Raw genomic sequence first — 45,700 nt, 5'->3', positions numbered from 1 at the left:
ACGCGATGACTACGCCGTCCAACGCCGTGGCGATGGTCGCGATATCCTTCGTAATCGCCTATTCTGCGGGCCGCTTCGCCAGCGTCGCGTTCGACAGTATCCGCAACATGATCTTCGAGCGTGTCGGGCAGGACGCCACCCGCCAGTTCGCCGAAGACGTCTTCCGCCGTCTGCACCAGCTGTCGCTACGCTTCCACCTCTCGCGCCGCACGGGCGAGATCACCAAGACGGTGGAGCGCGGGACCAAGAGCATCGACACGATGCTCTATTTCCTGCTGTTCAACATCGCGCCCACGCTGATCGAGCTGATCGCGGTCGCGGTGATCTTCTACTTCAATTTCGGCATTGGGCTGGTGCTGGCGACCGGCGTCACCGTGGTCGCCTATATCGCGGTGACGCAGATGATCACCGAATGGCGGACAAAGCTGCGGCGCGAGATGAACGACCTCGACGGGCAGGCGCTGGCACGTGCGGTCGATTCGCTGCTGAACTACGAGACGGTCAAATATTTCGGTGCCGAGGCGCGCGAGCATGAACGCTATGCCAAGGCGACACGCCAATATTCCGAGGCCGCGATCAAGTCCGACGGATCGCTCGGCCTGCTCAACATCGCGCAGTCGTTCATCACCAACCTGCTGATGGCGGGCGCGATGGCCTATACCGTGTGGGGCTGGAGCCAGGGCAAGCTCACCACCGGCGATCTGGTGTTCGTGCAGACCTACCTGACCCAGCTTTTCCGCCCGCTCGACCTGCTCGGCTTCGTCTACCGCACGATCCGGCAAGGGCTGATCGACATGGCGGCGATGTTCCGCCTGATGGATGCCGATGTCGAGGTGGAGGACGCGCCCGGCGCGCCCGCGCTCCAAATAAAGGAACCGGGCATCACCTTCGAAAACGTCCATTTCGGCTACGACGAGGATCGGCAAATCCTCCACGGGCTCGATTTCGAGATCCGCGCGGGCGAGACCGTGGCTCTGGTCGGCCCGTCGGGCGCGGGCAAGAGCACCATCGCGCGGCTGCTGTTCCGCTTCTACGATCCCAGCGCGGGTCGCATCCTGATCGACGGGCAGGATATCGCGCAGGTTCAGCAGGAAAGCTTGCGCGCCAGCATCGGTATCGTCCCGCAGGACAGCGTGCTGTTCAACGACACCATCGGCTACAACATCGCCTATGGCCGCGCCAATGCCGATGAAGACGACGTGCGCGAAGCCGCGAGAGGCGCGGCGATCCTGCCCTTCATCGAAGCATTGCCCGAAGGCTTCGACACGCAGGTGGGCGAACGCGGCCTCAAGCTCTCGGGCGGAGAGAAGCAGCGCGTGGCGATTGCACGCACGCTGCTGAAAGATCCGCCGATCGTGATCCTCGACGAGGCGACCAGCGCGCTCGATTCGCGGACCGAGCAGGAAATCCTTGCGACGCTCAACAGGGTCGCCCGCGGGCGCACCACGCTGGCGATCGCGCACCGCCTTTCCACGATCGCGGATGCCGACCGTATCCTGGTGCTGGAGCATGGTCGTCTCGCCGAACAGGGGCACCATGCGGACCTGTTGCGCCGCGACGGTCTGTATGCCGAGATGTGGATGCGCCAACAGGCAGAGCAGGTCGAAGCCACAGACTAACCAAAGCGCACGGGTTGTGTTGCAGCGCAGCATCGTGCACGGGTCGCCCCTGCCCTTCAAAAGATGGAATTGACATGACGCCCACGAACGGCGCGAACGCGCATGCCAGCAGAACGGCCCGATGGAAGAGCGAATGGTTCGGCAATGTCCGCGCCGACGTGCTGGCGGGAATAGTCGTCGCGCTGGCGCTGATCCCGGAGGCGATCGGCTTCTCGATCATTGCGGGCGTGGACCCGCGCGTCGGGCTCTATGCATCGGTCGCCATCGCGATGGTGATTGCGTTTACCGGCGGGCGCCCCGGCATGATCTCCGCCGCGACCGCTGCGGTGGCGGTGGTCGTGGTGCCGCTCGTGCGCGATCACGGGGTCGAATATCTGTTCGCCGCGACGATCCTGATGGGCATCTTCCAGGGAATCGCCGCGCTGCTCAAACTCAACCTGCTGATGCAGTTCGTCAGCCGCAGCGTCATCACCGGCTTCGTCAATGCGCTCGCGATCCTGATCTTCATGGCGCAGCTGCCCCAGCTCGATCCGACGAACGAAGGCGTCAACTGGATCACATACGCGATGGTCGCAGGTGGCCTCGCGATGATCTATCTCGTGCCCAAGCTCAGCACCGCGATCCCCAGCCCGCTGGTCGCGATCATCGTACTGACCTGCCTGTCGCTATGGCTCGGCTCGCCCGTCAACACCGTATCCGACATGGGCGAGCTGCCGCAGGGCCTGCCCTTCTTCATGCTGCCCGATGTGCCGCTGACCTGGGAGACGCTGACGATCATCGCGCCCTACTCGCTCACCATGGCGGCGGTCGGCCTGCTCGAAAGCCTGCTTACCGCGCAGATCGTCGACGACATGACGCACACCGGCAGCGACAAGCGCCGTGAGAGCGCGGGCCAAGGCATCGCCAATATCGTCGCCGCGCTGTTCGGCGGCATGGGCGGGTGCGCAATGATCGGCCAGTCGGTCATCAACGTGACCAGCGGCGGGCGCGGACGCCTTTCCACTTTCACCGCAGGCTTTGCGCTGCTGATCCTGCTCAGCGTGCTCGGCGGAATCGTCGGTCAGGTACCGATGCCCGCGCTGGTCGCGATCATGATCATGGTCAGCATCGGGACGTTCAGCTGGAACTCGATCCCCAACCTGCGCGTGCATCCGTGGCAAAGTTCGATGGTGATGTTCGTCACCGTCGCGGTGGTGGTCGCAACGCACAACCTCGCCATCGGCGTGCTGGTCGGCGTGCTGCTGTCGGGCATCTTCTTCGTCCAGAAGGTGATGCACATGTTCGAGGTGGAGCGCACGAAAGTGGGCGACACCGCCACCTACACCGCGCACGGCGAGATCTTCTTCGGCAGTGTGGCACGGTTCGAAGCCGCGCTGGGGCCGGAGAGCCTGCGCCCGGACCCGGCGGATCACGTGATCATCGACGTCACCCGCGCGCACTTCTGGGACATTTCGGCCATCGGCGCGCTCGACAAGGTGGTCGAGCGGATGCGGATGCACGGCCGCAGCGTGCAGGTCGTCGGCCTGAACGAGGCAAGCGCCGATCTGGTCGACCGCCATGGCGCAACCGACCGCACGGGCGTCGAGATCGGCCTCGCGCCGCACCCGTAGGGCTGGATCAGCCGGTCGGCTGATCCCGGTCGCCGTACAGGCGGTATGCCACGAAAGAGAGCACGCACAGGCTCAGGCAGCTGGCGAGGATGGCGAGCGCCGTCCCCGCCCAGCCATAAGCCTCGAACAATGCCGTGCCCGCGATGCTGCCGACCGCGCCGCCGAGGAACATCATCACGATGTAGATCGTCGTCAGCCGGGTGCGCAGCTCGGGTTCCTGCGAGAGGAAGGTCATGCGGCTGGTCACGTCTATGGCGGGGCCGACGATATTGCCGATCAGGATCGGAATCATCAGCAGCCACAGGTTATTACCGAAGGGCAGCAGCAGCGAAATCCCGAGGACCTGCACCAGCGAATAGCCCACGCGCGCCTTCCTCGGCCCGATCCGGTCCGCCAGCCGTCCCCAATAGGGGGTCGAGAACACGCTGACCGCCGCAAACCCGGCCAGATAGCCGACGACATCTGTGCCGTAGCCCATCTCCGGCCCGGTCAGGTGCAGCGCGAGCCCCAGCCACAGCGCGATAAACTGCCCGAAGCCGATCCCCTGGATCGCGCCCGACAGCAGCACTTCGCGCCGGTCGCGCATCAGCGCGAACAGCGAGGCGATCAGGCCAAGATAAGGCAGTCGGCTCGCGTCCTTGTCGCGCACGCCCTTTTCCATGATGTGCGGCAACGCAAGCGTGATCGCGATCATCAGCCCCGTCGCGATCCAGTAGACCGTCCGCCAGCCGAAATATTCGGCGACCACCCCCGCCCCGACTCGCGCAACGAGGATGCCGAAAATCACGCCCGCGGTCAGGATCGCGGTGACATGGCCCAGCCGCTCGGGTGCGACGCGCTTCGATGCGTAGGCGGGCAGCAGGTAGGGCGCGATGGTGAAGAAGCCGAGCAGCGTCGATCCGACGGTGAACAGCGTTAGCCCCTGCGCGAGCGTCATCACGATCAGCCCGCCGCACTGGCCGATGGTGAACAGGATCGTCAGCGTGCGGTTGGAAAAGCGGTCTCCCAGCGGCAGCAGCAGCAGGATGCCCAGCGCCAGCGCCAACTGGTTGAGCGCCGGCACCAGCCCGATCTGCGCCGCGCCGACACCGAAATGGCGCGCGACGTCGCCGATGATCGGGTGGATGTAATAGGCGTTCGCGGTGACGACGGCCGCCGCGACGGCGAGCCAGTATTCCTGCGCGGTGGTGAGGCGGGTGGGTTCGGTCATGCGCGCCCGCCTTCGTGCGTGGAGGCAGCGCGGTCAAGCGATTGGCCGCACGACCTGCGCGTGGACCCCCTGATGGGCAGCAAAAAGGGGACAACGCGCCCTCCCCACCAACTCGTTGCTCCGCGAGAGCGGCGGGGAGGGTATATCGCTAGCCTCGGCGTGCGCCTTGGCGCTTCCTGACCTATTTCGCGGGCCGCGCGCACTTCCCGAGCAACTCCATGAACTTGCGTTCGTCGAGCGCCTGCACGTCGTAGTCCGGGGCGTTCTTCATGCCCTCTTCGTAGGCCTTGGACTTGCCCTGCTCCTTGAACTTCGCCTTCGCACGTTCGGACCAGTATTTCGCTGTTTCCGCTGCAGCCGGAAGCTGCACGGCCGGGTTCAGCTTGGCGATGAAGCCCGGATCCCAGATGCCCTTGCCCTCGCCGTAGAAATCGGGGTTCAGGCTGCGCGCCCACGCGTCCCAGTAAAAGCTGCACTGGAGTATTTCGTCCGCCGTGACCGGAGAAACACCCGACGCGGCTGCTTCCTCGTAGGTCTTTGCCCACGCCGCGCCATGCGTGAGAACCAGAGCCGCACACAAGGTGGATGCTATCATTTTGCGCATTCTGAGCCTTTCGATTGATCTCGAACGGTCAGCGTAGATCGCGCAAAGGGGAGCTCAAGTTACAAACACTGTCGTATTTTCAGTGCGCAGTCGGGAATTCGCCCGGCGGTCCCTCAGCCGAACGGTCGCGGATGACGATCGCACTCGGCTACAGGATATACTTGCTCAGATCAGTATCGCGCGCGAGGTCGTCGAGCCTTTCGCGCACGTAGGCGGCGTCGATGGTGACGGTCTCGCCTTCGTGCTCTTCGGCTTCGAAGCTGATGTCTTCGAGCAGACGCTCCATCACGGTCTGCAAACGCCGCGCGCCGATATTCTCGACCGCCTCGTTCACCTGCGCGGCGATCTTGGCGACTTCGCGCACGGCCTCTTCGGTGATGTCGAGCGTCACTTTCTCGGTCCCGATCAGCGCGGTGTATTGCTGGACGAGGTTGGCGCGGGTCTCGCTGAGAATGCGCACGAAGTCTTCCTCGGTCAGCGCGCGCAGCTCGACGCGGATCGGCAGGCGGCCCTGCAGTTCGGGCAGCATGTCGCTCGGCTTGGAAACGTGGAACGCGCCGCTCGCGATGAACAGCACATGGTCGGTCTTCATCGGGCCGTGCTTGGTCGCCACGGTGGTCCCCTCGATCAGCGGCAGCAGGTCGCGCTGCACGCCTTCGCGTGACACGGAGCCACCGCGCACGTCGCTGACCGCGATCTTGTCGATCTCGTCGAGGAAGACGATTCCGTTGGTCTCCGCATTCTGGAGCGCGACGCGGGCCACATCGTCCTGGTCCATCCGCTTTTCGGCTTCTTCGTCGACCAGCCTGTCCCAGGCCTCGGGCACGCGCAGCTTGCGGCGGCTGGTGGGCTTCTTGCCCATGGCCTTGCCGAACATGTCGGAAAGGTCGATCATTCCGACATTGCCGCCCATGCCGGGGATATCCATCGGCATCGCGGGGCTTTCGTTCAGCTCGATCTCGACCTCGACGTCATTCATCGCGTTCTGCGTGATCCGCTCGCGGAAGCTCTGGCGTGTGGCTTCGGAGGCGCTGTCGCCCACCAGCGCGTCGAGCAGGCGCTCCATCGCGGCCTCGCTCGCGGATTCGCGCACGGCCTCACGCCGACGGTCCTTCTCCAGCCGGATCGCTTCTTCGACGAGATCGCGCGCGATCTGTTCGACATCGCGGCCGACATAGCCGACCTCGGTGAACTTGGTCGCCTCCACCTTCACGAAGGGTGCTTCGGCGAGTCGCGCGAGACGCCGAGAAATCTCGGTCTTCCCGCATCCGGTCGGGCCGATCATCAGGATGTTCTTGGGCGTCACCTCGTCGCGCAGGTCCGGCCCCAGCCGCTGCCTGCGCCAGCGGTTGCGCAGCGCCACGGCGACCGCGCGCTTGGCATCCTTCTGGCCGATGATGTGTTCGTCGAGAGCGGCGACGATCGCCTTGGGAGTGAGGGACTGGATCATTTTCTTCCTTACGCTCTCTCCCCTTGAGAGGAGAGATACGGAGACTTGGCTGCGCAGCTAGCTAGTCGGAATTGAGAGGGGCGGTCTGCGCACTCCCCCTCTCCCAACCCTCTCCCCTGAAAGGGCGAGGGCTTTAGACGGTTTCGAGCGTGACCTGGTCGTTGGTGAAAACGCAGACCTCGGCTGCCACGGCCATCGCACGGCGGGCGATCTTTTCCGGGTCGGTCTCGTAGTCGGAGAGAGCGCGCGCGGCGGCGAGCGCGTAATTGCCGCCAGAGCCGATCGCGGCGATGCCGCCTTCGGGCTCCAGCACGTCGCCATTGCCGGTCAGCACCAACAGCGTGTCCTTGTCGGCCACGATCATGAGCGCTTCGAGATTGCGCAGATACTTGTCGGTCCGCCAGTCCTTCGCCAACTCGACCGCCGCGCGCATCAGCTGGCCCGAATACTGGTCCAGCTTGCGCTCCAGCCGCTCGAACAAGGTGAAGGCATCGGCGGTCGCGCCCGCAAAACCGGCGACGACCTTGCCATCGCCGATCCGGCGAACCTTCTTCGCATTGGGCTTCATCACCGTGTTGCCCATGGAAACCTGGCCGTCACCCGCGAGCACGGTGGTGTCGCCGCGCTTGACGCCGATGATGGTCGTTCCGTGCCACTGTTGCAGGCCGTGGCTGGCGCTATCCGCTGTCATGGCGTGCGATATGGGGGCCATGCGCGCAGCATCAAGCGCGATACTGTGCCGTCAGCCTCCCGGGGTCCCGCCCGCACCGCCAGCGCCAGCGCCGACCGTGCCGATATTGCCGAACAGGTCTTCGAGGAAGCCGCGCTCACGCCCCAGCGTCGGCGTCGCATCGCCGTCGGGGGTCAGGAAGACAACCTGTTCCATCCCGCTGCGATCGGCGGCGACCACGTTGCCCGTCCCGTCGAATTGCACGGCCAGAACCGACTGATCCTTGATCCGGGGACGCACGAAGGGTTTGCGGCCCGTCTGGGTCGATACGTAATACCAGGTCTCCGGCCCGAACTGGCTGGTGAAAGTCGGCCGGCCAAGCGTCGCCTCGACCGATTGCTGGTTGTCGATGCCCGGCTGGATCAATCCGATCAGCCGCGAATCGTTAAAATAGCCGCGCGTCTCGCGGATCGAGGTGCACCCTCCCGCCGACACAGCCAGCCCGAGCAACACGACCGGCGCAACAAGCTTCACGATCCGCATAAATTCGAAACCCTCTTCGCAAATTCGGCGCGCGCCCTTTCGTGGACGGGCGCACACGCTATATCGTGGCGCGAGCCTTACGGCCTCGCCCGCCCCCGCGCAATGCCACCCGCGAAGGCGGATGCACGAAGCGTGTGCCGCATCTCTTGCGCCCGCGCTTGAATTGCCGCTGAATGAAGGAAGCCCCAGCCATGTCGTTCCTCCACCGCCTGCTGCGAACCGCGCCCGATCCGCGCGAGGCCTGGCGGCCGCTCTGGCACCGCCTCGTCATCGCCGCGCGCGAGGAACACTGGTACGCGCAGGCCAGCGTGGCCGACACGCTGGATGGGCGGTTCGACATGGTATCGATGCTGACCGCTCTCGCCATCCTGCGGCTCGAGAGCGAGGCCGACGAGGGCGTGCCCGCAGCCGCGCGCCTTACAGAACTGTTCGTGGAGGACATGGAGGGGCAGATGCGCGAGGCCGGGATCGGCGACCCCACCGTGGGCAAGATGATCGGCCGGATGATGGCGACGCTCGGCGGGCGCGCCGGCACCTTGCGCGATGCGCTGCGCGAAGGCGACGACGCTGCGCTGGCGGGCGTTGTCGAGCGGAACATGCACCTGGCGCAAGAAGATGGCGACCCGGCACTGGTGGCCCAGGGCCTGCGCGCCTTCCATGCACGCCTTGTGCGAACCGACTTCGCCACGCTGGAGCGCGGAGAGATCGCCGAATGAACCAAAGCACCGCCCCCGAATTTTCCCGGCTGGTCTCGCTGCGCCAGATTACCGGCAAGCCGGTTCTGCTGGAAGCGGATGAGGGCGAACGCGCGGCGCTTGCTCGTCGCTTCGCCATCACCGAAGTGCGCAGCCTGACCGCCGAGATTTCGCTCGACCGAAACGGCGACCGGGTAGCAGCCGCGGGAAAGCTGGAGGCCGATATCGTCCAGCCCTGCGCCGTTTCCGGCGAGGATTTCCCCGTCCATATCGAAGAAGACATTGCCCTGCGCTTCGTCCCCGAAGGCTCGATAGACCCTGCGCTGCAAGAGGGCGAGGAGATCGAGATCGAACTCGACACCAGCGATCTCGACGAGATCGAATATAACGGTGAGACGTTGGATCTGGGCGAAGCGGTCGCCCAGACGCTCGCCCTTGCGATCGATCCCTATGCCGAGGGGCCTGACGCCGACGCAGCTCGCGAAAAGGCGGGCATCAAGTCAGACGATTCCCCTTCCGGCCCCTTGGCCGATGCGCTCGGCGCCGCGCTAAAAGGCAACTGAGGCGCCGCGGTACGATTGCCGCGAAATCTCCCGATTGCCTGCTCCCTCGCCTCAACCCGAAGTCGGATCGCCCCTGCGTGCGGGTCGGAGAAAAATTTTAACAGAAAATGCTATAGACCCATTAGGTAATGCGAATATAAGTAGTGCCCCCAAGCGGCGGAGCCAGGTCTGCAGCGGAGGCATTTGAAAAGGTACGCTATTTCGGAGCCTGAGGTCTTGTCGCCACTTTTGATGTTCGTTCTGGGCGCGACGCTTTCTGCGGTCACATGCGGCATTTTCATGCTGATTGCGCGCGAGAGATTGCAAGTCAGATTGGCGCAGGCGGAACGCGACCGCGCATGCCTTACCCTGGCCGAAAACGTCGCTTCGGTGTCCACCTGGATGGTCGATCTGCGAACCCAGAAAATATTCTGGTCGGATCGCGTTTTCGCGGTCCACGGCCGGCCCAAAGCAGCCGGTGCGCCCCCCTCGACGACGCGATCGACTATTATCACCCCGACGACCGTGCACGGGTCAGAGAGACCTTCGACAGCGCTGTTGCATCGGGCAGTCCATTCCATCTGGATGCTCGCATCATCGACGAGCAGGGAGTGGAACGACCGATCATGTCCCGCGGCATCTGCAACTTCGGCCCTGACGGGAAACCGGTCGAGTTGTTCGGCGTCCTTTTCGACGCCCCCGACACCAGACCTTTCACAACCTTCGGAAATGAAGACCTGAACACCCTCTCTTTAGAAGAGGATTACCACGCCGACGCGTGACCCGCGACGCGCGACACACGCCAGGCGGACTACATCGCGGAAAACGCCTCGAGGTCGTGGATTCTGCCCGAGACGACCAGCTCGTCGCCCGGGAAGATAATCGTGTCGGGCACCGCGTGGATGAAATTCTCCCCTTCACGCTTCACGCCGACCACCGTCACATCGTATTTCTTGCGGCACTGGCTGGTGACCAGGGGCAGGCCCAGCAGCGGCTCGGGCGCAATCAGCCGGGCGATCGCGAATTCGTCGCCGAAGGCGATGAAATCGAGCAGCTTCTCGTTGATGAGATGCGCCACCCGTTCGCCCATTCGCTGCTCGGGAAAAACCACGTGCGCCGCGCCGGTCCGTTCAAGAATCCGCGCGTGTTTCTCGTTGGTGGCCTTGGCCCAGATATTGGTCAGGCCCAGATCGGACAGCGCCAGCACAATCAGCACGCTCGCCTCGATATTGGTGCCGATGCCGACCACCGCGGCGTCAAAGTCCTTCGCTCCGAGCTGTTCCAGCGTAGTCGTGTCGGTCGCGTCCGCTTCCACCACCTTGGTCAGCTCACCGGCGAACTCCTGCACCAGCGCGGGGTCGATATCGACCGCCAGCACTTCATGCCCCATCCGCTCCAGCGTGCGCGACACCGCGCCGCCGAACCGGCCAAGGCCGATGACCATGATGGGCTTGCGTCTTTTAGCCGACAATCGGGTTCTCCTGCGGATAGCGATAGGGACGGTCGCGCCCACCCAGCGCAAGCGCGGTCGCCACGGTGATGGTTCCCACCCGCCCGACGAACATCAGGATGATCAGCGCCACCAGCCCACCGGCGGGCAGTTTGGCGGTGATCCCGGTCGACAGGCCGACGGTGGAAAAGGCGGAAATGCATTCGAACAGAATATCGTCGAGCGGCAGGCCGCTGATCGAGGCGATGTAAGTCGTCGCGGCGAAGATCAGCGTGGCCGAGAGCACGGTCACGGTCAGCGCCTGCCGCTGGATCTCGCGGCCGAAGCGGCGCTGGAACAGGCCGGAGTCCTGCCGCCCGAGAATCTCCGACAGGACGATCGCGAACAGCACGAAGAAGGTCGTCACCTTGATCCCGCCCGCGGTGCCCGCGCTGCCGCCGCCGACGAACATGAGGAAGAAGTTGGTCATCAGCGTCTCGTCGTGAAAGGCGCCCACATCCAGGCTGTTGAACCCGGCGGTGCGCGGCATGACCGAATGAAAGGCCGCGTTGAGGATCTTCGACCCCCACCCCATCGGCCCCAGAGTGGCAGGGTTGTCCCACTCCATCGCAAGGATCGCCACGAAGCCGAACAGCAGCAACGCAGCGGTGCCCCAGACGGTGATCTTGGTATGGAGCGACCAGCGTCGCCACGCGATGCCGTGTGCGCGCAAATCCTGCATCACGGGAAAGCCCAGCGCGGTGATGATGATCGAGATCATGATCGGGCCGAGGAACAGCGGATCGTCCTGGAAGCCCATCAGACTGTCCGAATAGCTGGAGAACCCCGCATTGTTGAACGCGCTGACCGAGTGGAAGACCCCATGCCACAGCGCCAGACCCGGCGTTTCGCCATAGCCACCCATCAGCCGCGCGGTCAGGATGATCGCAACGACCCCCTCCACAACCACGGTGATCCCAAGGATCAGTTTGAGCGCGGAGAGCGCATCGTGCTTTTCCAACCGGTTACGCTCCACCTGCGTCGCCATCCGGTCGCGCAGGCCGAAGCTTCGCCCGGCCATAAGGCCCAGCAGCGTGGCCGAGGTCATGATGCCGAAGCCGCCGACCTGGAACAGCAGCAGGATCACGCCCTGCCCGAAGCCCGACCAGTAGGTCGGCGTATCGACCACGATAAGACCTGTCACCGCAACGGCGGAGGTGGACGTGAACAGCGCTGTGAGCAGCGGGGCCCGCGCGCCGACAGTCGTCGCAAAGGGCAAACTCAGCAGGATCGTGCCAACGAGGATCGCCGCCAGGAAAAGCAGCGGAATCAGCCGAATCGGGTCGCGCAGCGCAATCACGCAGCGCGCTGTGCTCCTATCCGGCGGCGGAATAAAGCGCCTTTGCGAACCTCGTCCTTCCGCCAGCAGAGCGCGCTTAGCTCAGCCGTTATCTTCTCCCTTTGTGTTCTCGACGATCATCAACAGCAGGCCTGCGAAGACCAGTCCAAAGCCTGCCAGATGAACCCAGCGGAATGCCTCGCCCAGCAGTACATATGACATAACCAATGCTGTTATCGGCATGATCGCCATCGCACCGGCTGCGAGTGCCCCCGGCGCCTTGCGCACGCCGGTGTACCAGATCACTGGCGCAAGCCCGCCGGTGGCGGCACCCCAGAACGCCAGTGCGCCAAGCCCGAAGGTGTTCGCCCGACCGAACGCGAAAGGGTGCGCATCGAACAGCAGAGCCAGTACGACGAACAGGGGTATCGCCAGCAGCGAGGCGGCCAGTGTCGTTTCGAGAGAGCTTATCCCGGCCGAAAGCTTGCGTGAAAGCAGCGTGTAGGCGGCCTCCATGCAGATCGCCGCGCCGACCAGCGCCGCGCCCAGCAGCAGGGCATCACCGCCCTGCCCGCCTCCGCCGCCGCGGAACAGGTTGATGATCGCAATCCCCGCTACGCCCAGCGCAAGCGCGCCTGCCTTCCGCCAATTCATCGCCGCGCCGAAGAATACCACTGCCGCGATCGCGGTGACGGCGGGTGTCGCGCTCATGATCGTCGATCCGATGACGCCCGTCGTCAGGCGCATGCCGTAAAGCATCGTGGCAGTGAAACCGACCATCCCGAATGCGGAAATGGCGGCGATGACCCACCAGTCGGACCGTTTGGCATTGGCGAAACGGTCCGTTGCAAACCAGACGAAGGGGGCAAGCACGACGCTGGCAATAACCATCCTCAGGCACGAGGCGGTGAAGATCGAAAAATGCGCGCCGACGATCTTGCTGAGCGGGGTCGCCGTACCGAACAGCGCCATGCCCGTAAGCAACTGCGCGATCGTGGCGGGGGAGGAAGAGGTATTTCCTGTAGACATAGCCAACATTGGTTAGACCAGTGGAGTCTGCCGTAGTTCCGGTCGATGGAAACTGCGCGCCCCCGAGAATGGTCGATTTCGCTGTCCTACATCGGCAGCATCGGCGCATGATCGCGACCGTTCTTTGACATGGTCGATCCGCCGCAGAAACGCGTTGCTCGGGAGGAGAGTTTTTCTCCCTCTGGACACTGTGTCAGGTGTGTCAGGGCCGCCCGCCGCGGGAGCGCGATTCAGAACGGTGCGGGCGGTCCGTAGAACATCCTGACCTCGATGATCCGCGCCACGTCGTTGGCCCAGGTCATCTGGACGTCCACCTTCCAGATCGGTGCATTATGCCCATCGGGGACCACGGTGATCTCGTAGAGCGGGAAAACCTCGCCCTCTGGAGACTTGCGCTCGATCCGCCAGACGTGGTCGAGGTCCAGCGCCAGGAAGGCATCGCGCGGGGCGATCCGGTTCTGGTCGTAGGATGCAGGAGCGCCGCTGGAGAGGTGGAAGAATGTCTTCTGCCCGTTCCTCAGCTTCGCCTGTTCTTGGCGGAGAGTGTCGAGCACACGGCTCGCCTCCGCCGCATCGAGCGCTCGCAGGTGCTGCGCAGGCGCATCGGCCTGCGACTGCGCCTGCAACAGGCCCGGCGCGCCAAGCATGCCAGCGAGCGCGGCAATCAAGGCGAAGCGAAGTGGACGAAAGCGCATTCGCCTACATTGCTCGCCCATGATGTCCGTTTGGTGAACCCGGCCCTGAGATCGGAGCTGGTCGATCAGAACGGGATGTCGTCGTCCAGATCGTCGTAGTTCGAGCCTCCGCCCGATCCGCCGCCGCCCTGGTTCCAGCCGCCCTGATCGCCGCCCGACGAGCCACCGCCCGAGCTGCCCCCACCATAGCCGCCGCCGCGCTGGCCACCGCCACCGCCGCCGCCGCCGCCCTGCGGGCCGTCGAGCATGGTCAGCGTGCCGTCGAACCCGCGCAGTACGACTTCGGTGCTGTAACGGTCCTGCCCGTTCTGGTCCTGCCACTTGCGGGTCTGCAGCTTGCCCTCGATGTAGACCTTGCTGCCCTTCTTCAGGAACCGCTCGACCACGTTGACGAGGCCTTCGGAGAAGATCGCGACGGTGTGCCACTCGGTCCGCTCCTGCCGCTCGCCGGTGTTGCGGTCCTTCCACTGCTCGCTCGTCGCGATGCGCAGGTTGGCGACCTTGCCGCCGTTCTGGAAGCTGCGGATTTCGGGGTCCGCGCCCAGATTGCCGATCAGCATGACCTTGTTGAGGCTGCCCGCCATGATTCGTATCCCTTCGTGTCTGTTGCGAAGGGCCTATCGAATGGCGCGCATCGGGGCCAGTAGGGAAAGCGCCGATGTGAACAGGCTCGCTACAGGCCCAGCGCCACCGCGCTCCAATAGGTGATCCCGGCGAAGACGTAGGCGAGCGCAAACAGGTAGCCGACCATGAAGGTAGGCCATTTCCACCCGTTCGTCTCGCGCCGCGCCACCGCAATCGTCGAAAGGCACTGAGGGGCGAACACGAACCACGCAAGGAAGGCGAGCGCGGTCGGCAGGCTCCAGCGCTGCGACAGCGTTGAGGCGAGCCCTTCGGCCTCGGCCTCGTCGTCCTTGGCGTCGATCGCGTAGGTCGTCGCGAGCGACGCGACCGCAACCTCACGCGCGGCCATTGCCGGCACCAGCGCCAGGCTGATCTCGCGGTTGAAACCGATAGGTTCGAGCACGACGTTCAGCCCGTCGGCAATATGCCCCGCGATGGAGGCATCGACCTGGCTCTCACCCGGTTCGGCCTGCGGAAAACTGAGCATCAGCCACAGGATCACGGTGGCGGAAAAGATGATCGTGCCTGCGCGGCGCAGGAAAACCCACGCACGTTGCCACAGGCCTATCGCGATGTCGCCTACGCTCGGCAGCTGGTAGCGCGGCAGCTCCATGATGAAGCCAGTCGCCCCGCCCTTCGTCACGGTACCGCGAAGGATGAGCGCGACGATCAGCGCGCCGAGGATTCCGGCGAGATAGAGCGCGAACAGTACGAGGCCCTGCAAACCGATCCCCGCGGCCACGGTGCGTTGCGGAATGAAAGCGGCAATGATGACCGCATACACCGGCAACCGCGCCGAACAGGTCATCAGCGGCGCGATCAGGATCGTGGTCAGCCGGTCCTTCGGGTCCGCGATGCTGCGGGTCGCCATGATGCCGGGGATGGCGCAGGCAAAGCTGGACAGCAGCGGAATGAAGCTGCGGCCCGACAGGCCAACGCCCGCCATCAGCCGGTCCATCAGGAAGGCGGCGCGGGCCATGTAGCCGGTCGCTTCCATCACCAGGATGAAGAAGAACAGGATGATGATCTGCGGCAGGAACACGACCACCGAACCCACCCCTGCGATAATCCCCTGCGTCAGCAGATCGCGCAGGAAACTCTCGGGCATCGCGCCTTCGACCCATGCACCCAGCGATCCCGCCGCGCCGTCGAGCGCATCGGTCAGCGGGGCGGCCCATGCGAACACGGCCTGGAACATCACGAACAACAGCACCAGCAGGATCAGGGGCCCGATCCATGGGTTCAGCAGGACGTTGTCCAGCCGATCGCCGATCCGGCGTGCCTTCGAGGTTTGATATACGATCGCCTTCGCAATGGTTCGCGCCTCCAACCGTCGCTCGGTTGCGTCCATGCGGGGACGGTCGACGAGGGTGCCCACTGCGGGCCGCGCAGCGGCGATGGCGGCCTTGAGCTCGTCGAGCCCGCGGCGGCGCACGGCGACGGTCTCCACCACCGGCACGCCAAGCGCCTTGGAGAGGACCTCGACGTCGAGCTTCAACCCGTCGCGTTCCGCCATGTCGACCATGTTGAGCGCGACCACGGTGGGCTTGCCCAACGCGAGGACTTCCTGCGCGAAAACAAGGTGCTGCTCGAGGTTGCCTGCATCGAGCACAAGCACCAGCACATCGGGCTCGGCCTCGCCAGGAAACTCGCCGTGGACGACCTTGCGAGTCACTTCCTCGTCAGGGCTGGAGGCGTCGAAGGCATAGGCGCCGGGCAGATCGATCACGTCGGCATGCGTGCCGTCGGGCAGCGCGAGCACGCCGGCCACGCGCTCCACGGTGACGCCGGGATAGTTGGCGATCTTCTGGCGCGCGCCGGTCAGCTTGTTGAACAGCGCGCTTTTGCCGGAATTGGGATTGCCGAGCAATGCGACCCGGAAATTCTCGCTCATCGATTGAACCTCAGGCCGCGTCGAGCGAAATGGCGGCAGCCTGCACCTTGCGCAGTGCGATGGTCATGCGTCCTATGGAAACGGCAACGGGATCCCGCCCGCCGAACACACCGTGGTGAGCCATGGAAATTTCCACCCCCGGTTCGAAGCCGAGCGCCCGCATCCGCTTCGCATCTGCGGGCGGCAGTGCATCCCAGTCTATCCGGGCGATACGGGCGCTGGTGCCGGGCTTGAGCTTTTCGAGGGTCATGCGCGCGCTTCTGACAAAGCCCGTCACTAGATGCAACTGATTATCAATACCCCTCACGCACCTTAGTTGGCAGGGTACCTCAGGCGACCCAGCAGCCGCACGGGACTGAAGCTTTCCCGGTCAGCCCTCCCCAGCAACTGCGCCTTTGCCTTTTCGAACTGCATGACGTTCTCGATCCGGCGGTCGAGGAAGGCGTGCGTTTCCGCCTTGTCCTCGCTCTCGTCGTCGATCCAGACCAGCAAGGTGGCGCTGTACAAGGAAGAGAGGATCGCGCGCTTTGTATAGTGATTGTAATCGGTCGCCGTGTCGCCTGCCAGCCGCCACATCAGGTCCGCGCTGTTCCATGCACCGCGCAAGGAAGCCCGGATGTTCTGCGGCATCGAGCCGATCGCGAGCGCGCGGCGCATCGCCTCTTCCTGCCCTGCCACCGCATCGAGCCGGTAGAGGACGAGATCGCGGATCTTTTCGCGGATCTTCCGGGTGGCGAGCACCTCTTGCGGCATGTCGCGCGCCATTGCTTCGTCGATCGACTCGATCCATGCCGCGACCATGGCCATCGCGGCCGATTGGCGCCCACCGGGCTTGAATGCCAGCCTTGCCAGCGCCGGGTCGACCCCCTCCATCTCGGCAGCGGTGAGAAGCGCGGTTTCGCTCCAGCCGTCGAAGATCGCCGAATCGGCAATTGCGGGAGCGAGCGCGGTACGCAGTTCGTCGAGCGTCAGATTGGCGGCGTTTTCGATCATCGCTTAAAAGCTCGGTCCGTATTGTTCGGTCGACTGGCTCTTGTCCGCCGCAGCGGCGAAGGCATCGGTCAGCCGGGTTTCGTCGATTATCGCGACATAATCGCGGGCAGAACGACCCGAATTGTCGGTCCGGTCAGGATTGGCTCCGTGTTCGAGCAGAACCTGAACCAGAGGAATATCGCGCTTGTGAACCGCGAAGATCAGCGGCGTCTCCCCGGTCGATGTCACCGGATCGACCCGGGCGCCCGCTTCGAGGAGAGCGGTCACGCTTTCTGCATCGCCGAGCCGGGTCGAAATCTCCAGCGGGGTCACGCCCTGCTTGTCTGTCTGGTTGGGATTGGCGCCCTTCTGCGTCAGGAAGCGGATCCAGCGCGTATCCTGGCGCGCGGCGACGATGTGCAACGCGGTTTCGCCGGTAGCGATATCCTTGCTGTTGATCAGGACGCTTGCGGTGGGGCTTTCCACCATCGTGGTCACGGCAGTCGCGTCGCCCTCGCGCACAGCCTTGAGAAACTTGTAAGCATCGGACCGGATCCCGCCCGCCTGGGCGAGCGCAACGCCGCTCAGCGCGAGGAGAGAAAGGATGGCCACGCGGGCCCAATTGCGGATAAACGGCGGCGACACCTTAAACACTCCTGTCATAGCCCCTAGTTCCTGTAAGGGGCTGCTATTCCTAGCCCGCAATTAGCAGACGCTGAACCCGATTGCCATGAGCCACCCGATCAAATCCTTCGTCGTTTTCACCGCGCTGGCGGCAGGCCTCGCCGCCTGTTCGCCGGGAGAGCAGACCGCTGCGCCACCACCGCTCGAAGGCGCTGCCATCGGCGGTCCCTTCACGCTCACCGGTGAAGATGGCAAGCCCGTTTCGTGGAGCGATTTCGACGGCAAGTACCGCACGCTCTATTTCGGCTACACCTTCTGTCCGGACGTCTGCCCGGTCGACGTCGGGCGCGCGATGGCAGGCTTAAAGAAATTCGAGGCAGCGTCTCCCGACCGCGCAGCCAAGGTCCAACCGCTATTCATCAGTGTCGATCCCGAACGCGACACGCCGGCAGTGCTGCGCGAGTTCACCGACCAGTTTCACCCGCGCCTGATCGGAATGACCGGCAGCAAGGAACAGCTCGACAAGGTGACCAAGGAGTTCGCCGCGCAGTATTCGCTCGGCAAGAAGAACGAGGAGGGCGGATACCTCGTCAATCACACCAGCATCACCTACCTCTTTGGTCCGGACGGAGAGCCGATTGCGATCCTTCCGACCGATGCAGGCCCCGACGCGGTCGCCGCCGAGCTCGATAAATGGGTGCGCTGAGGGATCGTTTCTGGGAGCGCCCGCTGGCCGAGCTGACGCAACCTGAATGGGAGGCGCTGTGCGATGGCTGCGGCCGCTGCTGCCTGCACAAGCTGGAAGACGAGGATACCGGCGAACTGGCGGAAACCAACGTCGCGTGCCGACTGCTCGACTGCAAGACGGCCCGCTGCCGCGACTACGCCAATCGCAAGGCCTACGTCCCCGATTGCCTGCGGCTGACGCGGTCGCTGGTCGGCAAGCTGCCCTGGCTGCCCGAAACCTGCGCCTACCGCCGCCGCGAAGAGAATCGCGAGCTACCGCGCTGGCACTATCTCCTCACCGGATCGCGCGAGGATGTGCATCGTGAGGGCGCAGGCATTGCCGGGCGGGTGATATCGGAAACCGATGCCGGGCCGCTCGAACATCATATCGTCGAGTGGGACGGATGATCGAGTGGCTGCGGGCACCTGCCGATCCGGTGGTCGTGCTCGGCACCGGCGAACTGCCCCTGCACATTCGCCGCCACCCCCGCGCCACCCGCATGACGCTGCGCCTGGGCGAAGACGGCGAGAGCGCGCGCGTTACCCTGCCGCGCTGGGGCACTACCAGGGAGGCGGTCAGGTTTGCCCAGTCGCGCGCGGCGTGGCTGGAGGCGCAGCTGGCCAAGCGCCCTGCCCGCGCCGAGCCGCAGCCCGGTGGCACACTTGCCTTCCGTGGGCGCGAGCTGACGATCGACTGGCGCGCCGACCGCCCACGCAAGGCGGTGCTGAGCGACAACGCGATCACACTCGGCGGACCGCAGGACACACTCGCCCCCAGGCTCAAGCGCTGGATGCAGGGCGAGGCGCGCGCGCTGTTCGCCGACGATCTCGCTTTCTACGCCTCGCGCGCCGGGTTGGCCGTGCCCGACTTCGCGCTCAGCAATGCGCGGCGGCGCTGGGGCAGCTGTTCGTCGAGCGACACCGTGCGCCTCAACTGGCGGCTGGTGCAGGCACCCGACGAGGTTCGCCGGTCGGTGGTCGCCCACGAAACCGCACATCGCGTGCATTTCGACCATTCGCCGCGCTTCCACGCGCTGCTCGGCGATCTGTTCGAAGGCGACCTGCCCGCCGCAGAACGCTGGCTCAAAGCCAACGGACCGGGGCTCTTCAGCAGCTTCGGCTGACCCGATTTCGCTTCGCCACTGGCGGGGCGGCGCGGCGTGCCCTATGTTGGCCGTATGCGGATCAGCCCGAAATACGATGTCGCCGGTGGTGTTGGCGACCTGTGGACCGAACTCAAGCGCCCCCAGCCCTATCGCTGGCCGATCCTGTTCGCCTCCTGCGCGCTGACCGGCCTCGGGCTCTATCCCTTTATCAAGGAGCGGGTCTATCCCCCGCCCCCCAAGCCCGACATCGTCTACCTCACCAGCTTCGCGCCGGACCGGACCGACGCGGAGATCATCGCCTCCAATGTCGAGAATCAGGAGCGCAAGGAAGCGCGCCAGCGGCTGCTGGATGCGCAGATCGAAAAGCGGCGCGAGATGTACCGTGCGCTGGGCCAGGCGACCGGAATCGATACCGACAAGATGGAAGCCGAGATCGCCGCCGAGAAGGCGCGCGAAGAGGCGGCGGAGAAGGCGCGGCTCGAGCAGGCGACAGGCGGAGCGGGCAACGACAGCGCCGATGACCGCAGCGAGTGATGGGCGCTGGCTGGCCGCGGCAACGCGACTGGCGCTGAGAGGCCGCCCCGCCAGCAACCGTAACCCTTCGGTGGGCTGCATCATCGTGCAGAAAGGGCGCGTCGTCGGGCGCGGCTGGACGCAGAGCGGCGGTCGCCCGCATGCCGAAGCGATGGCTTTGCAGATGGCTGGCGAAGCGGCGCAGGGCGCGTACGTCTACGTCACCCTGGAGCCTTGCGCACACCGGTCCGAACGCGGCCCCGCTTGCGCCGATCTGTTGGCCGAGGCGAGGCCTGCGCGGGTGATCGTCGGGGTAAGCGACCCCGATCCCCGCACCGCCGGGAAGGGCATCGAAAGGCTGCGTGCGGCGGGCATCGAGGTCGCTACACCTCACTGTCCGGACTGCGCCGAGAGCCTTGCAGGCTACCTCACCCGTGCCCGCTTCCAGCGTCCGCATGTCACGCTCAAGCTGGCGATGTCGCTCGACGGGTGCATCGCGCTCGCCGATGGCAGCAGTCAGTGGATCACCGGCGAAGCGGCGCGGGCACATGTCCATTCCCGCCGTGCGCTGGCGGACGCGATCCTCGTCGGCGGCGGGACGTGGCGCGCAGACGCACCGCGCCTCGATGTCCGCCTGCCGGGCCTCGAGGATCGCAGCCCGTCCCGCTGGGTGCTGACCTCGCGCGATGTGGATGGCGCGCAGACCATTGCCGCGCCGCACGACATCGCGCGTATCCCCGCGCAATATCTCTATGTCGAAGGCGGCGCGCAGACTGCCGCGAGCTTCCTTGCCGCCGACCTTGTCGACCGCTTGGAGGTCTACCGCGCGCCCATCGTGATCGGAAACGGGCTGCGGGCAATGGGCGATCTCGGCCTCGCCACACTTGCAGAGGCGCATGGACGCTGGCAGCCGGTCGAACGACGCAAACTCGGGCCCGACATTTTCGAGGCCTTTGTGCGAACTCGCGGAGAAAGCTGAATGTTCACCGGAATCGTCACCGCCATCGGCACAGTTGCCAGCATCGAGCAGCGCGGAGACCTGCATCTGCGAATCGCCTGCCCCTACGACCCGGAGAGCATCGCCATCGGTGCCTCGATCGCGTGTTCGGGCGTCTGTCTGACCGTGGTCGAGCGTGGCGGCGATCCCGGCAATTCGTGGTTCGCGGTCGACGTATCGGGTGAAACCGTCTCGCGCTCCGCGCCGGGCCAGTGGGAGGCGGGCCGACGCCTGAACCTCGAACGCGCGCTGAAGCTGGGCGACGAACTGGGCGGGCACATCGTCACCGGACATGTGGATTGCGTGGGCGAGCTGGTCGGCAAGCGTGGGGACGGCGACTCGATCCGCCTCACCATCCGCGCCCCGGCGGACTATGCCCCGTTCATCGCGCCGAAGGGTTCGATTACAGTCGACGGCGTGTCGCTGACCGTGAACGGCGTCGACGATCTTTCCGACGGCAGCTGTACCTTCACGCTCAACATCATCCCGCATACCGGTGAAGTGACGACGCTGGGCGCGCTTGCCGAGGGCGATCGGGTAAACCTCGAAATCGACGTCCTCGCTCGCTATCTCAAGCGGATGCAGGGGCTGGCCGGGTAACGGGGAACGAGACGATGTTAAGCTACGGGATAATGCTGGCGCTGGCGCTGTTCATGCGGTTCGGCCCGGATATCCCGCTCCGGCGGATGCTCAACCGGCATCTGGTCGAACGTCCTCTCGCGATCCTGCTGGCACGCAGGCGGCACCAGTACCTGTTCATCCTGATTGCATCGGTCATGCTGCTGATCAGCGGCGAAGCTCTGCTGCTTTTCGGACCCGAGCTGATGCTGGTCTACGCCGCCGATCTGGCGCTCTACGTCGATGTGGTGGTGATCGCGGCGGCATCTGCCTCGTGGGGCCGCACGCACGCCGTCCTGTCCCGCTGGAGGCCGCATTTCGGGCGACGGCAGGCAGACAAACGCAAGGTGGGCAGCGCAACGCCGCGTGCCAGGCGCAACCAGCGCACCCCGGCTGAGCTCAGCAAGGCGAACGACGACGATGGCGATGGACCGGGGGCCGGTTTTTCTGTGGCGGTCCCGCGTTTCGCAATGGCCGCCTGACACACCTGACACAGTGTGCAGTGGGAGAAAACTTTCGCCCCCGCGGATGGGATTTCTGCGCGGTATCGACGGTGTGAAAGAGCAATCCCCAAACTAGCGAGACGGCGCGCTGTAGGACAGCGCGTAGGCCTGCGCAGGAGGATCGTCAGCGGCTGCGCTAGAGTCGCATTGTCTCACCCTTCCTGAGCGTCAGGACTTCGACCCCGTCCGCCGTCACCGCCACGGTATGCTCGAACTGGGCGGAGAGCTTTGCGTCCCTGGTCACAACCGTCCAGCCGTCGTCGAGCGTCACCGTCGCCGCGCGGCCCAGGTTGACCATCGGCTCGATCGTGAAGGTCATCCCTTCGCGCAGACGCAGGCCCCTGCCCGGCCGTCCGTGATTGAGCACCTGCGGCTCCTCGTGCATCTCGCGCCCGATCCCGTGGCCGCAATATTCGCGCACGACGGTGCAGTTGTTCTTTTTGGCGTGCTTCTCGATCGCGTGGCCCACATCTCCCAGATGCGCGCCGGGCCGGACCGCGCGGATGCCCGCCCACATCGCCTCCTGCGCCACGCGGGCGATCCGCCTGCCCTGCGGCGAGACGTCGCCGACGAGGTAGGTCTTGCTCGAATCGGCGATGAACCCGTTCTTCTCCAGCGTGATGTCGAGATTGATGATGTCGCCATCGCGCACGATCGCCTCATCGGACGGCACGCCATGGCACACGACTTCGTTGATCGAGCAGTTGAGCACGTATTCGTAGCCGTACTGCCCCTTGCTCGCGGGGCGCGCAGCGCAATCATCGCGGATGAAGCGCTCCACCAGATCGTTGATCTGCATGGTCGACATGCCCGCCAGGTCGACCGTATCGAGCATCTCGAACACCGAAGCGAGCAGCCGCCCCGACACGCGCATCAGTTCGAGTTCTTCGGGAGTCTTGACCATCTCAGGCAGCGGCGCGGGCGTCGCTGGCGCCTTCCGCCTCGGTGGCGAGAGCAAGTTCGCGCTTCACGATATCGTTGAAGGAGAGCGTCGGACTGGCTTCGGCCAGCCGCCCGATCTTCATCCAGAATTCGGCCTGCGCATTGATCGAACGGCACATGACCGCGCTGGCCATGCGGACCTGCTCGTGCAGTTCGTCGTCGATCTTCACCAGCCCCATGAGCCACCCTTTATACGATTCGAATACGGACCGTATATGCACCGGATATCCCGCAGCGTCTAGCGGCGATCGGGCTGGAGGTCTTGCGCGCGGCCGTGGCCGGGCCGTCGGTCAAGCTTTCGCCGCTCTGGCGGCCTTGCTGCCAGAGATGGCGATGGCGCGCGTAGCCTGCGCGAAATTGCGCAAGACACCAAGTTCTCTGGCGGACAGACGGGCCAGTTCGGCTTCGTTCAGATAGGGCATATCCGGGCAAGCAACGGCACCCGTGATCGTTCCGCCAAGAACGTGGAAAAATATTTTTATTCAAGACCTTGCGAGAGCGGCCCGTTCGTAAAATCCTCGCGGGTGATCGCATACACCAGATGCAGCACCCGCTTGCCCTGATGTTTCGACAATTCGGTCCGCCGGGTCTGCTGCGCGCCGATCTTCTCCAGCGCGATGCGGCTGCGCCAGTTGGCCTCGCCCACGCGGAAGTCGACGCGTTCGACGCTCTGGAGCGCGTGGCCCACCATCAGCCGCTTGACCTCGCGGTTGGCGCCCTTGCCCCAGTAGCGCGGGGAGAGGAAGGTCCAGCCGATCTCGACCGAGCTTTGCTCTTCCTCGTCATCCTCGGCACTTTTCAGCGCCTGAAACCGCGACGAGCCGATGATCGCACCGTCGCGCTTGTCGATGATCGCCAGCGCGCCGCCCTTGGCCAGCGCATCCTCGAAGAACGCGCGGAATACGTCCGCGCGCCAGCGGTCGGTCATGGGGTGCTGTTCCCATACCGCCGGATCCGAAGCGACCGCGTACAGCGCGCTCCAGTCGTCGGCGGTGAGTGGCCTCAGCAGATACCGCTCCCCTTCGAGGAGCGGCTGCCGGTCCAGCTCAGGCGGCGACATCCGCCAGCGCGGCGATGAACTTGTCGATATTGCCCTTGGTCAACCCGGCGATGTTGATCCGGCCAGACCCTGCCATGTAGACCGCGTGGTCTTCGCGCAGCCTGGCGATCTGATCCTTGTTCAGCGGCAACATCGCGAACAGGCCGTTCTGCTCTTCCAGATGGGCGAGCGGCACGCCATCAACCTTGTTATCGGCCCCGGCCAGCGTCGCACGCACCCAGCGCAGGCGCTTGCGCATGCCGTCGAGCTCTTCGAGCCATTGCTGGCGCAGGTCCTCGTCGCGCAGCACGATCCGCACCGCCGCGCCGCCGTGATCGGGCGGCATCGACCAGTTGGCGCGCGCCAGAGCCGCCGCGTTGGACATCGCCGCACCCATCTGCGCAGGATCGGCAACCTTGGCGTACATTGCACCCACCCGGTCGCGGTAGAGGCCGAAATTCTTGTCGCAGCTATAGGCGATCAGCGCGTCGGGCACCTTGGCCAGCACCTTGCGCAGTCCGGCGGAGTCCTCTTCCAGCCCGGTCCCGAGCCCCTGGTAGGCGCTGTCGATGATTGGCAGCACGGGGCTGTTCGCCAGCGCATCGGCGATCGCGTCCCACTGTTCGTCGGTATAATCTATGCCCGAGGGGTTGTGACAGCAGGCGTGGATCAGCACGGCATCGCCTTCGCGGCCCTGCCGCACGATCTCGATCAGCGCATCGGCATCGGCGCTGCCGTCTTCGTTCGAATGGCTGAAGGTGACGGCTTCCAGCCCGACATCTTCGATGATCGGGATATGGTTGGGCCAGCTCGGCGTACCGACGAACACGCGGTTTACGCCCGCGCGTTCTGCCAACGCCACGGCGAGGCGCACCGCCCCCGTGCCGCCCGGGGTCTGCACCCCTTCGATCCGTCCGCCCATCGTCGCATCGCTGCCGAAGATGATCGGCATCAGCGCGTGGACGAACCCGCGGTCGCCCTCAGGCCCTAAGTAGCTCTTGGAGTCCTGCTCTTCCCACAGCCGCTGTTCGGCGGCCTTGATCGCGCCGAACACGGGGGTCGCGCCATCGTCGGTCCGGTACACGCCCACGCCGAGGTCGATCTTGTCCTCACGCTCGTCGGAGGCGAACTGGGCGATCAGCGCAAGCAGCGCATCGGGCGGAGTGTCTTTCAGGCGTTCGAGCATGCGCGTCCCATGCTATCGCAGGGACCCGAGGGCAACCGCTAATATGCGCGGCGGCGCGGTTAGAAGGGCAACCAGCGCTGCTTCTTGGAAAACTTCATGTAGCCCGCATTGATGCCGAGCCGCAGCCCCGCCCCCATGCGAATCGGGATCAGCACCGTATCGCCCTTGCGCAGGTAGCTCGCGGTGACGCCGCCGATCAGGTAGGCCTGCCCCTCGCCCGCAGGGAAGCGTTCGTAGAGCTGCTCGGTATCGAACAGGTTGTAGACCAGAACGAAGGTCTTGCCGCCATTCGCGCCCACGTCGAACCCGATGGAAGGTCCGGTCCAGTAGACGGGCATCTGCCCTTCGACCTTGTGGTACAGCGTGCCCGAGCCGTAGCGTGCACCGATAAAGAACGCGCCGCCCGCCTCGCGACCGACGATATAACCGTTGGGCTTGCCCTGGTCGGCCAGCACCTTCTCGATCATCCGCGCGATCCCCTCGGCATTCTCCCCGAAGAAGTTCTGCGCCGCGCCGATCAGGTCGTCGTCGCGCCAGGTGCCATTGTCTCCTGACGCGACCGCCTCTTCGGCGGCGTAGGCGTAGTTCTCGCCGTGCGCCATCGTGCCTTCGCTCGGCTCGCTCTCCGGCGTCAGGTCGGTCCAGTTCGCGACGCTCGACTGGTCGGTCTGCGGCTGCGGGTCCGGAACCGGATCGCGATCGTCGTAGATCCACGGTTCGCCGGGATTTTCCGAAAGGTCCCCGTCGATCGCCTGGCTCGGGTCGACCGTCTCGATCGACTGTTGCGCCGCGAGCGGCGTGGCGATCATCGCCATCCCAGCGACGAGGACAGTGGCAAGCCGGCGGATGCTGAGAGTGCGGGTCATGGACCTCGCTCCTTCGCGAATTGGTTTCAGGACAGTCCCGTCGATAGACTGAATCCGATGAACCTCACGCATCAAGCCGCAAGGCGATGAAGCGAATCGAAAACAGGGCGAGTCGAGTCCGCAGCCGGGAACATGCGCGCAGTGGTTCACGCCCCTTGTGCCTTGCGTGCACCGTGGTTATAGCGCGCCGCTCTCGGGCCGCAGTTAGCCAGCGGCGCGTGTGCGGAGACGTGGGTGAGTGGCTGAAACCAGCTCCCTGCTAAGGAGCCATACCTCTATCGGGGTATCGAGGGTTCGAATCCCTCCGTCTCCGCCACCTATACCATCCCAAGAGATCCCAGAAAGTCCCTGAAAGCCGCAGAATTCTGCGGTTTTTCGGACTTGCAATGGAATCTCTAGTTCTTATTTTGTTCCTACTGCCCCCACAATGTCCCCCACACTTTGTGGGGGTGAATGTGGGGGCGAAGCGGAAAGGATGGATATGGGAAAGCTCACTCAAGGCCAGATTCGGCAGCTCAAGGAACCAGGTCGCTACAGTGATGGCGACGGCTTGTTTCTCGAACTCAACAGGCCAGGAAAAGGCAATTGGCAACTACGCGCCACCGTGAATGGGCGAAGGCGCGACATTGGGCTTGGTCCTCTCGACCTGATCACAGTCCATGAGGCCCGCGAACTCGCCATTGACCTGCGACGCGACATCAAGCGGGGGATCGATCCTATCGAGGAGCGCAAGCGCAAGAAGATCGAAATTCTTACCTTCAAAGCTGCTGCGGAGAAGGTTCATTCAGAACAAAAGGCGACTTGGAAGAACGGCAAACATCAGGATCAGTGGATTAAGACGCTCGAAATCTATGCCTTTCCAAAGCTCGGCGACCGGCTGGTTAACGACATCGAGGGGCCGCTCATCCGTGAAGTGCTGCTCGATTTCTGGCTGGAGAAGCCAGAGACGGCTCGCCGGGTAAAGCAGCGGATAGGCGTTGTGCTGGATTGGGCATACGCAAACGGAATGCGCGCGACCGAAGCGCCAATGCGCTCGCTGAGCCGCGCACTGCCACGACAGCCGAAGCAGGACGGTCATTTCGCTGCGATGCCCTATGAGGATGTCCCAACTTTCTTGAAGCATCTGCATAAGCGAACGAGTGTCGCACGGCTCGCGCTTGAGTTCCTGATCCTGACTGCCTCTCGATCGGGGGAAGTGCGGGGTGCTAAATGGGCGGAGATCAATCTGGACGCAAAACTCTGGACTGTCCCTGCGGAGCGGATGAAGGTTGGAAAGGAACACGTGGTCCCGCTGACCGATGTGGCAATCGACGTGCTCGAACGTGCCAGACCTTACTACGCTGAATGCAGCGATCTGGTCTTCCCCGGTCGCAACGTCTTGCGTCCGATGTCCGACATGACGCTGCTAAAGATTCTGCGCTACGCGAAGCTACCCTTCACTGTTCACGGCTTTCGATCTGCATTCAGGGATTGGGCAGCGGAGAAGACCAGCTATCCCGGTGAGGTGGCGGAAGCGGCACTAGCCCATACGGTTAGCAACAAAGTGGAGGCCGCCTATCGCCGCACCAATTATCTGGACAAACGACGCGAACTTATGCGCGAGTGGTCAGATTTCTGCATGGGAGGGTAAAGAAGAACTCTCATGAGCACGGCGGCTTTGCGCCCTCATTCCGGACATAGATGACCACAGTTGAACTTCCTAAAAGCGGACCGTCCGCTGCTCCGACGGTACTGCGTCAGCCTTTGGCGAGGTGGAACGCGACTGCTACTCTATCGTCAGCCGATATTTAAAGCTTCTTGCCGAAAGTCGACCGGATGTGTGAGAACGAGACCTCAGATCGGAAGGAACTTATTGGTGCAATCGAACCCGGATCGAAACACGGAAAACGTAGCAACGATCAAAGCCAGTGAGGGGCAACGCCCAATATCGGGGGGTTAGCTAAGCTGATCGAGCCGCTCAATGCCGAGTTTCCCAGTGCTGTTGAGATCAGTTTCACGTTCCGGAAAAACCTCCGCCTTCACATTGACGTGAAGACACTGGAAGAGGCGCACGCTGTCGAAGCAAGATTGCCCGCGCTGTGTGGGGGTGTCTTCCAAGAGTTATTCTCGGGCAGTTCCCCGCATCATGCCTTTTTTCATAGGGTGAGCGCGAAAGTTAGCCGCTAGTCGTCCACACCGCTTTGATCAGAGATGAAATCCTAGCGTAGCATCAGCGCCTTCCGCCAAGAATGGAGCCGAGCACGCCGCCCAATCCGCCTCCCAGACCGCCACCGGCTGTACCGCCCATGCTGCCGATGACCTGTCCCAACACGTCATTCAGACCACCGGGCTGACCCGGCTTGTTCTTTTGCGACGACAGGTATCCAGCAACGAGCATCGCCACGATTGGCAGCATCTTCTTTAGCAGTGCAGGGTCCAGCCCTGTTGTTTGCGATGCTTCTCCAGCTACTTGCCGACTAACATCCTTTGTCCCGAATATTTCGCCCAGGATGTTGTCGCCTTTTTCGACGTGTGTCGGTCCCGGCCCGACGACATCACGGCTGAGGTCTGCTCCGCCAAGCGTCTCCAGGATGGTCCCTAACCCGCCAAGACCACTGCCTTTCGAACCCTCGGCTCTCTGACCAAACCCACCGAGGATTGAAGGCAAAAGCGCTGCAGCACCTTGTTCCGCCTGTGCTTCGGATATGCCCAGCTGACTGGCGATGGCGCTAATTCCGCCCTGCGAGCGAAGGATTTCGTTGGGGTCCATTGCTATCTCCGTATTTGGGATTTCTCGAACTTACGGGATTTCGACAAATACGCAACGCGGAGTGACCCCCCTTGCCAACGAACGGATCGCGGAGCATCCTCTTCGGGCTAACGAGGAGAATTTCATGAGCATTTTCGGAAAAATCAAGGACGCTATCTTTGGCGAGGCGAAAGCTGCATCCCAGCCGCCTGGAGCTGGAAATGTCTCGCCTAGTGCGAGTCCTGGCGTAAAGCCGCAACAGACAGCTCCCACGGAAGTTTCCGAAGTGGATGTCGAACGCAATCTGGCGGCCATGGCCGAGGGCAAGGACTTGAATTGGCGGACTTCGATTGTCGACCTCATGAAACTGATCGGTGTCGACTCCAGCTTGGACAACCGTAAGGAACTGGCTCAGGAACTGGGCTATACAGGCCAGCTCGATGGAAGCGCAGAAATGAATATCTGGCTCCACAAGGCAACGATGCGCGAACTGGCAGCCAACGGCGGAAAGGTTCCGCCCGAGCTTCTTGACTAGAATTCGCGCTCTTCAGTCAATCGGCCTCGCAGCACGTGGCATGCGAGGCCGATTAGCGTTGGACTTTATTGTTCGACTGCGACGGGTCCCTGTCCCGGCTGGGTGTAGATCTGGTAGGTTTCTCCACCTGCGCAATTTGCGGTAATTGTTCCGTCTGCGCCCCGCTCGGCGTTCGCTACTTCAGTACAGGTCTGTCCACTCTCTGCGATTACCTCACGAGCAATGCGGGACGGCAGTCCTTCAGGAGCGGGCTCCATGACAACGGGCGCGGTCATCGTCGTCGAGGGAGTTTCCGCGGCCGGCACCTCGGTTGGCGCTGCTTCTTCGGCAGGCTCGGAATTGCACGCAGCGAGCGCAATGCAGAGGCCAAGAATTCCGATCGTTCGAGTGTTCATCTTCCCGAGTTCCTTATTCAGCGGCTTTACGCATCACCAACCTAGGTGGAGCGCAATTGCAGAGACCTTTAGCTGTTATCTTCTACCTGGGCTCCCGGTCCGTTCTTTTTAAACGATTCGATGGCGGAGATAGCAGACGATTTGCTGGTGTAGCCTTCCGACGCGAACATGACCTCCGAGTTGTATTTGAACCGAACGCGAAACTCGCCTTTTTTGTCTTTATGTATCTCGAACTTATGTGCCATATCTCGTTCCTTCAAATCAGTTTACGATAAATGTGATCACCATGGTCACACGCCATTCGGCAACGCTTCCGTCGCGGACGACTGCTTTTGTGTCCTTTACCCATGCGCCCTCGATATTGGTGACGGTTTCGCCGACCTTGGCAATGCCGTCGCGAACTGCAGCCTCTATCCCTTGAGTTGAACTCGCAATCACTTCGATCGTTTTAGCTATCGCCACTTCAGTCCTCCTTTGAACATTTAGCCGAGTGCGTTGCTCCACCTGCTGGCGCAGCAGTTGAGGCGCTCAGAGCTCTATTACATTTGTTAAACCCTGTGATGCCCCCAAAGCAAGTCGCTATCCCATCTAGATTTAGACGTGCGGGTAAGAAAAGCCAGATTGGGCCGATGGACCCGTGACTGGCAGATGGGACTGGGGCTGGATGGATCTGTGCGTTTGCCGGCCACAATAGCCCACTTTATAAAGGACATTGCTCAAACCACGCCCGCTACTTACTTTAATACACAGGGCGTATTATTCTTGGGGGCACGGATGGACGAGGGAAGCGAATTTGGAGCGGTGGACTTCTTCGAGTTGAAAGGACGGCCTATTGTGGTCTGCCGTCAAAGCGAAGATGCTTGGGTCTGGACGCGAGGGGCATGGCAGAAAGAAACTGCCATTGCTCAGAATTGCTACAATGAGGGTGATATCCTTGACCGCACCCAATTCGTTCGCCGGCATCCATATGCGGCCCTGGAGCTACTAGAACTTCACATCGATTGCTGACGAAGTTGAATAGCGTGGGGCGCGGCCTTCGCCAACGTGGAACCCGTCCTGCGAGGAACCGTTGAAATCAAGAACGGAAAATGACGTGACCCCAAGCTTTCCCCCAGCTGGGATTAGAGCCGGGCGGTTGTTTGCACTGCTACCCAACGTCGGACCACGTGGGTCTGGAGTTTTCCGCCTTTCCCAGATCCGGTGGGCTGGTTGCACCGGCTGAGTTTGCCAGCATGATCGGGGGGATATTCCCTATCGCACTGTGCGGTCGCTCTTCGTTGTAGTGTCTACGCCAGGCCTCCAGCTTTTCGCAAGCATCTTGCAGCGACAGGAACCAGTGCGCGTTCAGGCACTCGCTGCGCAGCTTGCTGTTGAACGCCTCGATGAACGCATTGTCTGTGGGCTTACCAGGGCGAGAGAAGTCGAGGATCACACCGCGCTGGTAAGCCCACAGATCCATGTCCCGAGAGATAAACTCGCTGCCATTGTCCACCCTGATAGTCTTGGGATATCCGATCTTCCTGCATGCTTGTTCCAGAGTGGCAACCACATCCTCGCCACGGTAGCTGAACCGGGGATCGACCACAGGCGATAGCCGTGAGAACGTATCCACCACGGTCAGGATGCGCAGCTTGCGACCGGTTGCCAGCTGGTCGTGCACGAAGTCCATAGCCCAGACATCGTTTGGCCTGATCGCCGGAGCACGATCCTCTCGCAGCTTCGCCTTCACACGCCGCTTGGGCGTCTTGTTCCTGAGTTGCAGGCCCAACTCCCTGTAAAGCCTGTAGACCTTCTTCATGTTCACGACCCAACCGTCGCGGCGCAGGATGTAGTACACCCGTCGGTAGCCGTAGCGAACGTGCGTCTCGCAGATCTCCTTGATACGCTTCTTCAAAAAGGCCGGATCGGTTCGGCGGGACTGGTAGTGATAGGTTGAGCGATCGAACTGCAAGGCCGAACATGCCCTGCGGATCGTCACCTGCCAGTCCTGCCGAACAGCGTCGATAATCTCGCGCTTGCGATCCGGCCTCAGAGCTTTCGTTTGATAACGTCCTGCAACATCTCGCGATCCAGTGTCAGATCGGCGACGATCTTCTTCAACCGTCCGTTCTCGTCTTCCAGATCACGCAGCCGCCGCATCTCCGATGGCATCAGCCCCGCGTACTTCTTCTTCCAGTTGAAGTAGGTCGCCTGGCTGATGCCTACCTTGCGGCAGATCTCTGCCACAGGCGTCCCTTCTTCACCCTGCTTGATAACGAACGCCTTCTGCGCGTCCGTGAACTTCGATGCCTTCATGCCGTAACTCCTCGCCCAGCCAAGGATACTTACGGCGGAAAACTCTAACCCGAAACGGTCCAAAATTCAGGTGGCAGAGCAGTCTTGGGATATCGTGAAGCCTCCAAAATTAGGCGCATCTGACCGACGAGCGATATAATTCTAATTTGAATAACGTGCGACGCCGACACCACTGTGAAGACACCGTCTCATCGCGCGGCTTCCCTGCGTTGTGCCGCATGAAAATCTACCCGCCGAATGATTAATTCCAAATCCTCCGGCCCGATATCGAATGTCTCTCCCAGATCGGCCAGCGCGGCGCTGATATCTTCCTCGTGAGGGGGCGCTAAGTCCCGTTCAGATATCCTTTGTCCCATGAATGCTTGCGGTCTGTGCGGATAGCTGTGTCCCGACAAGAAATGGTAAGCGATCCCGACCAAAACCAGGCACACGGCGTTCATCGCGATAGGCAAAAACGCGAAAGAATAACCAGCGGACGCGACGATAGGCCCGCCAATAACTGCAGTAAGCGCCGCGGCCCCTCCTGGCGGGTGGAGGCATCTAGCAAGAGACATAAGGAGTATTGCGAAACCCACGGCCAAGCCCGCAGCAAGATGGGGAGACGTCACCGTTTGAGCGAAGAACACTCCTACTAGCGCAGAGATGGTGTTTCCACCGATCACTGGCCATGGTTGAGCCAAGGGACTGGCCGGTATCGCGAATACCAGTACAGCTGACGCGCCCATAGGCGCGACAATCATTGGGGCGCTCGCCCAATCGTCCAGCAGCAGCCAAGCCAGCAAACTGGTTAAAGCAATTCCGATGATACCGCCTGCGCAAGCGCGCATGCGGTCACGCAGGGTTGCACCAGCAAGAATGGGTTTAAACAGTTGCTTCATTGATAGGCCAGAAAGTATCTTGGCCGCGCGCAATGACGCGCCGATTGGCTTAAAGCGAGCAAGAATGCGCTGCGTTCGCCAAAGGGGAGATTGCCTCTGCCCTTCCACTTTCCGTCATCTTGGTTCATTTAATGTGATCGACCGTTGCTCCTTGGTTTTTGCGCTTATGTCCGGATAAACGTGGTATTTACTCGACCATGTCACCGAGACCCAGTTATTTCGAGCGGGAGCCAATGAACAAAATACTCGCACCGAAGGCCTTCGATCGCGGCTCAGACTTATCAGTCGGCGAGGAAGCGAACATCTTGGAACTGTATGATCAGGCCGCATCTCTCGCAGCTATGGGCGCTTGGTCGTGCGATATCGAAAGCGAACGTCTTGCCTGGACAGGTGGAGTTTTTGAACTCTTCGGACTTTTACCCGAGCAGCCACTCGAGCGACAGAGCATTGTCGAACTTTACTGCGAACAGTCACGCGAGCTACTTGAGCGAAAACGATCGCATGCAATCGAAACGGGCGGAGCTTTTTCGCTCGACGCCAATATAGTGCGCCCTGACGGCGAGGAACGCTGGATACGAATAAAGGCAGCGACGCGAAGTTCCGGTGGGCGAGCCAGAACTCTTTATGGAATGAAGCAGGACATCACCGAGGACCATACCCGGTGGGAGGCCCTGCGAGCTGCAGCCGAATTGGATCCGCTTACTGGGGTTGGAAATCGCGCACGCTTTCAGCGTTTCCTGGACCAACAGGATGAGAATGCTCAGGATGACGTTGGGGCACTAATTCTGTTCGACATGGACGAGTTTAAGCGGCTCAACGATTTGTGGGGACACTCGGCCGGGGATGCGTGTCTTGCCGCTTTCGGAGAACGGCTGCGAAATGCTTTTCCCGAAGCGAGTATAATAGCCAGGATCGGCGGCGATGAATTTGCAGTTCTCGGCCCGCCAGTCAGTTCAACTCACGAAGCGGAGATTGCTGTGCGATCGCGCCTCTGCAGTCTTAGAAACCCGGTGCCCTGGAAGGGCGAGTTATTGCCACTCAACGTCTCAATCGGTCTCGCCTTCGTCGCACAAGGAGAGGGATTGGATCCGCAGAGATTGTTCGAGGCAGCCGATAAGGCGCTCTACATTGCGAAGAGAGAGGCCTCGAACTTTCTTGTCTGCTTATAACGCGCCTCACGTATCCGAAGCACCTAGCGTTTGACGTGCTCCCCTGAAATGTGACCGGTTTTTGGTAGAGTCCGACGCAAAGGAGTCGGACGAGAATGAAACGAAGCAGGTTCAGCGAAGAGCAGATCATCGCGGTTTTGAAGGAGCAGGAGGCTGGGATGCCGACAGCGGAAGTGTGCCGCCGTCACGGGATCAGTTCCGCCACGTTCTACAAGTGGAAGTCGAAGTTCGGCGGTCTGGAGGTGTCCGATGCCCGGCGGTTGCGGACACTCGAGCAGGAGAACAGTCGGCTGAAGAAGCTGCTGGCCGAGGCGATGCTCGACAACGTGGTGCTGAAGGATCTGGCATCAAAAAAATGGTAACGCCCGGCGCGAAGCGGGAAGCCGTCGCCCATGCCCGTGAACAGCACGGGCTGAGCGAGCGTCGGGCGTGCAGTCTGGTTGGTGTGAGCCGCAGGGTGATCCGTTACGAGCCGGCGAGGCCGGATGACGGGGCGTTGCGGCAACGGTTGCGTGAGCTGGCGGCGGAACGTCGTCGGTTCGGCTATCGCCGCTTGGGCTACCTGCTGGCGCGGGAAGGCATAAAGCCCAACCACAAGAAGCTGCTGCGCATCTATCGCGAGGAAGGCCTCAGGGTGCGCCGCCGTGGCGGTCGCAAGCGGGCGCTGGGCACGCGCAGGCCAATGGTGCTGCCAGATGGTCCGAACCAGCGGTGGAGCCTCGACTTCGTATCCGACAGCCTCATCTGTGGGCGGCGCTTCCGCATCCTGTGCGTGGTCGACGACTTCTCGCGGGAGTGCCTGGCGCTGGTGGCTGACACGTCGCTCTCAGGCGCACGGGTGGCCCGGGAACTGACCAGCCTGATCGAGGTGCGCGGTAAGCCGCACACGGTGGTCAGCGACAATGGCACCGAACTGACCTCGTCGGCCATCCTGCGCTGGTCACAGGAACGGCGGGTCGAGTGGCACTACATTGCGCCCGGCAAGCCGATGCAGAATGGCTTCGTGGAAAGCTTCAATGGCCGTCTGCGCGACGAATGCCTCAACGAGACGCTGTTCACCTCACTGGCTCATGCCCGGTTCGTGCTCGCTGCATGGCGGCACGATTACAACACGGTCAGGCCACACTCGAAACTGGGCGGGAAGACCCCCGCCGAGATCGCCGGCGAACGTGTCTGGGGGCATGCCCCCAGACACGTTGCCATCCCATCAAACATCAATCATGAAGGAGCGAGACTCTACCTCTGAATGGTAACAATCAGGGGAGCACGTCACGTTTTGCCCAGCCATTGATTGCTGATGATCTACGAGTTCCGAAGCTTAGTCTGCTTCTCCGTCCTAATTCACCAAAAGCGGACAGTCAGGATACGGCCCACTTCACGCCAATTAGCTACAAGCCAATCTCGAACGGCTTGATCCGCTCCTTAGTGAGCTCTGGTGCCTTCTCTCGCTCGACCAGCAGCTCTTTGTTAGCCGCTTGGATCTGGCCCGCGCTCCGTCCCTTGGCTGCCGCCATCCCAAGCCGTTCGGTGGTTTCTGCTGCCGAAGTCTTCTCGCCTAGATTGGTCGAGATACCTCTTCCAACCTTGTATCGGTTGTTGACAATCAGCGTAAGCTCATCCCGCAGGCGCGTGATCGTGACAAGGAAGTTGCGCTGCGAGAGCAGTCGCCGCTCGCGACTGTCGAGCACGGCAATGCCCTTATCTGCTGTGAGGCCCTGCGCCATGTGGGCGTTGAGCGCGTAGGCCAGGTCGATCCGCTTCAGCATCGGATCGTTCGGCTTCAGTCTATGCTCCATGCCGCTGGAGCTCTTGACCGAAACGCCGTCCTTGTCGATCGCAGTCACGGTTGCCTGGTCTGCATTGATCATTCCGCGTGTGTGGTCGCTGGCCGTCCAACGGATGGCGTCCCCGGTATAGAGATCGAGATCCTTCTTCTCGAACAGCTGCAATGCTTGGTCGCTGCCCTTCGCCGATAACCTCGCTGGCACGAAGCGGCGCAAATGCCCTCGCTCATCGCGAAGCGTAACAACACCATTCTCAATATCCACGGCGGCGATCTCATGACTTCCGCGCCCAAGCCTATGGCGCGATTGACGGCTTGCCACTTCCAGCACCATGCCCGGCGCGTAATTGCGCACGTAGCGCAACTCCTCGCGGGTCGCGTTCACGCGGGATAGAACTTCTAGGCGAACGCTTGCTGGTCCTATTTCGCCATTGACAGCTAGCCCGGTTTGAACCGCGGCATTTATTTCGGAGCGCAACCGACGACCTGCGGCGAAGATCGACGTGCGTTCTCGCTCGGCATGTGGAAGGGACAACCAGCGCTCTGCCGCAACGATTGGACTATTCTCTTGGATCTCGACCATGTGATCCTTGAGATGTTCGAGGGCATCGCTGGTTTTGCCCGACTGCGCTGCTTGCTGAGCTTTCTTCAAGGTATCGGAGCGCGCACGAAGATTGTGGTCCATGCGCGCCGTTTCGGTCCCTGCGCGCTGCGCCAGAGCAAAAGGCTTACCCGCTTCGACGGCTCCCAGTTGCTTTTCGTCGCCCATGAGCACGAGGCGATCGACCTTCAGTAGATTGGCAAGCCGGATCAGGCGGTCCTGATCGCGGGTAGAGACCATAGAGGCTTCATCAAGAACGAGGACGGTGTTGCGAAATTCCTCGCGCGCGGTGGCGATCTCGGCTTTGCCAGCGGAGCCATCCAGCAGCCTACGATTTTGCCCGAGAAAGCGATGCAGCGTCATCGACGGGATGCCTGTATCCTTCTCCAACATGCGCACCAGTGTGTTCTGAACCCCGAGGCCGATGACCTTCTTGCCATGTTCTTCCAACAGTTGATTAAGCGGACGCAACACGCTCGATTTGCCCGCTCCTGCCACACCCTGGACGGCTACGACGCGATTGGTCGAAGACAGGATCAACCGGCCTGCTGCTTCCTGGCCAGCATTTAACTTCATGCCATAGTTGATAGCTGCTGAAGCTTGCAGGTATGGTCCTGCGGTGTCCGCGTTTAGGATCGAACGAACTGCGCCGTTTCCCTTCTCGATCTCGGCCAACATGCGAGTCTCCAGCGTCAATGCATCGGACGTCGTCAGCCACCCTTTCTGCGCGCCTCGCCCGCGCAAAAGCGCGCCCTGCTGGGCAAGTTGACCGATACGTTTTTCGACAGACTTTATCGTCGTTGGCAGGCCGAAATCGAGCGCAGCTTTGGCAAGATCTGTGGCGGTAAAAGCCGCCTCTCGCTCGGATAGATGCCGCACCGCCGATGCGACCGCATGAGCCGTCGCAATCTCTTCCCTGCCCTTCATATGAAGCCGCTTGGGGATGAGCGGGTCGCCCTCCTTGATGCCCATTCGCTCGGTGACGCTGGCGATCATTGCCTTGCCCCGTTCAAGTAAGGTGGGGCGATCATTCGCACGCTTCGTTGCCGCTACTATCAACTCGTGCGAACGTAGCTTGGCGTCGCGCACCATGCCTTCAAGGTCGAGCCTCTGATCCCAGGCCCGCCCCTCCCAATGGGCCATGAGAGTACCGCGATCGACATCGTTTTGCTTGGCCTGCCGGGTCGCCAGCGTCGCCACCACACCCGCCTCGAGCCCGCCGCCGCGTCTTGCTTCAAGCACCTCCTGCCGCCGCGTCGAGAATGCCATCACTGTGTCACGGTCGATACCCTTGGCTTCGAAGTTGCCATGCTTTCCGAACTCGCCGATCCGGTAGCCAAGCTTCTCGACCTCGATCCGGAAGCGCGCCATCGTCATGGCATTGAGAAGAGTGTTTTGCTGCCACAGCTTGTCGTTGCGCAGCGCCCTCCACTTGCCGTCCTTGTCCTGCGTCATATTGGCGACGACGGCGTGGAAGTGCAGGTTCGGTTCCTGATTGCGGTTGGTGTCGTGCTGGAACAGGGCAACGGTCAGGTTGTTGCTCGCATGCAGCCGTTCTTTGCCACCCTTCTCGGTGCGATACTGGGCCGCATTCTTCTCCGCCCATTGGAGGGTTTCGACGACAGCAGAACGGTATGCGTCAATGATCCGCTGATCCTTGCCGACGAGTGCCAGAAGCGACCAGCTCTTGGGCAGTGAAAAGGTCAGATCGGTCCCGGCCCGATGGTACTGACCCTGGTGCCCGATCCGTTCGCCATTGGGCAGCTCGCCGCGCAGGATTGCCTCGAACGCTTTGGCATCGACCGTGCCCGAAAGACCCAACCTTTCGGCACCCTTACCGACCCAGATTCCGGACCGGTCAGCGTCCGCCTTGGTGTAGTAATTGTCGTCAGCGAAGTAGTTGGCCGCACCACCAGCCGAGCGAACATTGGCAACCGAAAGCATCGCTCAGCGCCCCTCACGCTTTGCTGCCTTGCGCTCGCGATATTCACGGATGCGTCGTTGGTAAGCGACCACCACACGGTCCCGCAGTTCCTTGTCCTTGTGGGTGCGAAGCCAGCCATCGAGGGCGATCTTGGTGAACAGCAGATCGGCCAGAACCTGATCGCGGAATGCCTCGTCCTGGGGTTCGTCTAGAGCGTCGATGACAGTGAGTTTCAGCCACTGGCTGACGCTCATATGGGCTGCATCAGCAGCAGCTTTTACAAGGGCATGAAGGTCTTCGTCGACATAGCATTGAAGGGCAAACCGCACGGCGTCACCTGACGTTTGGCCGACCCTCCACGGCCCAATGACCCCTCTGGACTGACATCAGTCTACGGCAACGAGGACCTTGTAGGAAAACGCTATTTTTCGACTTCAAATTAATGGCTTAGTGGCAAGCAACTCACATGTGAGTTGCGGATCGCGGAGTGACATCAGATGACATTACTTGGCGACAACTGCCGAAATGTCGGCGAAACCCGCAGAATTCCTCGCCTGCCAAACACCGGATCTCCGGGTACGGTGTGCATTGTCAAGAGGGACTGCGAGCCTCGATTCCAATTGAGATTCCCGACTGCTTCTTTTGGCGGATTTCTGGGCTTTCCCGCCGGAAAAGACTTGGCCTTTTGGCCGTGAGACGAGAGCGTGGGCGAGACCGGCGTTCTATGGATGTTCCGGGATGGGGACCAATTAGCCATCAACAATTGGAGAACTACGGGTCCCGCAAATCGATGCGGTCTGGTTCGCCACATTCGGCCCCAAACGTCCTTTGGTCTTTCGCCAGTTCTGCGGCATCCTCGCTGATTGGTTTTCGGCCCTCGATATGTTCGAGGACCGGGGTCTCTTCCGCGTCATGCGCGCTACTGGTGAGGTCGAGCGTGACACGAGCCGGTTTCATCACGGTTTGCGGGACCGAAAGATGAACATGTTCCTTAGCACTGGATCATGCGCGAATTCATGCACCAGACTCATCAACACATGTCCGCCGAAATATATCCACATCGGGAGGCCCAGTGCCTCGTGCACCCCAAGCGCCCAGCTCTGGTCGTAGAAATAACCAAGCGTGCCCGTCGCCGCCAAGGCAAGAGCGATTAATGCGCCAAGGCCATGGAAGGCATTGGCCAGCGGCTGATCATCGCTGATCGGCAGCTTGCCGCCCCGAAGGATAGCAAGATGCGCCTTGGTATCGGCCCACAATGCGGCAAGCCGACGACCAGATAGATAAGGGAACCAGTCACCAAGACTAGGTTCGCGGCGCCGGAAGACGGCCCATAGCCAGAACAGGACCAATCCGCCGAGAGCGACCAGTCCGGCCTTCTCATGCACTTCAAACCAGAAATCACCCGGCTTTCCGCCCTTTGGATAAGTCATGAACAAACTGATGACAAGCGCTGCGGTGACCGCCAGTACCGTAACTAGATGAAGAAAGCGCGTCAGGTTCGAATAGTACTGTGTATTACCTGGTTTCTCTACTTTCATACGATAATTTCCTCTCGTGGGATGTCCGTCAGCCGATAGCCTGGCCGACCAGCTTCCTATTGCAAACGGTGCAGTTGCAGCGACGCTGCCAATCGCTAATTGTCGCAGTGAGATATGCCAGCGTCCCCGACCTGTTAGGAGCGCGCAGGCGACCTCGAAAACCAGCAAACTCATTCTGGTCGCTATAAACGCTTTGCCCTCCTTTCAGCGCCATATGAATAGGAGAGATGTCGCCCCGCTAAAAGTGAACAGGCCGCACGATGTCAGCGCAACGGTCATGGGGGATTCGTAAAGATCGCTCCGGACGATCCCTAACCCCACCTTCGGAAGTGTATCCAGCACCGGCCCAGGCCCAAGCGGATGTGACGGTCTTCATTTGTTGTTTCTCAAACTTAGAACCAGAACCGGAGACCAACTACGTAGCTCGTCACGCTCGGGTCTTCGCCAGCCGCGCGTGCAAAATCGGCGCTTCTGCCAACTTTCCAACCCTGAGCGATGCCGATATAGGGTGCAAATTCGCGTACGAATTCATACCGCAAGCGAATTCCCGGTTCGATCCGGTCGATGCCGGCGCCGATGCCCAATTCGGGCACGTCTTGAGCGGCAAGGTTAACCTCCACCCGTGGCGTGAGAATCAGACGCTGGGTAATTCTCTGGTCCAGTTCAGCCTCGAAACGAGCGGTGATATCTCCGGTGTTAGAGAGAAACGCTGCTCCGAGAATATCGAACTTGTAGGGAGCCAAACCCTGAAAGCCGACCACACCATAGGTCCGCTTCGGTCCGGTCAAATCCTGGCGGATACCTGCCTGGAAATCAAAGAAGGGGGCAATGGCCCGGCTCCACAGTCCCTGAACCTCGGCACTTTCAACTTTATTGCCGAACGCACCTTCGCCTTCAGATCGGAACCAGAACTTGTCGATGTCGCCGCCATAATAGCCCTGAACATCCCACAAATAGCCATCCGTGCCTTCGCGCGCACGATATTCGAGGCGGTCGCCCTGGATCCACAGTCGCTTGCCGCCGTCGGTCTCGCGGATCAGTTCCTGCCGGGCTTCGTTCATGGCTTCCTCGCCCCAGATCGGAATCGCCGCGCGGGCAGGCCCGCTTCCGGCTTCGGGCGGAGGAGGAAGTAGAGGTATGTCAGCGCCGGAATTCATCTGCATAGCGGAGTGGTCTATACCCTGCATGCCCTGCGCGCGTGCTGGAGCATCGGTCATTGTGCCGTGATCCATCCTTGGGACCTGCTGCCCGGATTGGTTGATGGGCATCGCCATGCCCGTTTGCCCTTCGGCCATAGGCATCGCACCGTGGTTCATCTGCGAACGATCCATGCTCCCATGATCCATTTCGACCTCAGCTTCAGGCTTAGGTTTGCAGGCGCCATCCGGGACGGTGTGGCCCATTGCGCGATGGCGCTGTGCCTCTTGAGCACATTGCTGCGCTGCTTGCCCCGCACTCTGCTGTGGCTGAGCCATGTCATGCCCGGTGTGCTGCTGTGCCGATACCGGCGATACCAACGCGGTTCCCGCAGCGAGCGATACGATCGTGCTTACAACAAAAGTCTTCATGCTTCGCCTCCGGCAGGATTGGCAACGGTGACGATCTGGAACATCCCGGCGACCAAATGATAGAGGATATGGCAGTGAAAGGCCCAGTCACCGGGTTCGTCAGCGGTCAGGTCAAACTCCACACTACCGCCGGGCTGGACATTGACCGTGTGCTTCAGCGGCTGCCGGTCGGCGGGCGCGCCATTGACCAGTTCGAAGAAATGCCCGTGCAAATGGATCGGGTGCGTCATCATCGTGTCGTTGATCAGCTTGACACGCACGCGTTCATTATAGGCAAAGCGGATCGGGTCGTCGGAGACGGCTGAGAACTTCTTGCCGTCGAACGACCACATGTAGCGCTCCATGTTACTGGTGAGATGGAGTTCCATCCGCCGCGAGGGAATCCGTCGGTCAGCATTGGGGGTGAGCGCGCGCAGTTTGCGATAGTTGAGCGTTCGGTGCGGGACATCGGAAAGGCCAACGCCTGGGTCTCCGGTGCGGTCGACAGGGTTTGCTGACACCATTGCAAGCCCCGGGCCCACCTCGACGTCCGCTGGCAATCTGGACGTATCGCGCATTCCCGGTCGGGCCGCTCCTTGGCCGCTCGAATTTCCGGGCATGCTTTCTGAGCCGCCCCCCATACCAGCCATACCGGCCATGCCGCCCATGCCCATATCTGCCATGGTCAGCAACGGCGGGTCGCGTAGCGGTGGAATCGTTGCGCGCGCGCCGGGCGCAGACGCTAGTGTCGCAACCCCCATGCCAGACCGGTCCATCGATTCAGCTACCATCGTGTAAGCGGCGTCATTGCCCGGGGTCACAATCACATCATAAGTTTCTGCAATGCCTATCTGGAATTCATCCACTTCGACCGGCTCGACATTTTGCCCATCGGCCTGAACCACGGTCATAGGGAGACCGGGTATACGGATGTTGAAATAGGTGGCGGCACCAGAGTTTATGAAACGCAATCGAACGCGTTCGCCGGGCTGGAAGTTGAATTCAAGATTGTCCGCCGGTCCGTGGCCATTGATGAGATAAGTGAACGTGGATCCCGTAATATCTAATATATCAACGGGCGACATTCGCATCCTTGCCCAATTCCTTCTCTGTGCTCCACTAAGCGGGTAGTCATCCGTCCATGTTGGTTGCTCGTAGTTGAAATAATCAGCACTCTTTTTCAATTTGTCGTAAAGCACATTTGGATCTGTCTCGCTGAATTCGCTCAGCACCACGATATATTCGCGGTCCGCCTGCACCGGATCGGGTCCTGCCGGATCGACAACTATCGGACCATAATGACCCGCCTGTTCCTGCAGGCCGCTGTGCGAATGCCACCAGTACGTGCCCGATTGCCGCACGGGGAATTCTGCAGTGAAGGTCTCACCCGGCTTGACGCCGGGGAAACTAACGCCTGGCACACCATCGAGCTGGAAGGGGACCAGGAGCCCGTGCCAATGGATCGAGGTATCTTCCTCCAGCTGGTTGTGAACGTTGAGGCGGACGGTGGTCCCCTCACGCAGGCGGAGGAGCGGTCCCGGGATGCTCCCATTGACGGCAATCGCGCCGCCACGCCTGTTGCCAGTGGAGAAAGCCGAGCGGGCAACTGTCAGGTCTATGTTGGAGCCGCTCACCTCATCAAAGCCCTTGCGAGCAACCCCGGAAAGCAGGTCACCACCGCGAGCCCAAGCCGGAACCGCACCGGCCAGGCCCAGCAGACCCATTCCGGTAGCTCCTGCCCCAAGAAGTTTGCGTCGATTAACGGTGATCATAATACCAGCCCCTCGTCTCAAAATGCCATTCACTTAACACATACGCGGAGGATCGGACTAACCCTCATCTTTATTTAATTCGCACTTCAGCCAATTGCGTGTGATAGAAGCGCGTCTCGACATCCCTTTTAGGTAGCGCTGAGCAGTTCTGCGATATTTGCTCTGCGTGGCCCTTGGCACGGATGGGTCTCGCAATTGCATCGGCAAGAGGTCATACGTCCGCATTCCCGTTTTACAAAGTGATATCCGGCCAGAAGAACAATCGGCTCTCGGTCGGTCTGTTGCGCGCTTGCAAGGTGCGACCTACCCCAGCGGTCGAACACCTCTGCTTTACCGGTGGCCGATGAGAGACAGGGCGCTCGGCGCGAGCGCAAGTGACCGGCTACTCGAGCTTCATCTCTCTCAGGCGACAATCTCACATGGCGAATGGCTTCGAGAGAATGCTACCGAGGAACTGCGGCAACGCTTCTTGTGGCTTCCGCTTTGAGCTGCACGGCACCAAAATGCAGACCTTCCGACTTCCACCCGAATCTAGTCGCAAAGCATTCTTTCAATTGCAGCGCCGATCTGCTCCGCAGCTTCGAGCACATGATCGTCATCGAAGTGCGCGTAGCGCACAGTTGATCCAGCATTGGCATGACCGAGAAGCCGCCCGATCATCGGAAGAGTTTCCTTGTTCATAGCAGCATGGCTGGCAAAGGTGTGCCGCAGATCATGGACGCGAAGGCTTTGAAGCCCAGCTTCCTCGCGAAACTTTCGCCAATGTGTGTCGATCGTCGTCATGGGGCGGCGGTAAGGAGTATTCCAAAACACCCAGGGTATCTTGTCATAGCGCGGAATTGTTTCAATCACAGCGCGCGCTTCGTCACCAAGCCAGACCATTCGCGGACCACTCTTGCCGTGGCGAAGTTTGATCCGGTTGCCGCGTATGTCTTTCCAGTGCAGCCCCATGATCTCTCCACGCCTGCATCCGGTGAGGATGAAAACCGTCGCGGCTTTCGCAGCGAGCGAGCGCATAGCGTGATTACCCTCACGCTCCTTCGCGAGCACCGTGCCAAGTCGTCCGAGTTCCTCGTTTGTCAAAAAACGTTCGCACGGACGATTGCGGTTGGGTCGCAAGACGCGGCATGGATTGGTATTTTCGAGCCGGTAGCCCCAGTCCTCGGCTTTGTTGAGCAGCAGCCGCATAAGGCCGAACGCCATATTGGCAGCGCCGGGGCCGGTCTGCCTGTTCACCTCGGCAAACCATTTGGTGACATGCTCTTCGTTTAACTCATCGATGCACAGGCCGGGAAAGGCGTCCTGCAGATACAATCGTCGATAGCTGCCATTGATGTCCCAGGTTTTGGCAGACCAGCGTGTTGCCCACTTCTCCCAAAATTCATCGAGGAAATCAGTATAGCGCGGAGCCGAACGAATACGCTTCCTTTCACTCGCCGGGTCTTTCCCCATCCGCGCATGGGCCAGCACCATTCGAGCCACCTGAGTGGCCTGGTGCCGGGTCAGAACCGAGGCAGGACCCAGCGTTATCGTCCGCAGCTTGCCGCCCATCCGCGTCTGGACGATGTAGACATTCCTGCCGGTCGCATAGTGACGGATGCCAAAGCCATGTTCGATCGACAGCCAGGTCGTGGTGCGTGGTTTCCCTTTCGGAATCCGAACAAAACTCGTGTCCGCTCCGACTTTGGCAAGTGCCTCCTCGACGACCTTTTTTAGTGAAAGCGCCGTCATACGCGAAGGCCAATCGCAGAGGCGAGCGATCCGGACACACGCTGCGCGGCCTCAGCTACAATCTCGTCGGCTAGATGCGCGTATTTCTCGGTAGTTTCGGGAAGCACATGACCAAGCAGCTTGCCAATCGTCGCGAGCGCCACATCGTCCATGATGGCAGTTGATGCGAAGCTGTGGCGAAGGTCATGCAAGCGCACATCGGGAAGCGCACATCGGCTTCGGAACTTGTTCCACCATCCGTGGATGTTAATAGGCTGCCCCGGTTGGAAACCATGAAAGACGAATGGTGAACCGTCGCGCTTCTGAATGCCTTCAAGAATCGCCAGAGCCTGACTGTTCAGCCATATGGTTTTGGGGCCGGTCTTGCTGTCCGGCAGCATCAAGCGTGGCGGCTTGACCCAGTTCCATTGCAGCTTCTCGATCTCACTGCGCCGTGCACCGGTGTACAGCAACAGCCGAACGACAGCGACCTGTTGCGGGAATTCCGCTTCCTGCGAGCGAAGCTCCCTGCCGACGCGGGCGTACTCGGCAGGCGTGAGGTAGCGCTCCATCGCCTGCCGTTTGTAGCGAGGCATGCCGCGGCATGGGTTCGAGCCCTTCCGTCGCATCTTGAGCGCTTCCGCGTATTTAAGCAGTGCTGCAAGGACCGGCACCGCACGATTGAAGCGTGCTTCCCTCTCGCCAGCACAGGCATCTCGCCAGCGCACGACATCTGCCTTGCTCACATCGGCCACCAGAATGTCGCCGAAATGGTCTACC

49 protein-coding genes and 1 tRNA gene (2 of these 50 only partly in view) are annotated in these 45,700 nt (G+C 61.8%); 18 read left to right on the top strand and 32 right to left on the bottom strand.

Features of this window, described 5'->3' with window-relative positions; genetic code table 11:
- Positions 1–1,619, top strand: the 3' portion of a protein-coding gene (locus AAG591_RS10285; protein ID WP_342531132.1) for an ABCB family ABC transporter ATP-binding protein/permease. Its footprint begins 196 nt before the window's first position; the window shows 1,619 of its 1,815 coding nt (coding positions 197–1,815); its start codon lies off the left edge, out of view; it ends in the stop codon at positions 1,617–1,619.
- Positions 1,620–1,693: 74 nt separating this feature from the next.
- Positions 1,694–3,229: a SulP family inorganic anion transporter gene (locus tag AAG591_RS10280; protein ID WP_342531130.1), complete on the top strand. Its 1,536-nt coding sequence runs from the start codon at positions 1,694–1,696 to the stop codon at positions 3,227–3,229.
- Positions 3,230–3,236: 7 nt separating this feature from the next.
- Here AAG591_RS10280 and AAG591_RS10275 read toward each other — a convergent pair whose 3' ends face one another.
- The 5 genes from AAG591_RS10275 to AAG591_RS10255 all read right to left on the bottom strand — a co-directional run bounded on the left by AAG591_RS10275 (position 3,237) and on the right by AAG591_RS10255 (position 7,706).
- Positions 3,237–4,439 carry an MFS transporter gene (locus AAG591_RS10275; RefSeq protein WP_342531128.1) on the bottom strand — a complete coding sequence of 401 codons (1,203 nt, stop codon included), beginning with the start codon at positions 4,437–4,439 and terminating at the stop codon, positions 3,237–3,239.
- 181 nt (positions 4,440–4,620) lie between these two features.
- Positions 4,621–5,043: a hypothetical protein gene (locus tag AAG591_RS10270; RefSeq protein WP_342531127.1), complete on the bottom strand. Its 423-nt coding sequence runs from the start codon at positions 5,041–5,043 to the stop codon at positions 4,621–4,623.
- A gap of 148 nt (positions 5,044–5,191) precedes the next feature.
- Positions 5,192–6,493: an ATP-dependent protease ATPase subunit HslU gene (hslU, locus tag AAG591_RS10265; protein ID WP_342531125.1), complete on the bottom strand. Its 1,302-nt coding sequence runs from the start codon at positions 6,491–6,493 to the stop codon at positions 5,192–5,194.
- Between the two features lie 133 nt (positions 6,494–6,626).
- Complete coding sequence (hslV, locus tag AAG591_RS10260) at positions 6,627–7,184, bottom strand: ATP-dependent protease subunit HslV (RefSeq protein ID WP_342531124.1); 558 nt, start codon at positions 7,182–7,184, stop codon at positions 6,627–6,629.
- A 51-nt stretch (positions 7,185–7,235) separates the two neighbouring features.
- Positions 7,236–7,706, bottom strand: coding sequence for an outer membrane protein assembly factor BamE (locus AAG591_RS10255; RefSeq protein ID WP_342531123.1), 471 nt, complete (start codon positions 7,704–7,706; stop codon positions 7,236–7,238).
- 173 nt (positions 7,707–7,879) lie between these two features.
- Here AAG591_RS10255 and AAG591_RS10250 point away from each other — a divergent pair, with 173 nt between their 5' ends.
- From AAG591_RS10250 to AAG591_RS10240, 3 genes are all read left to right on the top strand, one after another.
- Positions 7,880–8,422 (top strand): ubiquinol-cytochrome C chaperone family protein, encoded by a 543-nt coding sequence (locus tag AAG591_RS10250; protein ID WP_342531122.1) that lies wholly within the window; start codon positions 7,880–7,882, stop codon positions 8,420–8,422.
- Positions 8,419–8,964 (top strand): YceD family protein, encoded by a 546-nt coding sequence (locus AAG591_RS10245; protein WP_342531121.1) that lies wholly within the window; start codon positions 8,419–8,421, stop codon positions 8,962–8,964. The genes AAG591_RS10250 and AAG591_RS10245 overlap by 4 nt, the downstream gene beginning before the upstream one ends.
- 338 nt (positions 8,965–9,302) lie before the next feature.
- Positions 9,303–9,725, top strand: coding sequence for a PAS domain-containing protein (locus AAG591_RS10240; RefSeq protein WP_342531120.1), 423 nt, complete (start codon positions 9,303–9,305; stop codon positions 9,723–9,725).
- A 29-nt stretch (positions 9,726–9,754) separates the two neighbouring features.
- Here the strand turns inward: AAG591_RS10240 and AAG591_RS10235 are convergent, their stop codons facing one another.
- From AAG591_RS10235 to AAG591_RS10195, 9 genes are all read right to left on the bottom strand, one after another.
- On the bottom strand, positions 9,755–10,414 hold the full coding sequence (locus AAG591_RS10235) for a potassium channel family protein (protein ID WP_342531119.1): 660 nt from the start codon (positions 10,412–10,414) through the stop codon (positions 9,755–9,757).
- On the bottom strand, positions 10,404–11,732 hold the full coding sequence (locus tag AAG591_RS10230) for a TrkH family potassium uptake protein (RefSeq protein WP_342531118.1): 1,329 nt from the start codon (positions 11,730–11,732) through the stop codon (positions 10,404–10,406). Before AAG591_RS10230 ends, AAG591_RS10235 begins: the two co-directional genes overlap by 11 nt.
- An 81-nt stretch (positions 11,733–11,813) precedes the next feature.
- On the bottom strand, positions 11,814–12,740 hold the full coding sequence (locus tag AAG591_RS10225) for a DMT family transporter (RefSeq protein WP_342531117.1): 927 nt from the start codon (positions 12,738–12,740) through the stop codon (positions 11,814–11,816).
- 230 nt (positions 12,741–12,970) lie between these two features.
- Entirely contained in the window at positions 12,971–13,387 is a 417-nt protein-coding gene (locus tag AAG591_RS10220; protein ID WP_342531116.1) for a hypothetical protein, read from the bottom strand.
- A 113-nt stretch (positions 13,388–13,500) separates the two neighbouring features.
- On the bottom strand, positions 13,501–14,019 hold the full coding sequence (ssb, locus tag AAG591_RS10215) for a single-stranded DNA-binding protein (RefSeq protein WP_342531115.1): 519 nt from the start codon (positions 14,017–14,019) through the stop codon (positions 13,501–13,503).
- An 89-nt stretch (positions 14,020–14,108) separates the two neighbouring features.
- A complete protein-coding gene (gene feoB / locus AAG591_RS10210) occupies positions 14,109–15,953 on the bottom strand; it encodes a ferrous iron transporter B (protein WP_342531114.1) in 1,845 nt (614 codons plus the stop codon).
- 10 nt (positions 15,954–15,963) lie between these two features.
- The gene (locus AAG591_RS10205) at positions 15,964–16,203 is read right to left on the bottom strand and encodes a FeoA family protein (protein WP_342531113.1); all 240 of its coding nucleotides are present in this window, start codon (positions 16,201–16,203) and stop codon (positions 15,964–15,966) included.
- A gap of 62 nt (positions 16,204–16,265) precedes the next feature.
- A complete protein-coding gene (locus AAG591_RS10200) occupies positions 16,266–16,946 on the bottom strand; it encodes a COQ9 family protein (RefSeq protein WP_342531111.1) in 681 nt (226 codons plus the stop codon).
- A gap of 3 nt (positions 16,947–16,949) precedes the next feature.
- The gene (locus AAG591_RS10195) at positions 16,950–17,588 is read right to left on the bottom strand and encodes an ankyrin repeat domain-containing protein (protein WP_342531110.1); all 639 of its coding nucleotides are present in this window, start codon (positions 17,586–17,588) and stop codon (positions 16,950–16,952) included.
- Positions 17,589–17,655: 67 nt separating this feature from the next.
- On the opposite strand from AAG591_RS10195, the gene AAG591_RS10190 reads away from it, so the two are divergent.
- The 7 genes from AAG591_RS10190 to AAG591_RS10160 are packed head-to-tail and all read left to right on the top strand — an operon-like array spanning position 17,656 to position 21,991.
- Positions 17,656–18,255 (top strand): SCO family protein, encoded by a 600-nt coding sequence (locus AAG591_RS10190; protein ID WP_342531109.1) that lies wholly within the window; start codon positions 17,656–17,658, stop codon positions 18,253–18,255.
- A complete protein-coding gene (locus AAG591_RS10185; RefSeq protein WP_342531108.1) occupies positions 18,243–18,683 on the top strand; it encodes a YcgN family cysteine cluster protein in 441 nt (146 codons plus the stop codon). Before AAG591_RS10190 ends, AAG591_RS10185 begins: the two co-directional genes overlap by 13 nt.
- Positions 18,680–19,399 carry a M48 family metallopeptidase gene (locus AAG591_RS10180; RefSeq protein ID WP_342531107.1) on the top strand — a complete coding sequence of 240 codons (720 nt, stop codon included), beginning with the start codon at positions 18,680–18,682 and terminating at the stop codon, positions 19,397–19,399. Before AAG591_RS10185 ends, AAG591_RS10180 begins: the two co-directional genes overlap by 4 nt.
- Before the next feature lie 54 nt (positions 19,400–19,453).
- On the top strand, positions 19,454–19,915 hold the full coding sequence (locus tag AAG591_RS10175) for a hypothetical protein (RefSeq protein ID WP_342531105.1): 462 nt from the start codon (positions 19,454–19,456) through the stop codon (positions 19,913–19,915).
- The gene (gene ribD / locus AAG591_RS10170; RefSeq protein WP_342531104.1) at positions 19,899–20,873 is read left to right on the top strand and encodes a bifunctional diaminohydroxyphosphoribosylaminopyrimidine deaminase/5-amino-6-(5-phosphoribosylamino)uracil reductase RibD; all 975 of its coding nucleotides are present in this window, start codon (positions 19,899–19,901) and stop codon (positions 20,871–20,873) included. The genes AAG591_RS10175 and ribD overlap by 17 nt, the downstream gene beginning before the upstream one ends.
- On the top strand, positions 20,874–21,491 hold the full coding sequence (locus AAG591_RS10165; RefSeq protein WP_342531103.1) for a riboflavin synthase: 618 nt from the start codon (positions 20,874–20,876) through the stop codon (positions 21,489–21,491).
- A 14-nt stretch (positions 21,492–21,505) separates the two neighbouring features.
- Positions 21,506–21,991 (top strand): hypothetical protein, encoded by a 486-nt coding sequence (locus tag AAG591_RS10160; RefSeq protein WP_342531102.1) that lies wholly within the window; start codon positions 21,506–21,508, stop codon positions 21,989–21,991.
- Between the two features lie 157 nt (positions 21,992–22,148).
- On the opposite strand, the gene map is transcribed toward AAG591_RS10160, so the two are convergent.
- The 6 genes from map to AAG591_RS10130 form a co-directional block, all read right to left on the bottom strand.
- Positions 22,149–22,916, bottom strand: a complete 768-nt coding sequence (gene map / locus AAG591_RS10155) for a type I methionyl aminopeptidase (RefSeq protein WP_342531100.1) — start codon at positions 22,914–22,916, stop codon at positions 22,149–22,151.
- A gap of 1 nt (position 22,917) precedes the next feature.
- Positions 22,918–23,133, bottom strand: coding sequence for a ParD-like family protein (locus AAG591_RS10150; protein ID WP_342531098.1), 216 nt, complete (start codon positions 23,131–23,133; stop codon positions 22,918–22,920).
- Positions 23,134–23,244: 111 nt separating this feature from the next.
- Positions 23,245–23,376, bottom strand: a complete 132-nt coding sequence (locus AAG591_RS10145) for a hypothetical protein (RefSeq protein ID WP_342531097.1) — start codon at positions 23,374–23,376, stop codon at positions 23,245–23,247.
- A gap of 56 nt (positions 23,377–23,432) precedes the next feature.
- A complete protein-coding gene (locus AAG591_RS10140; RefSeq protein ID WP_342531096.1) occupies positions 23,433–24,014 on the bottom strand; it encodes a GNAT family N-acetyltransferase in 582 nt (193 codons plus the stop codon).
- Positions 24,001–25,179, bottom strand: a complete 1,179-nt coding sequence (locus AAG591_RS10135) for an amino acid aminotransferase (protein ID WP_342531095.1) — start codon at positions 25,177–25,179, stop codon at positions 24,001–24,003. Before AAG591_RS10135 ends, AAG591_RS10140 begins: the two co-directional genes overlap by 14 nt.
- A gap of 59 nt (positions 25,180–25,238) precedes the next feature.
- Complete coding sequence (locus AAG591_RS10130; protein ID WP_342531094.1) at positions 25,239–26,045, bottom strand: DUF1134 domain-containing protein; 807 nt, start codon at positions 26,043–26,045, stop codon at positions 25,239–25,241.
- Positions 26,046–26,269: 224 nt separating this feature from the next.
- Here AAG591_RS10130 and AAG591_RS10125 point away from each other — a divergent pair.
- Together AAG591_RS10125 and AAG591_RS10120 are read left to right on the top strand one after the other, a co-directional pair.
- Positions 26,270–26,361, top strand: a tRNA-Ser gene (locus tag AAG591_RS10125).
- Positions 26,362–26,526: 165 nt separating this feature from the next.
- Complete coding sequence (locus tag AAG591_RS10120; protein ID WP_342531093.1) at positions 26,527–27,675, top strand: tyrosine-type recombinase/integrase; 1,149 nt, start codon at positions 26,527–26,529, stop codon at positions 27,673–27,675.
- A 579-nt stretch (positions 27,676–28,254) separates the two neighbouring features.
- Here the strand turns inward: AAG591_RS10120 and AAG591_RS10115 are convergent.
- Positions 28,255–28,794 (bottom strand): DUF937 domain-containing protein, encoded by a 540-nt coding sequence (locus tag AAG591_RS10115; RefSeq protein ID WP_151885240.1) that lies wholly within the window; start codon positions 28,792–28,794, stop codon positions 28,255–28,257.
- Positions 28,795–28,918: 124 nt separating this feature from the next.
- On the opposite strand from AAG591_RS10115, the gene AAG591_RS10110 reads away from it, so the two are divergent.
- On the top strand, positions 28,919–29,308 hold the full coding sequence (locus AAG591_RS10110; RefSeq protein ID WP_342531092.1) for a DUF3597 domain-containing protein: 390 nt from the start codon (positions 28,919–28,921) through the stop codon (positions 29,306–29,308).
- Positions 29,309–29,771: 463 nt separating this feature from the next.
- Here AAG591_RS10110 and AAG591_RS10105 read toward each other — a convergent pair whose 3' ends face one another.
- Both AAG591_RS10105 and AAG591_RS10100 read right to left on the bottom strand, forming a co-directional pair.
- Positions 29,772–29,948, bottom strand: a complete 177-nt coding sequence (locus AAG591_RS10105; protein ID WP_151885243.1) for a YegP family protein — start codon at positions 29,946–29,948, stop codon at positions 29,772–29,774.
- Between the two features lie 16 nt (positions 29,949–29,964).
- Positions 29,965–30,165: a dodecin family protein gene (locus tag AAG591_RS10100; RefSeq protein WP_151885244.1), complete on the bottom strand. Its 201-nt coding sequence runs from the start codon at positions 30,163–30,165 to the stop codon at positions 29,965–29,967.
- 186 nt (positions 30,166–30,351) lie between these two features.
- On the opposite strand from AAG591_RS10100, the gene AAG591_RS10095 reads away from it, so the two are divergent.
- Entirely contained in the window at positions 30,352–30,711 is a 360-nt protein-coding gene (locus tag AAG591_RS10095) for a hypothetical protein (RefSeq protein WP_342531090.1), read from the top strand.
- A gap of 139 nt (positions 30,712–30,850) precedes the next feature.
- Here AAG591_RS10095 and AAG591_RS10090 read toward each other — a convergent pair.
- A protein-coding gene (locus tag AAG591_RS10090; RefSeq protein WP_342531088.1) for an IS3 family transposase occupies positions 30,851–31,998 on the bottom strand; the annotation gives its coding sequence in 2 pieces (ribosomal slippage) (positions 30,851–31,737 and positions 31,737–31,998; 1,149 coding nt in all).
- Positions 31,999–32,186: 188 nt separating this feature from the next.
- Positions 32,187–32,876, bottom strand: coding sequence for an HPP family protein (locus tag AAG591_RS10085; protein ID WP_342531087.1), 690 nt, complete (start codon positions 32,874–32,876; stop codon positions 32,187–32,189).
- 233 nt (positions 32,877–33,109) lie between these two features.
- Here AAG591_RS10085 and AAG591_RS10080 point away from each other — a divergent pair, with 233 nt between their 5' ends.
- Both AAG591_RS10080 and AAG591_RS10075 read left to right on the top strand, forming a co-directional pair.
- A complete protein-coding gene (locus AAG591_RS10080) occupies positions 33,110–34,045 on the top strand; it encodes a GGDEF domain-containing protein (protein ID WP_342531086.1) in 936 nt (311 codons plus the stop codon).
- 95 nt (positions 34,046–34,140) lie between these two features.
- A protein-coding gene (locus AAG591_RS10075; protein WP_090483156.1) for an IS3 family transposase occupies positions 34,141–35,291 on the top strand; the annotation gives its coding sequence in 2 pieces (ribosomal slippage) (positions 34,141–34,393 and positions 34,393–35,291; 1,152 coding nt in all).
- A 142-nt stretch (positions 35,292–35,433) separates the two neighbouring features.
- Here the strand turns inward: AAG591_RS10075 and mobF are convergent.
- The 7 genes from mobF to AAG591_RS10040 form a co-directional block, all read right to left on the bottom strand.
- Positions 35,434–38,373, bottom strand: a complete 2,940-nt coding sequence (gene mobF / locus AAG591_RS10070) for a MobF family relaxase (protein WP_342531084.1) — start codon at positions 38,371–38,373, stop codon at positions 35,434–35,436.
- 3 nt (positions 38,374–38,376) lie between these two features.
- The gene (locus tag AAG591_RS10065; RefSeq protein WP_142787201.1) at positions 38,377–38,682 is read right to left on the bottom strand and encodes a hypothetical protein; all 306 of its coding nucleotides are present in this window, start codon (positions 38,680–38,682) and stop codon (positions 38,377–38,379) included.
- A 627-nt stretch (positions 38,683–39,309) separates the two neighbouring features.
- Positions 39,310–39,891 (bottom strand): cytochrome b/b6 domain-containing protein, encoded by a 582-nt coding sequence (locus tag AAG591_RS10060; RefSeq protein ID WP_342531083.1) that lies wholly within the window; start codon positions 39,889–39,891, stop codon positions 39,310–39,312.
- A gap of 392 nt (positions 39,892–40,283) precedes the next feature.
- Positions 40,284–41,459, bottom strand: a complete 1,176-nt coding sequence (locus AAG591_RS10055; protein ID WP_054527109.1) for a copper resistance protein B — start codon at positions 41,457–41,459, stop codon at positions 40,284–40,286.
- Positions 41,456–43,210: a copper resistance system multicopper oxidase gene (locus AAG591_RS10050; RefSeq protein WP_342531082.1), complete on the bottom strand. Its 1,755-nt coding sequence runs from the start codon at positions 43,208–43,210 to the stop codon at positions 41,456–41,458. Before AAG591_RS10050 ends, AAG591_RS10055 begins: the two co-directional genes overlap by 4 nt.
- A gap of 531 nt (positions 43,211–43,741) precedes the next feature.
- Positions 43,742–44,941 carry a tyrosine-type recombinase/integrase gene (locus tag AAG591_RS10045; RefSeq protein ID WP_342531081.1) on the bottom strand — a complete coding sequence of 400 codons (1,200 nt, stop codon included), beginning with the start codon at positions 44,939–44,941 and terminating at the stop codon, positions 43,742–43,744.
- A protein-coding gene (locus tag AAG591_RS10040) for a tyrosine-type recombinase/integrase (protein WP_342531080.1) crosses the window boundary here: on the bottom strand, positions 44,938–45,700 show its 3' portion. 593 nt of this gene lie beyond the right edge of the window; only the last 763 of its 1,356 coding nucleotides appear in the window; the start codon falls outside the window, past its right edge; it ends in the stop codon at positions 44,938–44,940. Before AAG591_RS10040 ends, AAG591_RS10045 begins: the two co-directional genes overlap by 4 nt.

This window comes from Citromicrobium bathyomarinum (assembly GCF_038594485.1).
Lineage (GTDB): Bacteria > Pseudomonadota > Alphaproteobacteria > Sphingomonadales > Sphingomonadaceae > Alteriqipengyuania > Alteriqipengyuania bathyomarina_A.
The sequence above is the reverse complement of the archived record's forward strand: the minus strand, read 5'-3'. Positions and strand labels throughout refer to the sequence as shown.

Bases quoted from the DNA above. Each gene is read 5' to 3' on its own strand.
- AAG591_RS10190 (WP_342531109.1), top strand. From the start codon at position 17,656: ATGAGCCACCCGATCAAATCCTTCGTCGTTTTCACCGCGCTGGCGGCA.
- AAG591_RS10135 (WP_342531095.1), bottom strand. From the start codon at position 25,179: ATGCTCGAACGCCTGAAAGACACTCCGCCCGATGCGCTGCTTGCGCTG.
- AAG591_RS10220 (WP_342531116.1), bottom strand. From the start codon at position 13,387: ATGCTTGGCGCGCCGGGCCTGTTGCAGGCGCAGTCGCAGGCCGATGCG.
- AAG591_RS10150 (WP_342531098.1), bottom strand. From the start codon at position 23,133: ATGGGGCTGGTGAAGATCGACGACGAACTGCACGAGCAGGTCCGCATG.
- AAG591_RS10245 (WP_342531121.1), top strand. From the start codon at position 8,419: ATGAACCAAAGCACCGCCCCCGAATTTTCCCGGCTGGTCTCGCTGCGC.
- AAG591_RS10195 (WP_342531110.1), bottom strand. From the start codon at position 17,588: ATGACAGGAGTGTTTAAGGTGTCGCCGCCGTTTATCCGCAATTGGGCC.
- AAG591_RS10055 (WP_054527109.1), bottom strand. From the start codon at position 41,459: ATGAAGACTTTTGTTGTAAGCACGATCGTATCGCTCGCTGCGGGAACC.
- hslV (WP_342531124.1), bottom strand. From the start codon at position 7,184: ATGACAGCGGATAGCGCCAGCCACGGCCTGCAACAGTGGCACGGAACG.
- AAG591_RS10080 (WP_342531086.1), top strand. From the start codon at position 33,110: ATGAACAAAATACTCGCACCGAAGGCCTTCGATCGCGGCTCAGACTTA.
- AAG591_RS10255 (WP_342531123.1), bottom strand. From the start codon at position 7,706: ATGCGGATCGTGAAGCTTGTTGCGCCGGTCGTGTTGCTCGGGCTGGCT.
- AAG591_RS10250 (WP_342531122.1), top strand. From the start codon at position 7,880: ATGAAGGAAGCCCCAGCCATGTCGTTCCTCCACCGCCTGCTGCGAACC.
- AAG591_RS10110 (WP_342531092.1), top strand. From the start codon at position 28,919: ATGAGCATTTTCGGAAAAATCAAGGACGCTATCTTTGGCGAGGCGAAA.
- AAG591_RS10240 (WP_342531120.1), top strand. From the start codon at position 9,303: ATGCCTTACCCTGGCCGAAAACGTCGCTTCGGTGTCCACCTGGATGGT.
- ssb (WP_342531115.1), bottom strand. From the start codon at position 14,019: ATGGCGGGCAGCCTCAACAAGGTCATGCTGATCGGCAATCTGGGCGCG.
- AAG591_RS10175 (WP_342531105.1), top strand. From the start codon at position 19,454: ATGCGGATCAGCCCGAAATACGATGTCGCCGGTGGTGTTGGCGACCTG.
- AAG591_RS10145 (WP_342531097.1), bottom strand. From the start codon at position 23,376: ATGCCCTATCTGAACGAAGCCGAACTGGCCCGTCTGTCCGCCAGAGAA.
- AAG591_RS10085 (WP_342531087.1), bottom strand. From the start codon at position 32,876: ATGAAGCAACTGTTTAAACCCATTCTTGCTGGTGCAACCCTGCGTGAC.
- ribD (WP_342531104.1), top strand. From the start codon at position 19,899: ATGACCGCAGCGAGTGATGGGCGCTGGCTGGCCGCGGCAACGCGACTG.
- feoB (WP_342531114.1), bottom strand. From the start codon at position 15,953: ATGAGCGAGAATTTCCGGGTCGCATTGCTCGGCAATCCCAATTCCGGC.
- AAG591_RS10050 (WP_342531082.1), bottom strand. From the start codon at position 43,210: ATGATCACCGTTAATCGACGCAAACTTCTTGGGGCAGGAGCTACCGGA.
- AAG591_RS10185 (WP_342531108.1), top strand. From the start codon at position 18,243: ATGGGTGCGCTGAGGGATCGTTTCTGGGAGCGCCCGCTGGCCGAGCTG.
- AAG591_RS10225 (WP_342531117.1), bottom strand. From the start codon at position 12,740: ATGTCTACAGGAAATACCTCTTCCTCCCCCGCCACGATCGCGCAGTTG.
- AAG591_RS10105 (WP_151885243.1), bottom strand. From the start codon at position 29,948: ATGGCACATAAGTTCGAGATACATAAAGACAAAAAAGGCGAGTTTCGC.
- AAG591_RS10165 (WP_342531103.1), top strand. From the start codon at position 20,874: ATGTTCACCGGAATCGTCACCGCCATCGGCACAGTTGCCAGCATCGAG.
- AAG591_RS10095 (WP_342531090.1), top strand. From the start codon at position 30,352: ATGGGACTGGGGCTGGATGGATCTGTGCGTTTGCCGGCCACAATAGCC.
- mobF (WP_342531084.1), bottom strand. From the start codon at position 38,373: ATGCTTTCGGTTGCCAATGTTCGCTCGGCTGGTGGTGCGGCCAACTAC.
- AAG591_RS10205 (WP_342531113.1), bottom strand. From the start codon at position 16,203: ATGACCCTCGAAAAGCTCAAGCCCGGCACCAGCGCCCGTATCGCCCGG.
- AAG591_RS10115 (WP_151885240.1), bottom strand. From the start codon at position 28,794: ATGGACCCCAACGAAATCCTTCGCTCGCAGGGCGGAATTAGCGCCATC.
- AAG591_RS10120 (WP_342531093.1), top strand. From the start codon at position 26,527: ATGGGAAAGCTCACTCAAGGCCAGATTCGGCAGCTCAAGGAACCAGGT.
- map (WP_342531100.1), bottom strand. From the start codon at position 22,916: ATGGTCAAGACTCCCGAAGAACTCGAACTGATGCGCGTGTCGGGGCGG.
- AAG591_RS10275 (WP_342531128.1), bottom strand. From the start codon at position 4,439: ATGACCGAACCCACCCGCCTCACCACCGCGCAGGAATACTGGCTCGCC.
- AAG591_RS10060 (WP_342531083.1), bottom strand. From the start codon at position 39,891: ATGAAAGTAGAGAAACCAGGTAATACACAGTACTATTCGAACCTGACG.
- AAG591_RS10160 (WP_342531102.1), top strand. From the start codon at position 21,506: ATGTTAAGCTACGGGATAATGCTGGCGCTGGCGCTGTTCATGCGGTTC.
- AAG591_RS10270 (WP_342531127.1), bottom strand. From the start codon at position 5,043: ATGCGCAAAATGATAGCATCCACCTTGTGTGCGGCTCTGGTTCTCACG.
- AAG591_RS10200 (WP_342531111.1), bottom strand. From the start codon at position 16,946: ATGATCGAAAACGCCGCCAATCTGACGCTCGACGAACTGCGTACCGCG.
- AAG591_RS10140 (WP_342531096.1), bottom strand. From the start codon at position 24,014: ATGTCGCCGCCTGAGCTGGACCGGCAGCCGCTCCTCGAAGGGGAGCGG.
- hslU (WP_342531125.1), bottom strand. From the start codon at position 6,493: ATGATCCAGTCCCTCACTCCCAAGGCGATCGTCGCCGCTCTCGACGAA.
- AAG591_RS10130 (WP_342531094.1), bottom strand. From the start codon at position 26,045: ATGACCCGCACTCTCAGCATCCGCCGGCTTGCCACTGTCCTCGTCGCT.
- AAG591_RS10280 (WP_342531130.1), top strand. From the start codon at position 1,694: ATGACGCCCACGAACGGCGCGAACGCGCATGCCAGCAGAACGGCCCGA.
- AAG591_RS10180 (WP_342531107.1), top strand. From the start codon at position 18,680: ATGATCGAGTGGCTGCGGGCACCTGCCGATCCGGTGGTCGTGCTCGGC.
- AAG591_RS10045 (WP_342531081.1), bottom strand. From the start codon at position 44,941: ATGACGGCGCTTTCACTAAAAAAGGTCGTCGAGGAGGCACTTGCCAAA.